We start from the raw sequence: 42,274 nt of genomic DNA, 5'->3' as shown, positions 1-42,274 counted from the left end.
CCGAGGACTTCGCCGAGGTCGCGGACGTCATCGCCGAGACGCTCAAGCCGACCTACGACGCGGACGCCCTCAAGGCCCGGGTCAAGGCCCTGGCCGACAAGCACCCGCTGTACCCCGGTCTGAACAAGTAGTCCCTTTTTGTGGGGTGTCCCGCACACTCGTAGGTGAGCGGGACACCCCACGCCGTGTTCCACCCCGTATTGAGGAGTCCCCCCGTGGCCATCTCGGTCTTCGACCTGTTCTCGATCGGCATCGGCCCGTCCAGCTCCCATACGGTCGGCCCGATGCGCGCGGCACGCATGTTCGCCCGCCGCCTGCGCAACGAGGGTCTGCTGGACTCCGTCGCCTCCGTACGAGCCGAGCTGTACGGCTCCCTGGGCGCCACCGGCCACGGCCACGGCACCCCGAAAGCGGTGCTGCTCGGCCTGGAGGGCGCCTCGCCGCGCACGGTGGACGTGGAGTCGGCGGACGAGCGGGTCGAGGCGATCAAGGAGGCGGGCCTGCTGCGGCTGCTCGGCGAGCGCGAGATCCCGTTCTCCTTCGACGACGACCTGGTCCTGCACCGGCGCAAGGCACTCCCCTACCACGCGAACGGCATGACGGTCTGGGCGTTCGACGCGTCCGGGGCGGAGCTGCTGTCGAAGACCTACTACTCGGTGGGCGGCGGCTTCGTCGTCGACGAGGACGCGGTCGGTGAGGACCGCATCAAGCTGGACGACACGGTCCTGAAGTACCCCTTCCGCACGGGCGACGAGCTGCTGCGCCTGACGAACGAGACCGGCCTGTCGATCTCGTCGCTGATGCTGGAGAACGAGCGGGCCTGGCGCACGGAGGAGGAGATCCGGGCGGGCCTGCTGGAGATATGGCGGGTCATGCGGGAGTGCGTGTCACGCGGAATGGGGCGCGAGGGCATCCTGCCGGGCGGCCTGAAGGTCCGCCGCCGGGCGGCGAACACGGCCCGCAAGCTGCGCTCCGAGGGCGACCCGAAGGCGCTCGCCATGGAGTGGATCACGCTCTACGCGATGGCCGTGAACGAGGAGAACGCGGCGGGTGGCCGGGTGGTCACCGCCCCGACGAACGGCGCCGCCGGCATCATCCCGGCCGTCCTGCACTACTACATCAACTTCGTGCCGGGCGCCGACGAGGACGGAGTGGTCCGCTTCCTGCTGGCCGCCGGCGCGATCGGCATGCTTTTCAAGGAGAACGCGTCCATCTCCGGCGCCGAGGTCGGCTGCCAGGGCGAGGTCGGCTCGGCCTGCTCCATGGCGGCGGGCGCCCTGGCGGAGGTGCTCGGCGGCTCCCCCGAGCAGGTCGAGAACGCGGCCGAGATCGGCATGGAGCACAACCTCGGCCTGACCTGCGACCCGGTCGGCGGCCTCGTCCAGATCCCGTGCATCGAGCGCAACGGCATGGCCGCGGTGAAGGCGGTCACGGCGGCGCGGATGGCCATGCGGGGGGACGGCTCGCACAAGGTGTCCCTGGACAAGGTCATCAAGACGATGAAGGACACCGGCGCCGACATGTCCGTGAAGTACAAGGAGACGGCGCGGGGCGGGCTGGCGGTCAACATCATCGAGTGCTGAGGGAACAGGCTCTGACCAGCGCGTTCGTTTCTTTCAGCGCTGTCAGGGCCTTCCCTGCTTACGCGGCGGAAAGTCCCTGGAAGATCCCTGGGACAGGCGTGAAAGTCCCCGAGAAGTCCCCGGGGTGCCCCACTGAGATGGGCTCCTGGGGCTTTTGGCGGCGACGAGTCCCTCAGGCGCACGGGTCCGCCCCCTCCGGTGAGCTTCACACCCCCCTCCAGCACTTCGACGATGTCCTGCGGCATGTGGTCCAGGAGCAGAGCCCCGCCGGTGCCGGTGCAGCAGCAGGGGGTGACGGGAGGTCTGCCGGCGTCGGTCAGGAGCTTGACCAGCCCTGACTGGCGGGCGGGCGTGATGTCCGCATACCTTCCGGGCCTGGTCGGGCTGCAGAAAAAGCACCCGGCCGCCCTCGTCCGTGACCACCATGGTCTTGACTGCGTTCTGCTTGCTCTTGCCCCCGATGGACTTGTCCCGGTCTTTGCGTCCGACGGCTGGCCGCCGGACCCGGATCTCCGTGCCGTCGACGATTCCGGTCGTCCCGGTCACACCGAGGTGGTCGACGACCTCGGCCAGGGTCTGGAGCGGCATGCCGGGACTGACGGTGCAGCCTCGTTCGGCGAGCAGAGGCCGCAACTCGCCGACGGCCCGGGTGATGGTGGAGCGGTCCACGGCGAACCAGCAGGCCGGCACATCATGAGTGGCTCCGTGGCGAAGATGCACGAGCATGGCCAGAAGCCGGTCGACGAACACCAGCCGGTGCTTCGCACCGGCGCCCACGGCCCGCTTCCGCGTCCGGGACGCAAGCCTGGCCGTTCGTGCCACAACGGGCCAACCTCAGTGACGAGTTCAGCGATCGCAACGGCCGACAGGCCCGTGATCCGCCGGTTGCTGATGATCACTGCACAGGTCGCGGTTCTCACCAACCATGCACAAGCTCGTTTATCCGAGCCCTGACGAAGTTTCTGGTCTCACTTTCACCCCAGACCCCTTAGCGCTCTAATTCATTACCGACCCGCACCGGCGACAGGAAGCCTCCGGACCAGGATTTAGGAATCGAGAAAACGCATTAAACCTCAGTTTACTGACGCGCGACTGACCGAGCACTGATATGGAAATAATTGATGATTTCACTAGCTGCCCGCCAATGCACCGTGTAGGCTTTCACCCCAGTTCCAGAGCACCGGATCAACCTTTCATTCTCCCGTATGTCGGCCGATCCATGCCCACCTGTCTCCCCTCGAAATCCACCCATTCTTTGGTGAGCTTCTGGAGTCTTCATGCAGTCGAGTCCGGCACAGCCCGCCTTTCGCGAGTGCGTCGATCCCGCGCTGCTCCGTGCCTGCTTCGGCCGGTTCGGCACAGGGGTCAGTGTCGTTTCCTACTTCTACGACGGGGCCGCCCACGGCGTGACGGTCAGTTCCTTCACCTCGGTGTCCCTCAACCCTTCCCTGCTCCTGGTCTCCCTCGACCGCCGTTCCCGCTCGTGCCAGAAGCTGCGGAACGCTCACTTCACGGTCAATGTCCTCAGCGCCGACCAGATGGATCTCGCCCTGCATTTCGCGGGCCGCCCAGGTCCCGGAGTCGACATTCCCTGGGCCGACCAAGAGGGGACGCCCCGGCTCGAAGGAGCAGTCGCCTGGCTCCGCTGCGCCCCCTTCCACGCGTACGACGGCGGGGACCACGTCCTGTTCCTGGGAGAGGTGATGGCCTGCGCCACCGGTCCCGGAGAACCACTGCTCTTCCAGGACGGTGAGTTCCGCCGGCCGGGGTCCCTACTCAGCCGAAACTGAAGAAGGTCACGATGAAGGTCACGTATTTCCAACAGGTTCCCTATCGGCATCTGCCTCCGGATTTCGCCGAGCGCTACGAATCCGTGGTGAGCACGCCTTATCACGCGCTCACCCGGCCCGAGCAGGTGGCGGACGCGTTCCAGGACGCCATGGGCGAGCTCATGCACGCCGCACGGGCCGGCTTCGACGCGCTGGTGGTGACCGAGCACGGCCAGTGTTCGTACGACATGGTGCCCAACCCGGACCTGCTCGCCGCGGCACTGGCCCACGCCACGGAGGCGGAAGGGCTCTCCACCGCCATCTACCCGCTCGGCCGGTCCCTGGGGAAGGCCCGGGAACCGCTACGGGTCGCCGAGGAGCACGCCGTGCTCGACTGCATGAGCAGGGGCCGTCTCGTGTGCGGTTTCCCGATCGGCCTCGGCTACGACGCCAACGTCAACAACGGTGTGCCGCCGATGGAGACGCGACCGCGCTACGACGAGAACCTGCGGCTCATACTCCGGTCGTGGACGGCCCGGGAACCCTTCGCATGGAACGGCCGGCACTCCCAGCACCGCATGGTCAACCTGTGGCCGAGGCCGATGCAGGATCCGCACCCTCCGGTGTGGATCACCGCCACCGGGAACCCGCGCACCATCGAGTTCATCCTCGAATCCGGCTTCGGCTTCAACTACTTCGGCTGGTTCGGCGCCCGGACCACCGCGCCGCGCATCTTCGAGCGCTTCTGGGGCACGGTGGATGCGCTGGGCAAGCCGGTCAATCCGTACCAGGTCGGGTTCATGCAGCTCATCGGCGTCGCGGAAACCGACGAGAAGGCTGAGAAGCTCTACGCGGAGCACGCCGAGTACTTCTTCCAGCGCGGTCTGGGAAGCGTCCCGATGGAGCGCATGATGCTTCCCGGGGGTATCGACATCCGCGGCGTCGAGGCACTGCTGCGCGACCCGGGTGACACGGGGCTCTACGCCCGTATGCGCACCGCCCCGTTCCGGGATCTGGCCGAGACCGGATGCGCGATCGTGGGCAGCCCGGACACGGTGGCGGAGCAGCTCATCGACATCATCAAGCGGCACCGGATCGGCAACCTCCACGCGATGCTGCAGTTCGGCTCGATGCCCGCGGAACTGACCAAGTTCAACATCGACCTGTTCGCGGCGGAGGTGCTGCCGCGGCTCAAGGGGATCTGGCGGGACGACGCGCCGCCCCATCACTGGTGGCCGGAGCGCCTGGGCGGCGATCTGAGCCCGCTGCGGGCCGCGGCCGGCGCCGTCACGGGAGGTTTGCGATGACCGGGCAGAAGGCCGCCGTGGAGCGGCGGGAGGCGCGGGTCTGTGCAGGGCGGCTGCGGATCGGTTTCCGGGTCGTGGGCAGCGGTCCCGGCCTGGTCTACTTCCAGGCGGGCGGGCCGGCTCCCTGCCCGCTCCTGGACCGACTCGCCGAGGACTTCACCGTCCATGTCCTGGAACTGCCGGGAACCAGCCCGGGGGATCCCTACGCGGTCCGTGAACTCGACGGACTGTGGGACCTGGTCCTCGCCTGCGAGGAGGCCCTGCGGGCGCTGGAGCTGACCGGGGCGCCGGCGATCGGCCACGGCTTCGGCGGTATGCTCGCCGCCGAGATCGCCGCCTGCTACCCGGAGGCGTTCGCCAAGCTCGTCCTCGTCGCCCCGCTCGGTCTGTGGCTGGACGAGACACCGGTGGCGGACTGGATGGCCGCCGCACCCACCGAATTGCCGCGGCTGCTGTTCGCCGACCCCGAAGGCCCCGTGGCCCGCGCCGCCGTCACGCCGCCGGACGACCCCGAGGCCGCCATCACCGCTGCGTCGGCGAGCCTGTGGGCGACGGGCTGCGTCGCCAAGTTCATCTGGCCGATCCCGGACCGCGGGCTGGCCGGAAGGCTGCATCGGATCGCGGCACCCACGCTGCTGCTGTGGGGCGAACAGGACCGCCTCAACCCCGTGGTCTATGCGGAGGAGTTCGCCCGCCGCATCGCCGGCAGCGTCGTCAAGACGATCCCCGAGTGCGGTCACATGCCGCAGTGGGAACAGCCCGCAGACACCCACCACGCCATCGCCGACTTTCTCTCCTGAGCAGCTGAGCACCTGAGCGCCTGGCCGCCGAGCACTGCCGTCAGTCGCGTATCAGTCACCGCTGGTTGGATCCGCCGGGGGCCACCGGCGGCTACCCGAGCCCCTGGAGTCAGCGCCCCGCCACCAACCCGAGACGAGGCAGGCACACCATGGTCACCTTCGACGAGTCACCGGTCCAGCTCGGCGTTCTGCTGCCCACGCGGGAGCAGGCGATCGTCGGGAACTTCGCGGCCTCCCCGCTGCTGGACTTCGCCCGCCAGGCCGAACAGCTCGGCTTCGACTCCCTGTGGACCGGTGACTCGCTCACCGCACGTCCCCGGCTCGACCCGCTCGTCGTGCTCTCCGCGGCCGGCTCGGTGACCCGGTCGATCACCCTGGGCACGGCCGCACTCACCCCGGCGCTGCGCCATCCGCTGATCGGGGCCAACATGATCGCCAGCCTCGATCACGTCTGCGGCGCACGGCTGGTCCTCGGTCTCGGTTCGGGTTTCCCCGTGCCGGAGACCGAGGAGGAGTTCGCCGCCGTGGGCGCGTCCTTCGCCGGGCGGGCCGGCCGGCTCGACGAGATCACCGCCGTATGGCGCACGGCCTGGGCCAGTGGCGAGCCGGGTGCGCCGAGCGAGTTCACCGGGCGTCACTGGCAGGTGCGGAACCTGGACCGGCTGCCCAGGCCGCTCCGCCCCGGCGGTCCGCCGCTGTGGCTCGCCGGCAGCGACACCCCCCGCGTGCTGGCCCGGGCCGCGCGCCACTACGACGGCTGGCTTCCCTTCCTGCCCTCGGCCGAAGCGTACGGGCGCGCGTGGCGGCGCCTGGGCGAGCTGCGCGCGGAAGCCGGCCGTCCGGCGGGCGCGGTGCAGGCCGCGTTCTACGCGACGATCACCGTGAACCAGAACGAGAAGGAGGCCAAGCGGGAGCTGGAGCACTACATCGAGCACTACTACGGCCGCTCGCTGGAGACGATGTCCGCGATCCAGGCCTACGGCTGGGGCAGCTCCGAGAGGTGCGCGCAGTGGCTGGCCGGATACGTCCGCGAAGGCGTCCGGCACATCGTCATCCGCGTCGGGTCGCTCGATCCGGAGCCGCAGTTGAAGGAGATCGCCGAGGTGCTGCTGCCCGCGGTCCGCGCGCTTCGCTGACGTCGTCGTCCGGAGAGTTTCCATGACCATGCTCACTCGTCCCGGGCCCGCCTCTTGGTTCACCGCGCCCGACCCCTCCCTCGACGCCGAGGCAGTACTCTTCGTCTTCCCGCACGCCGGGGGCACCGCTCCCCTGTACCGCACCTGGGCGCAGACCCTGCCGTCCACCGTCGACGTCCGTGTCCTACGGCTTCCCGGGCGCCAGGAGCGTTTGAGCGAGCCCCCCTTCACCCGGCTCGCGCCCCTCCTGGACGAACTCCAGGAGGCGCTGGAGGCCGAGCTCGACGGCCGGCCGTACCTCCTGTTCGGGCACAGCTTCGGCGGCCTGCTCGCCTACCGGCTGACGGTGGCGGTGCAGGAGAGCGGCGGCGAAGTACCTCAGCTGCTCGCCGTCTCCGGCTGGGCCCCCGAGCTGAGCTCCTCCCGGGAACTCGACCACGTGCACGGGATGACGGACGAGCAGCTGCTGTCGCGGGTGGCGGAACTCGGTCTGATGCCGGACGGCATACCGGCCAACCGGGAGCTGCTCGCCACCGTCATGCCGTCCCTGCGGGGGGACTTCCGTGTCGCGGCCGACTACCGGGACGACAAGACGGCCGTCTCGTGCCCCGTCGCCGCCTACTCCGGGACGTCCGACCCCCTCCTGGTCCCCGACGGCCCGGACGCCATGGCCGTCTGGGCGGACCGCTCGGAGGCCTTCCTGGGGTCGACGGAGTTCCCCGGGGGCCACTTCTACCTCTTCGAACACGCGACCGCGATCCACAGCAGCCTCGACCGGCATCTTCGTCGACGGCTGGCCGCGACGAGGTGACCCCGCCTGAGAGGAGAGCACACCGCCATGGACGAACTGCATACGGACGAACTGAATCACGAAGCGCTGTGCGACGGCATGGCCGCGGAGGCGCGGCTCCTTGCCAAGTCGCTCGTCGAGGCCGACCCCGAGACGCCGGTCGCCGCGTGCCCCGGCTGGAACACCTTCCAGCTGACCGCCCATCTGTACCAGGCCGTGACCTGGGGGGCGGCTCTGGTCAGGCGCGCTTCCACCGAGTTCGCGCTGCCTCACACCTTCCTTCCCGAGTTGGCCGCCAACTCCTACGATCCGGACGCGACCTGGCCGCACTACATCGACGCGCTGACGCGGGACTTCACCGAGGCGGGTGCCGTCCCGGCGGACCCCCAGGTTCGCGCGGCCTGGCTGGAGCACGCCGCGGACGGTTTCGTGACCGTTCTGCGCCAGGCCGGGCCGCACACCGCGGTGTGGACCCCCTTCGGTGAGCCACACAGCAGGTTCTGGGCCAGCTGGGGTGCTCTCGAAATCGCCGTACACCGCGCGGACGTGGACGCCGCGCTCGAGGTGACTCCCCAGCTCGACACGGGCCTGTGCCTGGACAGCATCAACTTCTGGATGAAGGCCACCACGACACCGGCCGCAGCCGGCTTCTTCAACCCCCGGTTCGCCAACCTGCGCGAGGGCACGCAGCTGCGCGACGGGGAGAAGACGCTCCTCTTCCGGGCCGTGGGCCCCGCCTCCACGGTGGTCAAGCAGTGGCACGTCGCGCGTACCGCCGCCGGGCCCGTCGCGCTCGGGCCGGAGCACGAGACGGCGGACGTCACCGTCACCGCCCCCGCCGACCTGCTCCTGCTGCTGCTCAAGCGCCGTAGGCCCGCCACCGCACCGGGGGTGGAGATCACCGGGGACGCGTCCCTTCTCGACCACTGGCTGGAGAACACCTTCGGATAGCCTCCGAACGAACGGCCCTCACACGGCAGGCGCTCGGCCCGGAAAATCCGGCCGAGCGCCTGTGCGGTTCTGGGCCCGGCCCAGAGGCCGTTCACGTCTCCTGCATGGCCAGCGCCTGCTGGAGTACCTCGTCTCCCTCCGGCGCGTCGATGTCGAGGTCGAGCACGGTGCTGACCCGGGCGACGAGGTAGTAGAAACCCACCAGTGCCAGGCTCTCGACGAGCTGTTCGTCGTCGTAGTGCTCCGCCGCCGCGGCGTAGACGGCGTCGTCGACCCGCGGACCGCGGGTGACGGCTGCGGCGAACCGCAGGAGGGCCCGCTGGGCCGCGGTGAAGTCGGCGGCGTCGAGGTCGCCCCGGCGCAGTGCCGCCCGCTGGTCGTCGGTGACGCCGAGGGACTTCGAGATCGGCACGTGCTGCGCCCACGAGTACTCGGTTTCATTGGCGCGTGCGCAGACAAGGATGAGGAGTTCCCGGTCGACGGCGTCGAGTACCGCCGCGCTGCCGAAGAGCGCGGCCCCGAACCGTGCCATGGGTTCGACGGTCTGCCGTGAGTGGCCGAGCACCCGCCAGAGGTTGATGATCTGTCCCCCGCCCAGGGAACGCAGTGACTCCGGCAGGTCGTCCGGCGCCAGATAGGGCACACGAGCCATGGTTGATTCCTCGCTTTCGGGCCGGCCGGAGCCGGCGTCGTCGGAACTGCTCAGGCGGTGTGTGACGCCCGCCACCGGGGCTGGGAGGAACCCCTCGGCACCATGACCTCTCCCGGCCAGGCGCTGGGGGTCTCGCTGAGCCGGACCGGCGGGGCGACGTGCCGGAACTCACCCAGCGGGGTGTCGTGCACAAGCCACTCGGGCGCGGCGGGGAGGGCGTCGGGAGCCACCTCCGCCAGGGCGACGGGGCTGATCCGGCCGAGTTCGTAGGCCCAGTTGGAGGTGCCGGCGAGCGCGACGCGCACCTGGTAGCTGCCGCCTTCCCTGGCCCGGCGCAGCAGCGCGCTCATCACACCCGCCGCCGCGAAGTTGGCGGCGAGGTAGTCGTTGAGCATCTTTCCGGGCGGCATCTGTGGCACCCCGTCCTTGCGTTCGCTCCAATTGACGCCGGTGAGGGCCTGGGCCTGCTGGTCGAAGCCACCGCGGTCGCTCCAGGGGCCGGTGTGGCCGTACGCCTTGACGGAGACGTGGATCAGTCCCGGTGACTGGGCGACGCACTCCTCGGGGGACAGGCCGAGCCGGGCCATCAGCGACGACCTGTGGTTGTGGGTGAAGACATCGGCGGTGGCGAGGAGTTCGTCGAAGATCCGCCGGCCCCGGTCCTTCTCCCGCAGGTCGAGACGGGCCGACCGCTGGCCGACGCCGGTCTCGTTCCAGCACAGGTCGTGTTCGAACGCGTTGGGCTCGCACACGTGGAGGACGTCGGCGCCGTGTTCCGCCAGGGCACGGCCCGCCGCGGTGCCCGCGAAGATGTGGGTGAACTGGAGGCAGCGCAGCCCGGAGAGCGGCTGAGGGCCGGCGGGAAGCGGTTTCGGCGGGCCGTCGCCGATCCGCTCGACCGTCACCAGCGGCTCGGCGAGCACCGCCTTTCCCTGCGGGTGGGCGAGGAATTCGTCGCGGGTACGGACGACCGCGAGCGGAATCCCCCGGGCCGCGGCCGCCTCCTCCAGCTCCCAGGAGTTCCAGCGGGATATCGCGGCGCGGAAGTGCTCCTGGGTGTGCCCCGTGTCCAGCAGCGCCGTCAGTTCGTCGCGCGACCTCGGGTAGCAGGCGATCGGGATGCACCAGCGGCCGTCGGATGTTCGGTAGTAGTCCCACACGGCGGGGGTCGGATTGCCCTCGCCGCTGAAGACGGAGCCCATGTTGGAGCCGTAGCCGTTGATCTCGTTCCCGCCGCCCAGATAGGGCGTGATCTGGTGGAGTGCCTGGCCCAGGTCGAGTTCCAGGCGCTGACTCCGGCCGGTGCGGTCCTGCCAGACCTGTGCGGCCCCGACGGCCGAGGACAACAGAGAAATACCTATCGCGGCCCCCATCCTGATCGTGGAGGGAACTATGGGATCGCTGCCGGTGACGGTCAGTTCGTCGACCGCCTTTTCGCGGGATAATCCCAGGACGTCAAGGACCTTGTCGAGTTCGCTGAGAAGCTCGAAGTCATCACCTGTCATGCCCCGAAGATAGCATCGAATGGCGGCTTGTAAACCGTGGGTTCTCGGCTCCGAAATGAGCTTCTCTTCGCCGTCAGTGCGACATCAGTCCTGCGTCAGCAGTTCCTGTTTTGATAAGACGGAATGCAGGCGGTTTCCGAGTGTGCGGAGGGTTTGTGGTGCGGGACCAGCGCGTGGATATGAGGGAACTTCTCCCGCAGGAGCGAAGGGAGCTGCTTGAGACCACCGTGGTCGGCTTGTTCAGGGCCGCGCTGCTCATGGCCGAGGACGATGATTTTCCCCTGGACCGGGGGTTCTTCGATCTCGGCCTCACTTCGCTCCGGCTGAGCGAGCTCAAAGGGGCCATCGAAGCGGAATTCGGATGCGAGATCGACACCGCGGTCCTCTTCAGCCGTCCCACCACAGAGCAGCTGATCAATTATCTGGCGGACGAGGTCTGGACCGTCTGAAGACTGGAGAGAACGGTGACAGAAACCTCCGATTCGGTACGGGCAGAGCTTCGCGCCGCCCTTGAGGATATCCGCCGCAAGGACGAGCAGATCAGGGAGCTGAGGCGCGAGCAGCAGGAACCGATCGCCATTGTGGGGATGGGTCTCCGCTTCCCCGGCGGAAACCGTGATCCCGACGGATTCGCGGAATTTCTCCGGGAGGGAAACTCGGGCATCCGCCCGCTTCCGGACGAGCGCAGGCACCTCGCCCCGCAGCCGGGCCCGGACTCCGGGCCGGGCGGGCTGCGCCCGGTGGGTGGCTTCCTCGACGCCATCGACCGGTTCGACGCGGCGTTCTTCAACATCTCGCCCAAGGAAGCCGTGTACATCGACCCGCACCAGCGCCTCACGCTGGAGACGGCGTGGGAGGCGCTGGAGCACGCCGGCATCGACCCGGCCGCGCTCCGCCACGGCGACACCGGCGTCTTCATGGGCGTGACCACGCTCGACTACATCTTCGAGTCCGTCGAGCTGGCCGCCGCCGATCTGGACGGCTATCTCGCCCCCGGACTGAGCCACAGCGGGGTATCGGGCCGGCTGTCGTACTTCCTCGGTCTGCGCGGCCCGTGTCTGACCGTCGACACGACCTGCTCCTCATCGCTGGCCTCCGCCCACCTCGCCGTGCAGGCGCTGCGCGCCAAGGAGTGCTCCCTGGCCCTGTCCGGCGGCGTCAACGTCATCCACAACGCCCTGAACCACACGATTCTCCAGACGGGGAACATGCTCGCCCCCGACGGGCAGTGCAAGACGTTCGACGACAGCGCGGACGGCTACGCCCGCGCCGAGGGCTGTGGCGTCCTGGTGCTCAAGCGCCTCAGTGACGCGGAACGGGACGGCGACACCGTGCATGCCGTGATCCTCGGCTCGGCCGTCGGGCAGGACGGCGAGAGCGCGGGGCTGGCCGCGCCCAACGGCGCGGCCCAGGAGGCGGTGCTCCGTACCGCCCTGGCCCGGGCCGGGCTGACACCCGGCGACATCCAGTACGTCGAGGCGCACGGCACCGGCACCGCGCTGGGTGACCCCACCGAGCTCGGTGCGATCAGCGATGTCTTCGGCGAGTCGCACAGCCCCGCCGATCCGCTGACGGTCGGCTCCCTCAAGACGAACCTCGGCCACATGGAGGGCGCCGCCGGGGTCGGCGGCATCATCAAGACGGCCCTGCAACTTAGGGAAGGGACGATCTTCCCGCATCTCAACTTCGTCAATCCGTCCCGGCGCATCGCCTGGGACCAGGCACCGGTCACGATCCCGGTGCGGAGCGCGCCGTGGCCCGGCACCGCGCCACGGCGCGCGTTGGTGAACGGCTTCGGCGTCACCGGCACCATCGCCGGCGTCGTCCTGGGCGAGGCCCCCGCGCGGGCGGCCGTGGAGTCCAGCCACGCACCAGCGGACCGGGAACCCTCCGGTGGGGTCTTCACGCTCTCCGCGAAGAGCCGCAAGTCGCTGCGGGCCCTGGCGGAGCGCTACCGGACCCTGCTGGCCGAGCAGCCCGGACTGCCGGTGGCCGACATCTGCCGGACCAGCAACACCGGGCGCGCGCACTTCAAGTTCCGCCTGGCCGGGCACGTACGCGACCACCGGGATCTGAGCCGCCTCCTGGACAAGCACCTCACCTCGCTGGAGCGGGGCGGGACGGCACCCGCCGGGGCCGCACCGAAGGTGGCTTTCCTCTTCACCGGCATGGGCTCGCAGTATCCGGGCATGGGAGCCGCCCTCTACCAGCGGTACCCGGTCTTCCGTGCCGCCCTCGACGCGTGTGACGACCTCTTCCGCCCGCTGCTGGGCCGGTCCCTGAGGGACCTCATGCTCGACGCAAGCGACGACTCCGGGCTGATCGACGCAGCCGACTACGCCCAGCCCGCCGTCTTCAGCTTCGAATACGCCCTGGCCCGGCTCTGGCTCTCGTGGGGCCTGCGGCCCTCGGTGCTGATCGGCCACAGCCTCGGCGAGCTGACCGCGGCGACGGTCGCCGGGCTCTTCCCGCTGGAGGACGCCGCGCGGCTGGTGGCGGAGCGGGGCCGGCTGAGCCAGTCGGCCTCGGACCGCGGCGGGATGGCCGCCGTGGGCGCCCCGGCGCACGAGGTGGCCCCGCTCCTCGACGCGTATCCGGACCTCGTGGTCGGCGCCGTCAACGGCCCCACGCAGTGCCTGGTCTCGGGCGACCGGGACGCGCTGGCCCGCCTCGGCGAGACGCTGAAAGCGAAGGGGGTGAGGTTCACGCTGCTGCGGGCGTCGGTGCCGTACCACTCGCCGCTGCTCGCGGGGGTCCTCGACGACTTCCGCGCGGTGCTCGCGTCCGTCCGGTTCGGTACGCCGGAGCTGCCTCTGGTCTCCAACGTCACCGGCAGGGTGGCGAAGCCCGCCGAGATCGCCACGCCCGAGTACTGGGCACGCCATCTGATGGAGCCGGTCCGGTTCGAGGACGGCGTCCGCGCCGTGGAGAGGCGCGGACGTCACGCCTTCGTCGAGATCGGGCCGACGACCGCGCTGACCCCGCTCGCCCGGAACTGCGCCGAGCGCACGGACCATCTGTGGGTGGGCAGCACCCACCGCGACGACCACGAGGCGGACCAGGTCCTCAGGGGGCTGGCCCAGTTGTACTCCGTCGGCGTCCCCGTCTCCTGGTCCGGTCACCACCAAGGCCGTCCCCGGCGTGGGGTGCCCCTGCCCACGTACGCCTTCGAGCGCAAGCCGTACTGGCTTCCCACACCGCAGCGGCAGGCCGCCGAGGCGGCGTGGAAGGCCGAGCGCACCCCGGAGGACAGGCGCGAGGCCGACCGGCACCTGTACCACGAGGCCCACTGGGTCAAGCAACCGGTGCCCAAGGGAGACCCGGGACAGCGCCGCGTCCTGGTGCTGAACCGCGATGCGGAGCACCACCCCCGGCTCTCCGCGCGCGCGGCGGACACCGGCCTCCACCTGGCCTTCTCCCGCCCCGGGGACGACCTGGCCGACGCCCTGCGTACGGAGTCCCCCACCGACCTGTGCTGGTTCTGGCGTACGACTCCCCCAAGCACCGGGGACGCGGCCACGGTCGTCGACCGGCTGCGCGCGGAGTGCGAGGAGAACTACCGGGCTCTGCTCAACGTGGTGACCACGCTCGGGCGCGAGAGCTTCGGCCGCAACCAGCGCCTCTGGCTCGTCACCGAGGGGGCCCAACTGCTCCCGGGCGACGTGCCGGACGACGGCGAGGCAGCGACCGCCGCAGCCACTCTGTGGGGTTTCGGGCGGGCGCTCGGCGTGGAGTGCCCCGGTTACCAGGTGACACTGCTCGACCTCCAGGGCGGTGACAGCGACGACCAGGTCCTGCTCGGGGAGTGGCTGGCGGCCCGGGAGCCGGAGTTCCAGCTGGCCCACCGGGACGGGGAACGCTGGGTGCGGCGGCTGCGCACCACCGCCCCGGAGGAGCCGGCGGCCCCGCGGCGGCCGGTCACGGTCCGGCCCGACCGTACGTATGTGATCGCCGGCGGCCTGGGGACGCTCGGCCTGACGACGGCCCGGCGCCTGGCCGCAATGGGCGCCCGTCACCTGGCGCTGCTCTGCCGTACCGGGGCCGGACAGGAGGAGTTGTCCCGGCTCGGCCTCGGTGACGGGGTCGAGGTGACGGCGTACCGGTGTGACATCGGCTCGGCCGAGGACGTCGAACGGACCATGGCGGCGCTCGCGGCGGACGGCCCCCCGGTCGGGGGCATCGTCCACGCGGCCGGGGTCGTGGCCGACGCGGCGATCGGCGACCAGACGTGGGACACGATCGACGCGGTATTCCGCACCAAGGTCTACGGTGCCTGGCTCCTGCACCGGGCCGCGGCGGACCTGCCCGAGCTGGACTTCTTCCTCGGCTACTCGTCGGCGTCCGCGCTGGTGGGGGCCACCATGCAGACCAACTCCTGTGCGGGCAACGCCTTCCTCGACCATCTGATGGCCCGGCGGGCCGGGCGGGGCATGCCGTCGCTGAGCGTCAACTGGGGCCCGTGGGGCTCGGACGACCCGCAGCGCAGGCTCAGCGCCTCGCTCGTCAAGAGCTGGGAGAACCAGGGCATCCTCTTCCTCGATCCCGCGGAGGCCATGAGCACGCTGCCCGTGCTGCTCGGCGGTGAGCGGGCCCAGATCATGGTCGGCCACTGCGACTGGGAGCGCTTCATCGCCCGCAGGCCCCGCAACGCCTTCTACACCGATCTGACGACGCGTGACGACGACACCTCCGGCCGTACGGTCCTGGATGTCGGCTCGCTGATCGCCGCCCCGGAACGCGAGCGGTTGAGCGGCATCAACACGCTCGTGCGCGTCCGGATCGCCGACGTCCTGCAGTTCGACGACGCCGACGACCTCGAACCCGACGCCGAACTGCCGGCTCTCGGCCTGGACTCCCTCAACGCGGTGGAGGTGCGCAACGCCCTGGAGTCAGCCTTCCGGGTCACCCTGCCCGCGTCGATCGCGTTCGACCAGCCCAGGGTCGACCTGTTGGCCGACTACCTCGACCGGCTGCTCACGTCACCCCCGTCCGCTGCCGCATGAGGCCGCCCCCGACCACGAAGAGACGGAGAAGGCAGGTACCCATGGACTCGACACCACCGCAGGACAAGCCCCGAACGCTCGACGCCGTCATCGCCCACCAGGCCCGACGGCGGCCCGCGCACCCCGCCGTCCTGTGCGAGGGCCGCGTCGTCACGTACGCCATGCTGCACCGGGAGAGCAGCCGGACCGCACACCTGTTCCGCTCCGCGGGGATCGGTGACGGCTCCCGCGTCGCCTACCTGGGCAAGGAGTCGGAACACCTGTGGGAGACCGCCTTCGCCTGTGCCAAGACCGGTGCCGTGCTGGTTCCCGTCAACTGGCGGCTGACCGCCGAGGAGGTCGACCACATTCTGCGCGACTCGGGCACCGAACTGCTCCTCGTCGACGAGGAGCACCTGCCCGTCGCCGAGAAGATACGCCGTGACCTGCCGAAGCTCAGGACGGTCCTCCGGGTCGACGCGGCGGACGGCGAGGCCGACTCGCTCGCGGCCCGCAAGGCCGGCAGCCCGGACAGCGAACTGCCGGTGTCGGGCGACAGCGACGCTCCCGTCGTACAGATCTACACCAGCGGCACCAGCGGTCTGCCGAAGGGTGTGGTGCTGCCCCACCGCAGTTTCTTCAATGTCGCCGAAGCGATGGACTCGCACGGTCTCGACTGGTTCGACTGGAAACCCGACGACAGGAGCCTCATCGGCATGCCGGGCTTCCACATCGGCGGGATGTCGTACGCCATGCAGGGCTTCAACGCGGGCGTGACCATGGTGTCCGTACCGATGTTCATCAGCTCGGAGGCGGTGCGCCTGATCGACGAACTCGGCATCACCACGGCCATCGTCGCGCCGGCCATGCTCCAGATGATGCTCGCCGAACCGCGAGCGGCCCGCGGGGCTCTCGACTCCCTGCGCAAGGTGGTCTACGGCGGTTCACCGATCTCGGACGCGCTGCTGCGGCAGTGCCTGGAGCGGGTCGACTGCGACTTCCTGCAGATCTACGGCAGCAGCGAGACGGGGAACTTCGCGGTGTGCCTGCCCCCCGCGGACCACGTCCTGGGCAGCCCCCGGCTGAAGGCGGCGGGCCGGCCGTATCCGGGGATCGAGGTCAGGATCGTGGACCGGCGGGGCGAGGTGCTCGCGCCGGGCGAGACCGGCGAGGTGTGCGTCCGTACGCCCGCGCGGATGCTGGACTACTGGGGCCTGTCCGAGGCCACGGCCAGGACCGTCGTGGACGGCTGGATCCGCATGGGCGACGCCGGCTACCTCGACGAGGACGGCTATCTCTACATCTGCGACCGTGTCAACGACATGATCATCGTCGCCGGGGAGAACGTCTACCCGACGGAGATCGAGAACGCCCTCACCCAGCACCCCGCCGTGGCCGACGCGGCGGTGGTGGGGGTCGCGCACGACCGCTGGGGCGAGTCGGTGCACGCACGTGTGGTGGCCGTCCCGGGCCGGCAGGTGACCGCGCGGGAGCTCATGGTCTTCCTCAAAGGGCGCATTGCGGACTTCAAGATCCCGACGGCGTACGACTTCGCCGACAGCCTGCCGCGCAACCCCAGCGGCAAGACCCTGCGCCGTGCCGTGCGGGACGATCTCGCGAGGGCGGGGTCCGCGAGCGGTTAGGGCCTGTCGTCGCATTCCCGTCGTCCGCCCGGCGCACGGGCCGACGCGGCTTCACCACTGGTATCGACCCTCAGGAGAAAACGGAATGAGCGTTGCCCTTGTCACCGGCACCAGCGCCGGCATCGGTCTTGAGACAGCCCTGACCCTCAGCCGCCGCGGCGTCACCACCTATGCCTCCATGCGGAACACGGCCAAGGCGGGCGAGCTCAGGGAGCGGGCCGCGGCGGAAGGGCTGACCGCCGAGGTGATCACGCTGGACGTCAACGACAACGCATCCGTGACCGCGGCGGTCCGCAGCATCGAGGATCGTCACGGAGCCGTCGACATCCTGGTCAACAACGCGGGCAACCACCACACGGGGCCGATCGAGGCGCTGCCGCTGGAGCAGGCCGAGAGCATCATCGACACGAACCTCATGGGACCGGTACGCACCACGAGGGCGGTCCTGCCCGCCATGCGCGCGCGTGGCAACGGCGTCATCGCCAACATCGGGTCCATCTGGGGCCGGTTACCGAGCGCGCCGCAGACCGCCTTCTACAACGCGAGCAAGGCCGGTCTCTCCGCCATCACGGAGTCCCTCGCGTGGGAGGTCGGGCACTTCGGCATCCGGGTGCTCCACCTCGCTCCGGAAGTCTTCAGCACGGACATCGCGCACCGGCAGTCACCCGAATACGCCGAGCCGTACACGGCGGACGCCCAGTGGGTCGACCACTTCCGGCAGGTGTCCTCGCAAGGGGCCCCCTCCCCCGCCGTCGCCGCCGAGAGCATCGTCGAGGCGGTCCTCGGCCCGGGTACGCCACTGCACCAGTACATCGGCCCCGGGGCGAGCAAGCCGTTGTTCGACATCGCCGCGGCGGCGGCGGGTTCCTACGAACGCTGGGCCGAGTCGGCGCTCCCGCTCTTCGAGTCCATCGCGGGCCCCCGTCCGGTGCCGTCCTCCGCCGAGGATGACCCACATCAGTGATCCACGCACGCCGGGAGGGGCGGCCCGCGGCGAGCGTCGCGGCCCGTCCCTCCCGGCCTGTCAGGGGTCAGGACTGGACGGGCAGCTTGGCGGCCAGCACGATCTGGGTCTGCGTGGTCTGGCCCACCGGCCGTCCGTCGTCGTCCTGCAACTCCGTCTGCACCACGATCAGGGTCCCGCCGACGTGGAGCGGCGTGGCGGTGGCGTGCAGGGCGCCGGAGCGCACCGCCCGGAAGAAGTTGGTCTTGGACTCCACCGTGGAAGTGCCGGAGCCCGCAGGCAGGTTGAGATAGCCACAGACGGCGCCGACCGCGTCGGCCAGCGCCATCAGGGCCCCGCCGTGCAGAACGCCCCCGGCCGTGCACAGTTCGGGCGACCAGGGCAGCGAACCCGTGGTCTGGGCGCACGTGGCCTCGTGGAGGGTGATTCCGAGCCGGACGGCGAACGGCATGGTCGCCAACAGGTCGGCGGGGCTGGGGGGTTGGGTGAGGTCAGTAGTCATGGAGATCACCCTTCCAGGCGCCGGAGATCCTGGGGAGACGGCGGCCTGGTCGTGCGGGGCGAACACCCGGGCGGAAAAGCCCGATCCGCCCTGCGGCCCGGGCCAGGCCACTCGGTCGCGACGTCCAGGAGCCGGTCGGTGAGGTGGCCGACGTAGGAGGAGCGGAACAGCACCCAGAATCCGGTGTCGGGCCGACCCCGGGCGACCAGCACCACCTGGGTGCGGCCGAGGGCAGAGGAATGATCCGGGAGTCCGCGGCCGACGTCTTCCGGCCATGAGCCCGCTGCCCGAGCGGGAGCCGCCACCAGGCCGGGCGCGCCCGATCGGATCAGGCCGGCCCGACCGGCGCGGACACGGCACTGACACAGGCGGGCCGGGGTGGCGGACCGCCGCTCCGGTTCCCTCCCCGGACGGGGGACGACGATTACCTGAGGGGTAATCGACGGGCTCCCTGGCACCCGGCACAGTGGTCGCGTGGCCGCGCCGACACCGCGGCTTCGTCACACCACCCGAGGAGAGACGTCCATGACGAATTACGCCATCGCCGCCGAGCGCTACTTCGCCGCGTGGAACGCCGACGGGGCCGAGGCGATCGCCAAGGCCGTGTCCGACGCCTTCACCGAAGACGCCACCTACACCGACCCGCTGGCCGACGTGGCGCGCCACGAGGGCATCGTCGCCGCAATCTCCGGCGCGCAGGCCCAGTTCCCGGGCTTCGAGTTCGTCATGAAGGGCTCGGTGGACGGCAACCACCACATCGCCCGCTTCTCCTGGGACCTGGTGTCGAAGGCAGATGGCTCCTCTCCGGCTGCCGGCTCCGACGTCATCACCATCGCCGAGGACGGCCGGATCAGCTCCGTCAGCGGCTTTCTGGACCGGCTCCCGGGGGCCTGATCTCGCCGAGCATGTCCCGCAGGGCGGCGGCCGTCTCCTGGTCCGAGGGAAGAAAGGTCTCGATGGCCAGCTCGGAGACGGTCACGTCCAGCGGGGTGTTGAAGGTCGTCAGCATCGAGACGAACGACAGCTGTCTGCCCTCCCGCTCGATCAGCAGCGGCAGGGCGTACGGGGCACGGGCGGTCGGCTCCGGGGTTCCGCTGTCGGCCACCGGATAGGCCGCCACCTCCTCGTACAGGTCGGCCAGCGGGGCCGAGCCGCTCACCGCGATCTGCCGTTCCATCTGGTCCAGCAGATGGGCGCGCCACTGGGCGAGATTGCGGATCGCGGGAGCCATGCCCTCCGGATGCAGTGCCAGGCGCATGGTGTTGATGGGTGGGGTCAACAGATGGTCGGCGACGCCCGAGACGAGGACGAGCAGACTGCGGTTGGCCCCGACGACGTTGTACAGATAGTCGTGCACGAGAGCCGGGTTCGGGTCGTGCACGGCCAGCAGCCGTTCGAGTTCGCCGTTGAGGGTCCTCATCGCCGGGTCGTTCAGTGGGGTTTCAGGGAATACCGGGGCGAATCCGGCGGCGATCAGCAAGGTGTTGCGTTCCCGTACGGGTACGTCCAGTTGCTCGGCCAGCCGCAGCAGCAGGGTGTGGCTGGGTTTGGCCCGGCCGGTCTCGATGAAGCTGATGTGCCGGGCGGAACTGTCGGCTCGCGAGGCCAGTTCGAGCTGGCTGACCCCGCGTCTGTCCCGCCACCTCCGGAGGAGTATTCCGACGTCGAGGGTGCCGAGCGGTCCAAGTAATTGAGTCGTCATATGTTCAACTTTATCTGCCGAGCGGCCGACCGGGGAGAAACGCGCAGTCAAAACGGAGCAACGGTGCATGACGCTCAGTCGACCTTCCGGTCCTGCGCCAAGACCCTGCGGCGCACGCGGGTTTCCGAAGCGAACAGGATGGTGTCGCGAAGGTCGCGCAGGGCCCGGCAAGCCGTGCGACAGAGAACCAGGGCACGCGTTTCGGGTCGAAGTGCGGTGGCGCGCCGGCCACGGAGAACGCGGCCGCCGGCCTGCCCGGTGGCGCCAACCACCGTACGGGACCGCAGGCCGGCCGCGACGACCTACTCGGCGGCCGCGAAGTCGAAGGCGAGCAGGGCCTTGCCGAGGGCGGTGCGGTGCGCGGAGAACCGGGCGCCGGCCGCCCCGGAAACCGAGGCCGATGTCACCGAGCCGGGTGCTCAACGGTGTTGCTGCCGGCTCGCTCGACCACGTCGTTACGCCGCGGGATCCCGAGCAGACAGAAGGCCGTGGACCTTGTCGACGGCGGTTTGGTGGTCACCGGACCGTTCCGGTTCAGGCGTGGTCGTCCTCTTCAGGCATGGCCGTCCGCTCCGGAGCGGGGCTCCGTCCGGACGGACTGCTTCAGGCGCGCTCGGCGAGGGCCGCGCCCACCCAGTCGCGCAGTCGGCCGGCGTCCATCGTGCCGAGTCCGGCGGCGGCCTTCGCGGTGTCCGCGTCGCCGCCGATGCCGACGAACTTCTCGCGGACCAGGTTCTCGTGGCAGGCCCGGGTGTGGTCACCCATCGCGCCCAGCGGGACGAGCCGCTCGCGGGTGAACGCGCGGCCGTCGTTCAGACGTACGGTGACCCGGGCGCCGGTCGCCTTGGTGGCGGCGGTGAAGTCGGGCTCAGGCGGCCGGGCCGCGTCGAGGGCGATCCGGGCGGTCTCGGGCCCGCCGAACTCCAGCAGCCAGGGCTCGGCGGCGGCGCCCGCCCGGCGGACGGCGGCGCCGAAAGGCGCGGCGGAGTCGAACAGCGCGCGGGTGAGCTCGGGGTCGTGGGCGAGCCGTACCCGCTCCGCGAGCCGCCAGCGGGCCGCCTCCGCCAGCGCAGGGCGCTCGAAGTCGGCGACCGTGAGACCGCCGGTGAGCAGGGCGGTGGCCACCGGGTAGGGGGTGTGCAGCACCAGCGCGCCCAGCGGAGCGTCGGGGCCGGTGACGTAGCGGTCGGCGCGGCGGCCCGCGTAGAGGGTGTAGAGGGAGGCTTCCACCAGCGCCTCGGCCACCGTCGCCGGGTCCAACGCGCCGACGGTGGCGCGCAGTTCGGAGTGGAGCTCGATGGCGCAGTCCACGGCCGCGTCGATGCCGGGGCCACCCGGGCGCATCTTGAATGACAGTGTCTCGGTGTGCCAGCGCCGGCCGAGACCGCCGGTGACCTCGTCGGGCAGCGGTACCGCGGCGAGCGCCGCGAGGAAACCGTCGGGGTGTTCGAGGAGGTCGGGAGCGCCGTGCAGCCCGGCGGCGGCCGCGTCGCAGGCGTCCATGGCGGCCCGTACCGGTGCGAGGGCGTTGAGGAGCCGGGCGTCGCTGGCCAGGAAGGCCCGCATCAGCGGCCGGTGCGGCAGGGCGAGGGCCAGCCCCAGGGCGTCGGTCCACCGCCGGGGGTCCGTGACACCCTCGGCGTGCAGCCGGCCGCAGACGGCGCCCACCAGGTGGGTGTGGATCGCGCTCTGTCCGCGCAGCGGGCCGAGGGTGGCGGCGGCGGTGATGCGGGCCGCGCACTCGTTGGCGACGACCACGGCCGCGATCAGCCGGGCGCCGGTCAGCCCGTGGGCGTGGGCGAAGGCGAGAGGGACGGCGACGGTCGAGTTGGAGAGGTGGCCGGCGTAGGCGGTGTCGTCGAGGTTCAGCCACGAGCCGAGTCCGGCCAGGACGCAGGCGCTCTGCCGGGCGTCGGGCTGCAGCGGTTCGCCGAACGCGGCGATCATGCGGGCGCCCAGTGGATGGGCGGCTCCGGCCCGGATCGACGCGGCCTGGGACAGGATCTGACTGGCGGCCAGCGCGCGGACCCGCTCCGGGAGGTCGTCGTGGGTCAGCCGGGCGGCCCAGTCGCACAGCTCCTGCAGGGGCGTCACCGGCGCTCCTCGACCGCGGTCGTGGCGAGTACGGCAGTTTCGGCGCCCCACACGGGGAGGGCGCCGGGCAGCACGTCGAAGGTGAGGCAACCGAGCTCGGGCGGCTGGAGGTTGCCGTCGTACTCGAAGCAGAGAGGTACGCCGTCGAGCCGCTCGACGACGATGCGGCGGCCGCGGCCGTAGTGGACGCCGGGCAGGCCGAGGTGGGCGGCGCGGCGGGTGAGTTCCGGGACCTCGTGGGGGTCGACGGGTGAGCCGATCACGCAGACGTCGAGCAGTCCGTCGTCCGGCTCCGAGTGCGGCAGCACCTGGTAGCGGCCGCCACGGAAGCGGCCGCCGCCGACGTTGGCGAGCACGGTGGGGCCCTCGTGGAGCACCGTCCCGTCGACGGTGACCCGGCCGGGGTACGGCGCGAAGGCGTCGGCCGCCTCGGCGAACGCCGTGGTGTAGCGGTCCCGTCCGGTCTGGGGGACGTGGCGGGCCACGCGCAGGGCGTCGGCGATGACGCCGGAGCAGGCGCCGAGGAACACCTTGGCACCGGTCTCGGCCAGGTGGGCCAGGTCCAGCCGGTGCAGCCGGGCGCCGTGCCCGGGGCCGTCGAACACCGCCCGCAGGGCGGTCTGCCAGGGGCGGTCCGCCCAGAGCATCTTGTACCCGGAGTTGCCCGTGCCGGCCGGCACGATGACCAGGGCCGGGCGGGCGCCGGAGTCGGTGCCGACGGCACCGATGAGGCCGTCGACGACCTCGTGGACGGTGCCGTCGCCGCCCACCGCCACGACCAGGTCGGGCCGAGGATGGCCGCCGGTGCCCGCGCGCGCGGCGCGGACCGCCGAGGTGGCATCGCCGCGGCCGGCGGTGGGGTGCAGGCGTACATGGGCCGCGTGGGCGGCGCACAGGGCGAGGACGTCCGCCGTCAGGCGCTCACTCGTGGTTCCCGCGGCGGGGTTGGCTACGACGAGAACGCTCCGCACGGGCGCCTCGGACTCCTCGGTCATGGACACGCTCCGAATTCCGAATACCGGCGGGGGCGGACACAGCACGACAGAACGGCGAGCGGAGAGGGCAGGATTCGAACCTGCGCAGGCGGACAAACCACCCGACCGAGGAAAACCCCGGCCCCCGATAAACCACTCCGGGCACCTCTCCAAGCGGAGAGGGCAGGATTCGAACCTGCGCAGGCGGGTCCAAGCGGAGAGGGCAGGATTCGAACCTGCGCAGGCGGGCAAACCACCCGACCGAGGAAAACCCCGATCCCCGATAAACCACTCCGGGCACCTCTCCATCGATCCCGGTTCCGGTTCGCTTTCGCTCTCCGGCGCCGTTCACGAGAACAACTCTGCCGGACCTTTCTGACATCCCGCTGATATGCTCCTGACCGCACTCGGGAATGAATTCGTCAGAGCACAGTCAGTTGCTTGTCAGGCGCCTCACCGAGGCTGGAGTTCCACCCGTCCCACCCGACGGACCATCTCGCGCGAGGGGACCCAAGCATGAATCCTCCTTATGACGAAGCCTTATCGCGACATCGGAGCGAACGGACCGCGGGAGCGTCGGCGACCTTCGCCGAACTGCTCCAGCGCGTCAAGGCGGAAGGCCTGCTGGATCTGGCCCCCGGCTACTACTTCTTCCGGCTGACGCTGAACGCTGCGCTGTTCGCCGCCGGACTCGTCGCGTTCTTCGCTCTCGGCGACTCCTGGCTCCAACTGCTCGTCGCCGTGTGGATGGGCCTCAGCGGCGGTCAGAGCGCGTTCATGTGGCACGACGCGGGCCACAAGGCCATGTTCCGCAGGCGCCGCCCCGCCGACGTGGTCGGCTACATCCACGGGAACCTCGTCAACGGGGTCAGCTACGGCTGGTGGGTCAACCACCACAACCGGCACCACTCGCACCCCAACCACCTGGACATGGACCCGGACATCGGCCGGCGCACCGTCATTTTCGACATCAAGCAGTACCCGAGCCGCACGGGCCGCCAGCGGCTGGTCGTCCGCTACCAGAGCGTCCTGTTCTTCGTGCTGCTGGTGCTGGAGTCGTACAAGATGCAGAAGACGGCCGTGCAGATGATCGCCCGCCGCGAGGTGCCCCGCCCCGTGCTGGAGGGCGTGCTGCTGCTGGTGCGCGCGGCGATCTACCTGACGCTCGTGTTCACGGTCCTGTCCCCGCTGCTCGCGATCGCCTTCGTCCTGGTGCAGCAGGCCACCCTCGGCGTGTACTTCGGCCTGATGTTCGCCCCGAACCACAAGGGCATGGAGCTGCGCGACGGCGAGGAGGAGAGCCTGGACTGGCTGGCCCGCCAGGTGCTGACCTCCCGCAACATCCGGCCGTCCCTGCTCATCGACTTCCTCTACGGCGGGCTCAACTACCAGGTCGAGCACCACCTGTTCCCGTCGATGCCGCAGAAGAACCTCGCCCGGGCCCGTGAGCTCACGCGCGACTACTGCGCGGAGCGCGGGATGCCGTACCACGAGGTCGGTTTCTGGGCCTCGTACAAGGAGGTCGCGAGCTTCCTGCACGAGGTCAGCGCGCCCGTGCGCGACGGCCGCACCGGCCCCACGGCCCAGGCAGCCTGACCGCTCCCCCGGCCCGGCTCCGGCAACTCTCCCCGCCGGAGCCGGGCCGCGTCACGTCCCGGACATTCCCCCGAGCGTCCCGGGCTTCCCCAGCTCCCCAGCTCCCCAGCTCCCCAGCGTCCGAGAGGAGTCCCCTTCCGCCATGTCCGAAGAATCCGCCAAGGTGGTGCCCGCCCCGGCGCCCGGCGGCCACCGCATGTCCATCGGCGACCGGCTGGACCGGCTGCCCGTCCTTCCGGCCCATCATCGCCTCACCGGCGTCATCGGCGTCGGCCTGCTGTTCGACATGTACGAGAACAACCTGTCCGGTGTCCTGTCCAAGGTGCTCCAGGCGGACTTCGCCCTCACCGGCACCACGCTCAAGCTGGTCCTGGCGTCCGCGTTCCTCGGCCAGTTCCTCGGGGCGGTGGTGCTGGGCCGCTTCGCCGACCGGTTCGGCCGGCGGCGGGCCTTCCTGGTCAACCTGGCACTGTACTCGGGCGCCTCGCTGGCCGGCGCGTTCGCGCCCTCGGTGGCCTGGCTGGTGGCGTTGCGCTTCGTGGCGGGCATCGGCATCGGCGCGGAGCAGTCGCTGACCGACACTTACCTCACCGACGTCCTGCCCGCCCGGCACCGCGGCCGGCTCATCGCCTGGACGTACACCATCGGATTCTGCGGGGTCCCGGCCGTCGGCCTGCTCGCGGTGTGGCTGGTGCCGCTCAGCCCGCTGGGCATCGCGGGCTGGCGCTGGCTGTTCCTGTTCGGCGCGCTGGGCTCGGCGGTGGTGTGGGTGCTGCGCAGGGGCCTGTTCGAGTCCCCGCGCTGGCTCGCGACGGTCGGCCGCACGGCGGAGGCGGAGGCGATTACCGCCAAGCTGGAGGCTCAGGCGGGACCGTCCTACGCCACCACTGCGCTCCCCGCGCCCGTCGTCGAACAGGCGCCCGCGCCCGAGCGGGGCATGCTCCGCTCGCTGTTCTCGGCGCCGTACCGCCGCCGGACGGTGATGATGTGGGTCTTCTGTCTGCTGTCCACGGTCGGCTACTACGGCTTCGGCACCCTGGCCCCGCAGGTACTGGCCGCCAAGGGGTACGACGTGGTGGCGGGGCTCGGCTATACCGCGGTGTCCTTCTTCGGGTACCCGGTGGGCTCGCTGCTGGCAGCGCCCCTGATGGACCGGATCGAGCGGAAGGTGCTGGTGGCGGGGTCGGCGTGCGCCATGGCGGCGGCCGGGCTCGGTTTCGCCTTCGCGGGTTCGGTCGGCTGGGTGGTCGCCTTCGGGTTCGGCTACACGCTGCTCAGCAACGTCTTTTCCGCCGCCTCTCACGTCCTGCTCGCGGAGCAGTATCCGACGGCGATCCGGGCCGGCGCCTCCGGGATCGCCTACTCCCTGTCCAAGCTGACCGCCGCGGCCCTGCCGTTCCTGCTGCTGCCGCTGCTGGACTCGGGTGGGGCGGGGCTGCTGTTCACGGTGATCGCGGGCGCGATGGCGGTGCTCGCGCTGGACGTGGTGGTGCTCGGGGACCGTACGACAGGCCGGCCGGTGGACCGGCTCCCCGCGCGCTGAGCCGAACGGCCGTGGCGGCGGGACCCCGGTGTCATGGGGTCCCGCCGCCACGGCCGTGCACGACGTCGCGCAGATGTCGTCGCGCAGTTGTCAGCCCTGCGGCTCCTCGGTCAGCCGGGCGTCCAGGAGCCGGACCACCTCGTCGGCGTTGCGGGCGATCTCCTCGTCGTCCGGGGCGCCGATGACGGCCATGAGGAACTCCACCATGGAGTGCCGCAGTTCGTCCGTGCTCTTCGTCGTCTCCGCAGTGGTCGTCTCGATGGACATGCGTCTCTCCTGGGATCGGTTCAGAACGAGTTGCAGGCGCGGAAGATGTGCGCGAAGGACGGCAGCGAGGCCTGCCCCTCGAAGGCCACGTACTCGGGGATCAACAACTCGGGTCCCCACTTCTCCTTGTAGGCGAGCTGGGTCTGAGCCGGGTACAGCGCCGCGCCCTCGGCCCACAGGAACTGCATCAGCCAGCTGAACGCCGGGCTGTGGCCGGGAAGTTCGGCGTCCGGGGAGAGCCCGGTGAACGGGGTGAAGCCGAAGTGCAGCCACTCGGCCCCCTCACCGCGGAAGATCTCGATCGCCGCCGCGTTGACGGCCTCCATCAGCCCGGGTGAGCCGTCCGGCAGCCGGCGACTGAGGTCGTGCATCCAGCCCGAACGGCTGCCGTAGACCGGGGAGTAGGAGATGTAGGCGACCGGTTCCTCGTCGATGGTGCCGAGGAAGAGCCTGCGGTGCTGTTGCGCCGGACCGCCGATCCGGCCGACGAGGAACTCCAGGGGTCGTACGTTCTCGCCCTTCGACTTCAGCCAGGCCCGGTCGATGCGCTCGATGGCGTCGTGCCGGCCCTCGGCGGCCACCTCCTCGACCTTCAGTCCGTTGCGCAGGGCCCGGGAGATCTTGTTGCGCAGCTGCATGAACCTGGTGCCGCGCAGGCTGAATTCGGGCAGGCCTACGGCCCAGGAGGCGCCGATCTGGTTGACGGTGAACCCGTGCCGGACGTACCGCTCGGCGTCGTAGGCCTGCAGCTGCACGCCCACCACCCGCAGCCCCTGGTCCCGGGCGTGCGCGCGGAAGGCGGCCACGAGGGCGCCGTAGGAATCCTCGGGGGCGAACGGGCCGCCGAACTGCACCAGATACCCCCCGGCCCGCCGGTACAGCACGACGCCTTCCGTGCCGGGCAGGGTGAAGACCTCCTTGTCGTCGTTCATGGCAAGAAAAGCGCTGGGGTTTTCTGCCTCTGTCCAGTTCTTGATGGCGTGCAGAAGTGTGTCTGACATGAGGAGAGTAGAGCAGACTTCAATTAGCCACCGAAAGGGGTTCCGGTCCGAGAGTCAGCGCATGTCAGATCAGAGTCAGTCGCGCATCAGGACCGTATCAGAGAACCCTGGAACAGTCTTTTTAAAACAGGCTGCACAAAGGAATTTGACGGCAATACGGAGGCGTAAATCCATGGAGCGGCCGATGCACACGCCGGAAATCCGCAGCTATCAGCTCTACATTGACGGAGAGGACGTGGAGAGCGACCACTGGGTGTACACGGTCAGCGCCCGTTCCCTGCTGGAGGACGTTTTCACGAGCGTCAGTCTGAAGCGCGAACTAGAACGGAATCCGGAGTCGGAGACAGCGAGTCATCCGTACGTGGCCGGCCGGTGCGCGGTCGCGGGCGACGAGGAGATCGACCGGGCCACCGCGGCCGCCGCGGCCGCGGCCCCCCGCTGGGCGGCCGTCCCGCTCGGCGACCGGATGCGGCTCGGCACCCTGTTCCGTGAGGAACTCCTGCGCCGGCAGGACGAGTTCACCGAGATGCTGATGGTGGAGGGCCACCCGGTGAAGCTCGCCCGCTGGGAGCTGAGCTGTCTGCTGCAGGTGTACAGCGAGGAGAGCCTCGGCTGGTACCGGCAGCAGATGCACACGGAGTTCGAGCACGGGCCGCGCCGGCTGATCGTGCGACGGCAGCCGGACGGCGTGGTCGCCTTCAACCCGCCGCAGAACGCGCCCGCGCCCAGCGCCGCCCTGGCCGTGCTCGCGGTGATGGCCGGCAACGCGGTGGTGGTGCGGGCGCCGCGCAGCATCGCGCTGAGCACGATGTGGCTGATGCGGGACGTGGTCGCGCCGCTCCTCGACGAGGTGGGCGCGCCGCCCGGGACGCTCAACGCGATCTGCGGCAACCCCCGCCAGACGCTGGACCGCTGGCTGGAGGACCCGCTGATCGACGACGTGTTCTACATCGGCGGCAGCCAGGAGGGACTGCGCTTCCAGGAGCAGTGTGTGGCGCGCGGCAAGAAGCCGATCCTGGAACTGGCCGGCAACGACGGCATCGTGGTCTGGCGGGACGCCGACCCGGTGCGGGCCGCCCAGGCGATCGCGGAGGCGTTCTACGGTTCCGGCCAGATCTGTATGGTGCCCAACTACGTGCTCGCGCACCCGGCGATCGCCGACCAGCTGGTCGCCGAGGTCGGTCGGCGGGCGGCGGCGATCCGGCCCGGCTATCCGGAGGACCCGGAGGTGCTGCTGTCGCCGGTGCGCCGCAGCGAGCGGTTCTTCGCGCTGCTCCAGCAGGCCCTGGACCGGGGCGCGGAGCTGGTGGCCGGCGGCAGCCGCGCCGAGGTGGACGGCACCCCGTCCGAAACGGGGGTCTTCCTCCAGCCGACGGTGCTGCGGGTCGAGGGTCTGACCGAGGCCCGCAAGTACGACGTCGTGCGCGACGAGACGTTCTTCCCGCTGCTGCCGATCGTGGTGCCGGAGCCCGGCACCGACGCGGAACTCCTGGAGCGGGTGATCGGCTTCGTGAACTCCAACGAGTACGGCCTGCGCAACTCACTGTGGACAGAGTCGCCGGAAGTGATCGACGCCTTCGTGCGCCGGATCGGCAACGGCGGCCTGCTGAAGATCAACGACTCGCACATCGGCTTCCTGCCCTATCTGCCCAGCCACGGCGGCACGGGGCTCACCGGCGGCGCCTTCGGCGAGGCCAACTACCCGATGCTCAAGACCTCGCATCTGCAGGGGGTGAGCATCGCGCGGGACGTCAGCCCGCACGAGGCGGTCTTCGGCTCCTGACCCTCCCGGTACGAACACCCCCGTAGGAGATCCCCCATGCGCTCCCTCACCACCGCCCGAGAGGTGTGCGAACGCCACCAGCCGGGCCTTCTCGCCGCCCTGGAGTCCCTGTCCTTCGCCGAGCGCGAGGCGACCGGCTCCCCGGCGGTCGCGCGCCTGCGCGAGCACGGCGGAGCCGGTCTGCTGGTCCCCGTCGAGTACGGCGGACAGGGCGCCGACGTCCTGGACGCGGTCCGGGTGCAGCGGGCCGTGGGCGCGGTGTCGCCCTCGCTCGCCGCAGCCTCCACGATGCACCACTTCACCGTGGCCATGCTGTTCGAGCTCGCCACGGACGCCAGCCGGCTGACGCCCGCTCAGACCAAGGTGCTGCACGGCATCGCCCCGGAGCGGCTGCTGCTCGCCTCCGGCTGGGCCGAGGGCCGTACCCAGCAGAACATCCTGATCCCCTCGGTGACGGCCACCGAGACCGAGGGCGGCTTCCTGCTCAACGGCGCCAAGAAGCCGTGCAGCCTGGCCCGTTCCATGGATGTGCTCACCGCCAGCATCGCGGTCCCCGGTGCCGACGGCACCCCGGAGCTGGCGCTGGCCCTGCTGCCCGCCGACTCCCCCGGCCTCTCGGTGCACCCGTTCTGGGGCAACGAGGTGCTGGCCGCCTCGGAGAGCGAGGAGGTGCGCCTCACCGACGTGTTCGTACCGCAGGAGCTGGTCGTGCGGACCGTACCGGAGGCGCCGCATCTGCTGGACGACCTGCAGACGACCGGGTTCGTCTGGTTCGAGCTGCTCATCTGCGCGGGCTACGCGGGCGCCGCGACCGCTCTTGCCGCCACCGTGCTGGAGCGGGGGCGCGGCAGCTCGGGCGATCGGGCCGCCCTCGCCGTCCGCGTCGAGTCCGCGTTCGCCCTGCTGGAGGGCGCCGCCCGGGCCGTACGGGACGGACTCGACGGCGAGGCCGCCGTGGCCGAGGTTCTCGTCGCCCGGTACGCGGCCCAGGAGACCCTCGTCCAGGCGGCCGACCAGGCCCTGGACCTGCTGGGCGGCATCGACTTCGTCCGGGGCGGCGAACACACCCGGCTCGCCGACTCCGTACGGCCGCTGGTCTTCCACCCTCCGGGCCGGGCGTCCGCCGCCGAGCCGCTGCTCCAGTGGTTCGCCGGCGGCGCCCTGGAGCTGTCATGACCGCACGCGTCCCCCGTCCCGGCGTCACTGGAGTCCCCGCATGACCACCACCGCACAGCCCCTGGACACCGTGTCCGAGGAGGACGTCCTCGGCCTGTACCGGGCGCATCTGAGCAAGGGCCGGGCCACCGTGGCCGAGCTCTTCGGCAGCCACATGGAGGTCGAGTCCTCCGGCGCCTGGCTCACCACCAGCGACGGCGAGCGCTTCCTCAACGCCGGCGGCTACGGCGTCTTCATCATGGGCGCCCGCCACCCCCTCGTCGTCGAGGCCGTCGAACGCCAGCTGCACCGGCACCCGGTGGCCACCCGCATCCTGCTGGAGCCCACCGTCGCCCAGGCCGCCGAGGCGCTGGTCTCGGTGATGCCGACCGGCCTGGACCGCGTCCACTTCGCGCTCTCCGGCACCGAGGCGGTCGAGGCCGGGCTCAAACTGGCGCGCGCGAGCGGCCGGCGGCGCACGGTCGCGATGCTCGGCGGCTACCACGGCAAGACCATGGGCGCCCTGTCGGCGACCGCGAAGAAGGTCTACCAGGACCCCTTCCGCCCGCTGCTCCCCGACTTCACCCACATCCCCTACGGCGACACCGAGGCCCTGCGCGAGCAACTGGCCGCGCACCCGGGCGAGGTGTGCGTGATCCTGGAGCCGGTGCAGGGCGAGGGCGGGGTGATCATCCCGCCGGCGGGCTTCCTCAGGCAGGTCGAGGCGCTCGTCCGGGAGTACGACGGCTTCCTCGTCCTGGATGAGGTGCAGTCCGGGTTCGGGCGGCTCGGCGAGTGGTGGGGAGCCGACATCGAGGGCGTCGTCCCGGACGTCCTGCTGGCAGGGAAGGCGCTCGGCGGCGGCATCGCCCCGGTCTCCGCGGTCGTCGCCACCCGCAAGGCGTTCCGCCCGTTCGACAAGGACCCCTACATCCACACCGGGACCTTCTCCGGGCAGCCGCTGCTGATGGCCGCCGTGCAGGGCGCGATCCGGGCGGTCAAGGAGGAACGGCTGGTCACCCGCTCGATGGAGCTGGGCGCCCGGCTGCTGCCGCGGATCACCGAGATCGCCCGCCGCAACCTGCCCGGCCTCCTGGTGGAGGTACGCGGACGCGGGCTGCTGATCGGGATCGAGCTGGTCGAGGCGGGGCTGGCCGGCGAGCTGCTGATCGAGCTGTTCAACCACGGGGTGGTGGCCAACCACTCGATGAACGGCAGCTCGGTGGTGCGCTTCACCCCGCCCGCGATCATGACCGACGGTGACGTGGACCATCTGCTCAACTCCTTCGACAGGGCGACCCGCGACCTGGTCAGCGGTTCCGCCACGATGCCGGAAAGGCGGTAGCGAACCGTGCGACAGGTTTCTCTTGAGGTGCTGGTGCGCGCGGAGCGGGCCACGGACGTCCTCCACGCCGTGGGCCGCTGGGAGCGCTATCCCGAGCTGGCCCCGCACGTGGAGTCCACCACCGTGCACGCCACCCACCCCGCCCCGGACTGCTCCTCCAGCTGGGAGCTGCACTTCCGCAGCGGACTGCTGCGCTGGACGGAGCGCGACGAGTTCCACGTCGACGCCCTGGAGATCCGCTTCGAGCAGACCGACGGGGACTTCGACTCCTTCCACGGCACCTGGCGGCTCGCGCAGCGGGGCGCGGACGTAGCCGTGTGCTTCACCGCCGAGTTCGACTTCGGCATCCCGAGTCTCGAAGGCATCCTCGACCCGATCGCCGAGCGGGTGATCAGGGAGACGGTCGCGTGGGCCGTGACCGGGATGTTCCCCGACAGCGAGGTGCTCGGCGAGGAGCCCGGCCTGCCCGGCAAGTCCGCCGAAGTGCCCACCACGGCCTGACAGGAGACAGAGCGCCATGGACCAAGCGAACCCGTTCGAGACCCCCCGTACCTACTCCCTGCACCGCGCCGAGTACCTGGTCGGCCTCGCGGTGTCCACGGGGCTGATCATCGCCCATCTCGGGGACATCCGGTGGCTGCCCTTCGTCGGGCTGTTCCTCTACATCGACCTCATCGGCTACATCCCGGGCGCGATCGCCTTCAAGCGCGCCAAGGGGCGGCCGATCCACAAGGCGTACTACGTCGTCTACAACGTGATGCACAGTCTGATCACCCAGGGCGCGGTGGTGGGCCTGTGGTGCTGGCTGATCGGGCCGGAGTGGGCGCTGCTGGCGATCCCGTTCCATCTGTGCGGCGACCGGGGCCTGTTCGGCAACTTCATGAAGTCGTTCGCGTTGCCCTTCGAGCCGGTGCGGCAGCCGGGCTACCTGCGGCTGCTGGACGACCTGGGCCTGGCCCATCCGAAGCCGGCCGGGCACACCGCGCACGAGGGCGAGCCCGTCCCCGTCGGACACCTCCCGACGGCCCTCCGCCCGGTGCCGCAAGAAGCGGTCCGATGAAAGCCGCCGCCGCGTCGGCGGTGGGACTGCTGGCCGCCCCGGTCACCGTGCTGACGGTGTGTCACGACGGGCGGGTGCACGGAACGACGGTCTCCGCCCTCACGACCGTGTCACGGACCCCGCTGCTGCTGACCGCGAGCCTGCGGGAGGGCTCCGACCTCGCCCAACTGGCGCTCGCCGAGGGGAGGTTCGCGGTCAACGTGCTCAGCGGCGGACAGCGTGCGGTGGCCCGGCGGTTCGCCGACCGGGACCGCCCGGCGGGCGCCGCCCAGTTCGAAGGGTTCGCCTGGCGAACCGACCGCTACTCGGGCGCGCCCCTGCTCGACGGCGCGCTGGCGCACTACGCCTGCCGGGTGCGCGGCAGCTTCCTCGTCGGCGACCACGAGGTGCTGCTCGGCCTGGTCGTGCGGGCGGACGCCGGCCTCTCCGGGCTCCCGCTGCTCAGCTACGACGGCGAACTGTTGGCGGGCGGAGCAGACGCGGATCTGTCCTGCGTACCCGATTTCCCCATCATCCATCCGAAGGAGACGGCAACGCTGTGAACATCGACGACACCGCCGCAACGGTCGCCCGCGAGGCCGACTGGGACACCGCTCCCGGGCTCCTGGACGGCGCCATGCAACTCACCCTCGGGCCCGAGGAGTGCGATCTCGCCTACTGGATCACGTCCGTCGCCCAAGGCACGCTGAGGGACCGGGGCGTGACGGGGCATCACGTCGACGCGAAGGTACCGGACTTCCTCAAGGAGCCCGGACCGCTGCGTGAGGCGCTGATCCTGGAGTTCGGCTACCGGGGCGTCTCCGAGGAGATCGCCACCCGGCTGCTCGCGCCGTACGTCGAACTCGCCCCGGGTATCCCGGAGATGGAGTTCTACGCGACACAGCTGCTCGACGAGGCCCGGCACGCACGGGTGTTCCGCAACCACCTGGTGGAGCTGGGCATGCCGGCCGACACCCTGCTGCGGGACGTCGAGGAGCTGTCCGCCGACTACCGGCGCCGGGTCCTCCAGCCGGTCGAGGACTTCACGCTCGACATCGTCCGGGACCGCAAGGACTTCGCGGGCGGCGTGGCGGTGTTCGCCATCGTCATCGAGGGCGTGCTCGCGCCCGCCGCCGAACTGAGCGAGCGCAAGTGGAGCCCGCTCTCCCCCGCGACCAGCGAGATCTCCCGGGGCACCTCGATCGACGAGATCCGGCACCTGACCGTGGCGAGCACGATCCTGAAGGACCATCTGGCCGCGCACCCCGAGTCCCGGGACCGGATCGTGGAGGTCATCCAGGCCGGGGTGAGGTTGTGGGACGAGGTCCCCGACCGGGAGTTCGTGATCCACCGCGAGAAGCTGTTCCAGGAAGGCATGGCGGCCCACGCGGACAGAATCGGCGACTACGAGATCTGGCCCGGCGTGCGCATGCTCGACACCACCCCCGACCAGCGCTACGACATGGCGGAACGGTGGACCGAGCAGATGGCCGAGGTCCGCATGGCGTACATGGGGCTGCCGCCGGAGCTGCTGGGCGGCGCAGCGAGCGCCACGTGAGGGGTGCACCGGCCGGCCGGGCCGCGGTGATCGCCGGCCTCGGCTGTCATCTGCCACCGGACGTGGTGACCAACGAGGACCTGACCCGCCGCCTCGACACCTCCGACGAGTGGATACGGTCCCGCACCGGGATCGCCACCCGGCACATGGTCAGCCCCGGCACCGCCACCTCCGACCTCGCGGTGGAGGCGGGCCGACGGGCGCTGGACTCGGCCGGCTGCGGCGCTGACGCCGTGGTCCTGGCCACCACCACGCCCGACCGGCCCTGTCCGGCCACCGCCCCGGACGTGGCCGGCCGGCTCGGGCTCGGCCCGGTCGCCGCGTTCGACGTGTCGGCGGTGTGCAGCGGCTTCCTGTACGGGCTCGCCACCGCCTCCGGGCTGATCGCCTCCGGGACCGCCGAACGGGTGCTGCTGATCGCTGCCGACGCGTTCACCACGATCATCGACCCGGCCGACCGCGGCACCGCGGTGATCTTCGCCGACGGCGCGGGGGCGGTCGTCCTGCGCGCCGGGGATCCGGCCGAGCCCGGTGCGGTCGGCCGGGTGGTCCTGGGCAGCGACGGCGGGCTGAGCCGGCTGATCGAGGTGCCGGCGGGCGGGTCCCGGCAGCGCTCCTCGGGGGTGACTCCGGCGCCCGGCGAGGAGTTCTTCCGGATGGCGGGGCGCGAGGTGTACCGGCACGCGGTGGACCGGATGACCGCCTCGTCCCGGCAGGCGGCGGAGGCGGCCGGCTGGGCCGGACCGCAGGACGTGGACCGGTTCGCGGCGCACCAGGCGAACGCGCGGATCCTGGCCACCGTCGCCGACGACCTGGGCATTCCACACGAGCGTCGGCTGTCCAACATCGAGCGGGTGGGTAACACCGGGGCCGCCTCACTGGCGGTGTTGCTCTCCCAGGCCGCCGCCGAGGGCACCCTGACGGCCGGTCACCGGCTGCTGCTGACCGCGTTCGGCGGCGGGCTCGCCTGGGGGGCGACCGCGCTGGTCTGGCCCGACGTCAAACCCGCCTGACCCTCTGTACCCACTCTAAGGAGACACCGTGTTCGAGACCCTCAAGGAAATGCTGGTCAGCAAACTCAAGGTCACCCCGGAGAGCGTCGTCCCCGACGCCACGCGGGAGGACATCGACCTGGACTCGCTCGCCGTCGTGGAGCTCTCCCTGGTCCTGGAGAAGGAGCTGGGGCTGGCGATCAGCGACGACGAGTTGCTGGAGGCGGCGACCGTCGGCGACATGGCGAGGCTGATGGAGGAGCGGAGCACCGCGGCATGACCGTCGGCGCCGACATCGCGGTCACCGGTGTCGGTCTCGTGACGCCCGCCGGGACGTGCACCGCCGACAACTGGGCGGCGGTGTGCGCCGGACGGCCGACGGCCGCGCTCGATCCGGTGCTGGAGGGCAACCCGGTACGGCTGTCCTGCCGGGTGCCGGGCTTCGACGCCGACGCCCTGCTCGGCGCCCGGCGGGCCCTGCGGCTGGACCGGTTCGTGCAGTTCGCGCTGGTGGCGGCCCAGGAAGCGGTGGCGGACGCCGGCCTGGACCCGGCCTCCTGGGACGGCGCCCGGGTGGGTGTGGTCATGGGGTCGGCCGACGGCGGTCCCGGCACCGTGGAGGAGCAGCACCTGGTGCTGATCACCGAGGAGGCGCGGCGGGTCTCGCCGCTGCTGCTTCCCATGCAGCTGCCGAACATGCTGGCCGGGCAGCTCGCGATCGCGCTCGGGGCCACCGGACCCAACCTGGTGGTGGCGACCGCGTGCGCGTCGGGGGCGACGGCCATCGGCACCGCCCGGGACCTGCTGGCCCTGAACCGCTGCGACATCGTCCTGGCGGGGGGCAGCGAGGCGATGATCACGCCGCTGGTGATGGCGGGGTTCGCGCAGATGGGCGCGCTGTCCGCGCGTGAGGACGACCCGGACAGCGCCTCACGCCCCTTCGACGCCGGCCGGGACGGGTTCGTCGCCGCCGAGGGGGCCGGGGTGCTGGTCCTGGAGCGCACCGCCGACGCCCGGGCCCGGGCCGCCCGGGTCCGGGGGCGGGTGGTCGGGTACGGCGCGAGCGCGGACGCCCATCACATGACCAGCCCGCACCCCGAAGGTGTCGGCGCCGAGTCGGCGGTGCGCGCGGCGCTCGCGGACGCCGGCGCCGCCCCGGCGGACGTGGGGCATGTGAACGCGCACGGCACGTCGACACCGCTCAACGACCTGGCCGAGGGCCGCATGCTGAGCCGGGTGCTGACGGGGAGCCCGTTGGTCACCTCGACCAAGGGGGTGACCGGTCATCTGCTCGGCGCGGCGGGCGCGGTGGAGGCGGCGCTGACGGTGCTGGCCCTGGAGCAGGGGGTGGTGCCACCGACCGCCGGTCTGTCCGCGCTGGACCCGCGGCTCGACATCGAGGTCGCGACGGCGGCCACCGCCACCCGGGCCGACCTGGCACTCAGCAATTCCTTCGGTTTCGGCGGACAGAACGCCGTGCTGGCCATCGCGGCGGCCTGAGCCGGCCGGCGCCGCACTTTCCACGTCCGAGAGGTAGGGGTGAACGATGCACGATGCCCGTGAGCTGCTGACGCTGGGCGACAAGGGGGTGGCCCGGCTGGCCCGGCGCGGATACGCGCTGCGGCTGGAGGAGCTGGAGTCACTGCACCGGGAACGGACCGAGACTGCGGCCGAACTGGACCTGGCCCGGGCCGAGTTGAAGCGCTCCGCGAAGAGCCGGGAGGCCGCGACGGCGGAACGGCGGGCCGCGGCGCGGCTGCTACGGGAGCGAGTGCAGCGGGCCGAGGCCCGGTTCCGCGAGGCCCGGGAGCGGCTGACCGGGCTGCTGACGGCGGTCCCGAACATCCCGCTGGACGAGGTCCCGGAGGGGCGGACCGAGGCCGAGGCGGTGGAGGTCCGCCGGTGCGGCCCGCCGCCGGCCCCGGCCGACGAGTCCCGTCACCACGCGGCGGTCGGGGCGGAGCTCGGCATCCTGGACGCCGAGCGCGCGGCGAAGCTGTCCGGCGCCCGGTTCTCGGTGGCACGGGGTGCGGGTGCCCGGCTGGAGAGGGCGCTGGCCGCCTTCTTCCTGGACCTGCACACGGGCACGCACGGCTACACCGAGTACTCGGTGCCTTATCTGGTCACCCGGGAGACGATGACGGGCACCGGGCAGCTGCCCAAGTTCGAGGAGGATCTGTTCGCCACCCGGGTCGGGGACCGGGAGCTGATGCTGATTCCGACCGCCGAGGTGCCGCTGACGAACCTGTTCGCCGGCGAGGTGATCGACGCGGCGCGGCTGCCGCTCGCCGTCACCGCCCATACCCCTTGCTTCCGGGCCGAGGCCGGTTCCTACGGCCGGGACAGCCGGGGTGTCCTCAGGCTGCACCAGTTCGAAAAGGTGGAGCTGGTCCGCCTCTGCGCGCCGGACGACGCACGGCGCGAGCTGGAGTTGATGGTGACCCACGTCGAGGCGTGCCTGCGGGCGCTCGAACTGTCGTACCGAGTGGTGCTGCTACCGGCCGGCGACCTCGGGTTCTCCGCCCGGATGACGTACGACCTGGAGGTGTGGCTGCCGGGCGGCGGGGCCTTCCGGGAGATCTCCTCGGTGTCCGACTGCGGTGGCTTCCAGGCGCGGCGAGCCGGGATCCGGCATGGTGGCCCGGGCTCCCGGAAGGCACCCGTCGTGACGCTCAACGGCTCGGCGCTGCCGATCGGCCGGACCGTGGCTGCGATCCTCGAACAGCATGTGCGGCCGGACGGTTCGGTGCAGCTGCCCGAGGCGCTGGTGCCCTACGCCGGCTTCGCCCGCATCCTGCCGGGCGGAGCCACCACCGCCTGATCGGACTCCGTGCCCGGGATCCGGGATCCGTGCGCGGTCGTGTGGCCGCGTACATAGGGCACCTGGTTGAGGATCTCCCGCAGGCGCTGGCGCAGCTGGACCGAGGGTTCGATGCCCAGCTCGTCGACCAGCCTGCGCCGGGCGCTGTTGTAGGTCTCAAGGGCCTCGGCCTGCCGGCCGGCCCGGTACAGGGCGAGCATGAGGAGCTCGGTGATCCGCTCGCGCCAGGGGTGGGCCACGCTCATCCGCTTGAGCTCGCCAATGGTGCGGACCGGGTCGGCGATGTCGATGCCGAGGGAGAGCCGGTCCTCCGCTGCGGTGAGGAACTCCTCTTTCAGCTGGAGGGCGACGCTGCGGCACATCGGACCCTGGACGACGTCCTGCAGCGGGTCGCCCTGCCACAGGGCCAGCGCGTCCTCGAACAGGGCATAGGCGAGGACCGGGTCGCTGTGCAGGTGGGCCCTGGCACGCGCGATCGACTGCTGAAACGCGCCGGTGTCGACCGTGGCTCCGTTCAGCTCCAGCACGTATCCCGAGGGGCGGGTGACCAGCTGGGGGCCGGTGCCCGGATCCGACAGCCGCTGGAGCGTACGGCGTAGCCGGTACACGTGCGCCTGTAAGGAGTTGCCCACGGTGGGCGGCGGTGTCTCCCCCCACAGCTCACCGTACAGCTGCTCGACGGGGAGCAGGCGTCCGCCGGCGACGAGCAGGACCGCGAGCAGGGTCCGCTGCCGGGCACCCGCGAGCGTGGTGACCCGATCACCGGCCCGGATTTCCAGTGGGCCGAGGAGTCGGAAATTCATGACCCCTTTGCATTCTTTGCTTTTCGTTGGGTTCACGTTTCCGTCAGGTGAGCGGTGCCCTGAGGCCGCAGACCGCTCGTCGGAATCCACTATCTGAAACACCACTGTTCTCCGATCACGCACGAGAAGCGCACCACCGTCAACGCATTAATTAATGCGAAGCACCAAGCCGAAGGCAAGAGGAGGTGGGGGCGGGGGTCGATTATTGGCCAACGCTTGAGATGAGCCATTACTCACACTCGTACGAGGTCGCACACCCCTACAAACCAGGACGCGGACGGTCAGTGGAACGGCCTTTGGCGCAAAGTACAGCGATATCGCGTTCATAACGTTGTCTGATTCAAACCGAAACTGACGTCCAAGTGGGCAGACCAGCCGTGATAATCGGGCAATCTTCGGGTTCATTACCTTGGAGGTAATTGACATGCATTCCCGATTGAAACCCGCCCGATCGACCGATGGTCAGCGCCCAATCAGGCAGACATCAGAAGGCGCGGGCACAGTCGCCACTGCAATTCGGCGGCAGGAACGGAAGTCGGGTCACGAAACCCGGCTTCGGTAATATATTCCATTACCTTGGGCTCCGGGGAGAAGAATGCTTGATCATGCTCAGTTGAATACGGTGTCAACAGCCCGTCCGCCTGCCCTGTCCACCCGGCACATCGTCTGTCTCGTCGTCTCGGCGGCCGCCCCGCTGTCGGCGATGGCCGGCACGGTGCCGCTCGCCTTCGCCTTCGGCAACGGCGCCGGGGTCCCGGCCGCGTTCGTGCTGACCGGGCTCGTCCTGCTGTGCTTCTCCGCGAGTTACGCAGTGGTCGCCCGCCGCACCGGCGGCCGGGGCGGCTTCTACTCGGCCGCCGTCGAGGGGCTCGGCCGCCCGGCGGGGGTGGTCAGCGGATACGTGGCAGTCTGCGCCTACAACCTCGCGACCATCGGACTGCTCGGGGCCTTCGGCTACTTCACCTCACTGGTGCTGGCCGACCACGGCCTGCAGGTGTCGTGGTGGGCCTGTGCGGCGGTCGGCCTGGCCCTGGTCGGTCTGCTCGGCTACCGGGACATCGGGGCCGGCGCGCGCACGGTGGCCGTGATGATGACGGGTGAGCTGGCGATCCTGCTCGCCCTGGACATCGCGGTCGTGGTCCGGGACGGCGTCCCCGCCGCGCTCCCGGCGGCGTCGTTCGCGCCGCACGAGGTGTTCGGCGCGGGCTTCGGGGTGTCGGTGATGTTCGCCGCCATCTCGTTCATCGGCTTCGAGTCCGCCGCGCTGTACGGCGGGGAGGCACGGGATCCGCGCCGCAGCGTGGTGCGCGCCACGTATGTCGCGGTGGTCCTCGTCGCGGCGTTCTACGCGTTCACGAGCTGGGTGGCGGTCGGCGCGGTGGGCGCCGGCCGGGTGCGGCAGGAGGCGGGCCGACAGCTCGGTAATCTCTTCTTCACGCTCGCCGACTCCTATCTCGGCTCGTTCGCTGCAACGGTCATGCAATTCATGCTCTGCACCAGCCTGTTCGCCGCGACCCTGGCGCTGCACAGCGCCGCCAACCGGTACACACAGACCCTGGCCGCCGACCGACTGCTGCCTTCCGCGCTGGCCGCGACGCACCCCCGGCACGCCTCCCCGCACCGGGCGGGGCTCGCGCAGACGGTGCTCAGCGCGGTCGCGGTCGCCGGGTTCGCGCTCGCCGGACGCGATCCGTACACGGGGATGACGACCACCATGCTGGGGCTCGGCACGCTCGGCATCGTGGCCCTCCAAGCCGTCGCCGCGCTGTCCGTGCTGGGTGTCGCCCGCCGGTCGGAAGGGGTCTCCCCGTGGCGGATCGCCGCGTCGGTCCTCGGCTTCGCCGGGCTGGCCGCAGCGTTCTGGCTCGGGGCCGACAACTTCGCGCTCATGACGGGCTCCTGATGGAGACTCAGATGAGACCCTCACGGATGGCGTACGCCGCGACATGCGTCCGGTTCCGCAGTCGGAGCCGCTTCATCAGGCCGGAGAAGACAGTCTTGACCGTCCGCTCCGAACACTGCAATTTCTTCGATATCTCAGCATTGCTGTACCCGTCGGCCGCCATCCGCAGGACGTCGGCTTCCCGCTTCGACAGGCCCGAGGCGGAAAGTCCCCGGGGCGCGAGGACATCCCGCTGCACCCGGCTCACATAGTCGAGCAGTCCGCTCTGCAGAGCTGCCGGAAAGCACGCCTGCCCCTCCGCCACGAGCTCCACGGCCTCGAGCAGTCGCTCCTGAGTGAATTCGACCCGTCGCAACACGGCGCGGACTCCGAGTTCGGCCGTCTCCGAGTAGTCGGCATTCCAGGTGTCGCCAGAAATGAGCAGGAATCCGCAGGCCGGTTTCGCCAGGTTCCGCAGGAGCTCCATGGTGGCCGCACCCACCTGCGGTACGGAGACGACGGTCACGTCGGCCTCCGTGCCCAGAGCGACGTCGACGAGTTTCGTTCCGGGTTTTTGCAGCGCGCCGGTCAGCCCCAGGAAACTCAGGGGGTCCTCCGCGTGAACCGCTACCCGCACAAGACGCACGAAGGCCTCCTCCGTGACGGAACGACCGCTTCCGAACGCTGTTGATGGTGGCACAGGAACACGGACTGTCACACGCCGTGCACCCAGGTCGGAAGAGGTTGTAGGGAAAAGTCACAGCACGGGAATCACGGCGCGCAGTGCCCTTGCGCGGTCGCGGTGCGCGGAAGTCCTCCGTCCAGCCAGGCCGTCGCCAGTGCCACCCGCGAACGGCGGCCGGTGCATCTGAAGATCTTCGCAAGGTGCGCCTCGATGCTCTTCTCGCTGCGCGCGAGGGCGGTCGCGATCTGCCGGTTGGTCGACCCGCCGGCGACCATCTCGACGATCCTCAGATCGAGCCGGCTCGGGAGCAGGCGGTCCCCGCTGGGCCGGGGCACCACGAGGCGGAACTCGGCGGCGAGGCGTACGAGGGTCTTCCGGGCCGGCCGCGACGCCATGCCCTCGTGCTGCCGCCATGCCTCCCGCAGCCACCGCTGCTCACCGGTCCGCCGC

39 protein-coding genes, 2 tRNA genes and 1 pseudogene (1 of these 42 running past the window's edge) are annotated in these 42,274 nt (G+C 70.7%); 27 read left to right on the top strand and 15 right to left on the bottom strand.

The window, feature by feature from the left end:
• Together ADK36_RS48225 and ADK36_RS27760 are read left to right on the top strand one after the other, a co-directional pair.
• Window positions 1-131, top strand: a pseudogene (locus ADK36_RS48225) (serine hydroxymethyltransferase); the annotation flags it as partial.
• Between the two features lie 84 nt (window positions 132-215).
• Window positions 216-1,583, top strand: coding sequence for an L-serine ammonia-lyase (locus ADK36_RS27760; protein WP_048583385.1), 1,368 nt, complete (start codon window positions 216-218; stop codon window positions 1,581-1,583).
• 42 nt (window positions 1,584-1,625) lie between these two features.
• Here the strand turns inward: ADK36_RS27760 and ADK36_RS50500 are convergent, their stop codons facing one another.
• Window positions 1,626-2,309 carry a transposase gene (locus tag ADK36_RS50500; RefSeq protein ID WP_234329897.1) on the bottom strand — a complete coding sequence of 228 codons (684 nt, stop codon included), beginning with the start codon at window positions 2,307-2,309 and terminating at the stop codon, window positions 1,626-1,628.
• Between the two features lie 551 nt (window positions 2,310-2,860).
• Between ADK36_RS50500 and ADK36_RS27755 the strand changes: the two genes are divergently transcribed.
• The 6 genes from ADK36_RS27755 (at window position 2,861) to ADK36_RS27730 (ending at window position 8,336) form a co-directional block, all read left to right on the top strand.
• The gene (locus ADK36_RS27755) at window positions 2,861-3,373 is read left to right on the top strand and encodes a flavin reductase family protein (RefSeq protein ID WP_048583384.1); all 513 of its coding nucleotides are present in this window, start codon (window positions 2,861-2,863) and stop codon (window positions 3,371-3,373) included.
• Window positions 3,374-3,384: 11 nt separating this feature from the next.
• Complete coding sequence (locus ADK36_RS27750; RefSeq protein ID WP_048583383.1) at window positions 3,385-4,659, top strand: LLM class flavin-dependent oxidoreductase; 1,275 nt, start codon at window positions 3,385-3,387, stop codon at window positions 4,657-4,659.
• The gene (locus ADK36_RS27745; protein ID WP_048583382.1) at window positions 4,656-5,459 is read left to right on the top strand and encodes an alpha/beta fold hydrolase; all 804 of its coding nucleotides are present in this window, start codon (window positions 4,656-4,658) and stop codon (window positions 5,457-5,459) included. The genes ADK36_RS27750 and ADK36_RS27745 overlap by 4 nt, the downstream gene beginning before the upstream one ends.
• 149 nt (window positions 5,460-5,608) lie before the next feature.
• Entirely contained in the window at window positions 5,609-6,595 is a 987-nt protein-coding gene (locus ADK36_RS27740) for an LLM class flavin-dependent oxidoreductase (protein ID WP_053199468.1), read from the top strand.
• A gap of 22 nt (window positions 6,596-6,617) precedes the next feature.
• Window positions 6,618-7,406, top strand: coding sequence for a thioesterase II family protein (locus ADK36_RS27735; RefSeq protein ID WP_048583380.1), 789 nt, complete (start codon window positions 6,618-6,620; stop codon window positions 7,404-7,406).
• A 27-nt stretch (window positions 7,407-7,433) separates the two neighbouring features.
• Complete coding sequence (locus ADK36_RS27730; RefSeq protein ID WP_053199467.1) at window positions 7,434-8,336, top strand: maleylpyruvate isomerase N-terminal domain-containing protein; 903 nt, start codon at window positions 7,434-7,436, stop codon at window positions 8,334-8,336.
• Window positions 8,337-8,427: 91 nt separating this feature from the next.
• On the opposite strand, the gene ADK36_RS27725 is transcribed toward ADK36_RS27730, so the two are convergent.
• Window positions 8,428-8,988 carry a carboxymuconolactone decarboxylase family protein gene (locus tag ADK36_RS27725; protein ID WP_159029215.1) on the bottom strand — a complete coding sequence of 187 codons (561 nt, stop codon included), beginning with the start codon at window positions 8,986-8,988 and terminating at the stop codon, window positions 8,428-8,430.
• Window positions 8,989-9,038: 50 nt separating this feature from the next.
• Window positions 9,039-10,493, bottom strand: a complete 1,455-nt coding sequence (locus ADK36_RS27720; RefSeq protein WP_048583377.1) for a CoA transferase — start codon at window positions 10,491-10,493, stop codon at window positions 9,039-9,041.
• A gap of 158 nt (window positions 10,494-10,651) precedes the next feature.
• Here ADK36_RS27720 and ADK36_RS27715 point away from each other — a divergent pair, with 158 nt between their 5' ends.
• The 4 genes from ADK36_RS27715 to ADK36_RS27700 all read left to right on the top strand — a co-directional run bounded on the left by ADK36_RS27715 (window position 10,652) and on the right by ADK36_RS27700 (window position 18,082).
• Window positions 10,652-10,942 (top strand): acyl carrier protein, encoded by a 291-nt coding sequence (locus tag ADK36_RS27715; RefSeq protein WP_199830260.1) that lies wholly within the window; start codon window positions 10,652-10,654, stop codon window positions 10,940-10,942.
• 15 nt (window positions 10,943-10,957) lie between these two features.
• A complete protein-coding gene (locus tag ADK36_RS51020) occupies window positions 10,958-15,496 on the top strand; it encodes a type I polyketide synthase (protein ID WP_053199463.1) in 4,539 nt (1,512 codons plus the stop codon).
• Between the two features lie 41 nt (window positions 15,497-15,537).
• Entirely contained in the window at window positions 15,538-17,118 is a 1,581-nt protein-coding gene (locus tag ADK36_RS27705) for a long-chain-fatty-acid--CoA ligase (RefSeq protein WP_048583375.1), read from the top strand.
• 85 nt (window positions 17,119-17,203) lie between these two features.
• Window positions 17,204-18,082 carry an SDR family oxidoreductase gene (locus ADK36_RS27700; protein ID WP_048583374.1) on the top strand — a complete coding sequence of 293 codons (879 nt, stop codon included), beginning with the start codon at window positions 17,204-17,206 and terminating at the stop codon, window positions 18,080-18,082.
• Between the two features lie 67 nt (window positions 18,083-18,149).
• Here ADK36_RS27700 and ADK36_RS27695 read toward each other — a convergent pair whose 3' ends face one another.
• Window positions 18,150-18,584 carry a PaaI family thioesterase gene (locus ADK36_RS27695; RefSeq protein WP_053199462.1) on the bottom strand — a complete coding sequence of 145 codons (435 nt, stop codon included), beginning with the start codon at window positions 18,582-18,584 and terminating at the stop codon, window positions 18,150-18,152.
• A gap of 525 nt (window positions 18,585-19,109) precedes the next feature.
• Here ADK36_RS27695 and ADK36_RS27690 point away from each other — a divergent pair.
• The gene (locus ADK36_RS27690; protein WP_048583372.1) at window positions 19,110-19,478 is read left to right on the top strand and encodes a nuclear transport factor 2 family protein; all 369 of its coding nucleotides are present in this window, start codon (window positions 19,110-19,112) and stop codon (window positions 19,476-19,478) included.
• Here ADK36_RS27690 and ADK36_RS27685 read toward each other — a convergent pair.
• The 6 genes from ADK36_RS27685 to ADK36_RS49035 form a co-directional block, all read right to left on the bottom strand.
• Window positions 19,444-20,286 carry a helix-turn-helix domain-containing protein gene (locus ADK36_RS27685; protein ID WP_053199460.1) on the bottom strand — a complete coding sequence of 281 codons (843 nt, stop codon included), beginning with the start codon at window positions 20,284-20,286 and terminating at the stop codon, window positions 19,444-19,446. The genes ADK36_RS27690 and ADK36_RS27685 overlap by 35 nt on opposite strands.
• Window positions 20,287-20,588: 302 nt before the next feature.
• Window positions 20,589-20,693: an IclR family transcriptional regulator C-terminal domain-containing protein gene (locus ADK36_RS51145; protein WP_107086918.1), complete on the bottom strand. Its 105-nt coding sequence runs from the start codon at window positions 20,691-20,693 to the stop codon at window positions 20,589-20,591.
• A gap of 196 nt (window positions 20,694-20,889) precedes the next feature.
• On the bottom strand, window positions 20,890-22,380 hold the full coding sequence (locus ADK36_RS27680; protein ID WP_053199458.1) for an MmgE/PrpD family protein: 1,491 nt from the start codon (window positions 22,378-22,380) through the stop codon (window positions 20,890-20,892).
• On the bottom strand, window positions 22,377-23,375 hold the full coding sequence (locus ADK36_RS27675) for a diacylglycerol/lipid kinase family protein (RefSeq protein ID WP_053199456.1): 999 nt from the start codon (window positions 23,373-23,375) through the stop codon (window positions 22,377-22,379). Before ADK36_RS27675 ends, ADK36_RS27680 begins: the two co-directional genes overlap by 4 nt.
• 59 nt (window positions 23,376-23,434) lie before the next feature.
• Window positions 23,435-23,526: transfer RNA gene (locus tag ADK36_RS49040), tRNA-OTHER, on the bottom strand.
• A gap of 43 nt (window positions 23,527-23,569) precedes the next feature.
• Window positions 23,570-23,661: transfer RNA gene (locus tag ADK36_RS49035), tRNA-OTHER, on the bottom strand.
• A 209-nt stretch (window positions 23,662-23,870) separates the two neighbouring features.
• Here ADK36_RS49035 and ADK36_RS27670 point away from each other — a divergent pair.
• Together ADK36_RS27670 and ADK36_RS27665 are read left to right on the top strand one after the other, a co-directional pair.
• A complete protein-coding gene (locus tag ADK36_RS27670) occupies window positions 23,871-24,950 on the top strand; it encodes a fatty acid desaturase family protein (RefSeq protein ID WP_048583368.1) in 1,080 nt (359 codons plus the stop codon).
• Between the two features lie 142 nt (window positions 24,951-25,092).
• Window positions 25,093-26,493: an MFS transporter gene (locus tag ADK36_RS27665; RefSeq protein WP_048583367.1), complete on the top strand. Its 1,401-nt coding sequence runs from the start codon at window positions 25,093-25,095 to the stop codon at window positions 26,491-26,493.
• Window positions 26,494-26,583: 90 nt separating this feature from the next.
• Here the strand turns inward: ADK36_RS27665 and ADK36_RS49640 are convergent, their stop codons facing one another.
• Entirely contained in the window at window positions 26,584-26,760 is a 177-nt protein-coding gene (locus tag ADK36_RS49640) for a hypothetical protein (RefSeq protein WP_199830259.1), read from the bottom strand.
• A 20-nt stretch (window positions 26,761-26,780) separates the two neighbouring features.
• Window positions 26,781-27,761: a bifunctional lysylphosphatidylglycerol flippase/synthetase MprF gene (locus tag ADK36_RS27660; RefSeq protein ID WP_053199454.1), complete on the bottom strand. Its 981-nt coding sequence runs from the start codon at window positions 27,759-27,761 to the stop codon at window positions 26,781-26,783.
• 184 nt (window positions 27,762-27,945) lie between these two features.
• Here ADK36_RS27660 and ADK36_RS27655 point away from each other — a divergent pair, with 184 nt between their 5' ends.
• From ADK36_RS27655 to serS, 11 genes are all read left to right on the top strand, one after another.
• Window positions 27,946-29,544, top strand: coding sequence for an aldehyde dehydrogenase family protein (locus tag ADK36_RS27655; RefSeq protein WP_078916393.1), 1,599 nt, complete (start codon window positions 27,946-27,948; stop codon window positions 29,542-29,544).
• Window positions 29,545-29,580: 36 nt separating this feature from the next.
• Window positions 29,581-30,720: an acyl-CoA dehydrogenase family protein gene (locus tag ADK36_RS27650; RefSeq protein ID WP_053199453.1), complete on the top strand. Its 1,140-nt coding sequence runs from the start codon at window positions 29,581-29,583 to the stop codon at window positions 30,718-30,720.
• A 40-nt stretch (window positions 30,721-30,760) separates the two neighbouring features.
• Window positions 30,761-32,044, top strand: coding sequence for an aspartate aminotransferase family protein (locus tag ADK36_RS27645; protein ID WP_048583363.1), 1,284 nt, complete (start codon window positions 30,761-30,763; stop codon window positions 32,042-32,044).
• Between the two features lie 6 nt (window positions 32,045-32,050).
• Window positions 32,051-32,545: a type II toxin-antitoxin system RatA family toxin gene (locus tag ADK36_RS27640; protein ID WP_048583362.1), complete on the top strand. Its 495-nt coding sequence runs from the start codon at window positions 32,051-32,053 to the stop codon at window positions 32,543-32,545.
• 16 nt (window positions 32,546-32,561) lie between these two features.
• Entirely contained in the window at window positions 32,562-33,104 is a 543-nt protein-coding gene (locus tag ADK36_RS27635; protein WP_048583361.1) for a hypothetical protein, read from the top strand.
• Window positions 33,101-33,646 carry a flavin reductase family protein gene (locus tag ADK36_RS27630; protein WP_053084702.1) on the top strand — a complete coding sequence of 182 codons (546 nt, stop codon included), beginning with the start codon at window positions 33,101-33,103 and terminating at the stop codon, window positions 33,644-33,646. Before ADK36_RS27635 ends, ADK36_RS27630 begins: the two co-directional genes overlap by 4 nt.
• 74 nt (window positions 33,647-33,720) lie before the next feature.
• Window positions 33,721-34,641: a VlmB-like protein gene (locus ADK36_RS27625; protein WP_234329895.1), complete on the top strand. Its 921-nt coding sequence runs from the start codon at window positions 33,721-33,723 to the stop codon at window positions 34,639-34,641.
• Entirely contained in the window at window positions 34,638-35,654 is a 1,017-nt protein-coding gene (locus tag ADK36_RS27620) for a beta-ketoacyl-ACP synthase III (RefSeq protein ID WP_053199451.1), read from the top strand. The genes ADK36_RS27625 and ADK36_RS27620 overlap by 4 nt, the downstream gene beginning before the upstream one ends.
• A 28-nt stretch (window positions 35,655-35,682) precedes the next feature.
• Complete coding sequence (locus ADK36_RS27615; protein ID WP_048583359.1) at window positions 35,683-35,913, top strand: acyl carrier protein; 231 nt, start codon at window positions 35,683-35,685, stop codon at window positions 35,911-35,913.
• A complete protein-coding gene (locus ADK36_RS27610) occupies window positions 35,910-37,133 on the top strand; it encodes a beta-ketoacyl-[acyl-carrier-protein] synthase family protein (RefSeq protein WP_048583358.1) in 1,224 nt (407 codons plus the stop codon). Before ADK36_RS27615 ends, ADK36_RS27610 begins: the two co-directional genes overlap by 4 nt.
• 46 nt (window positions 37,134-37,179) lie before the next feature.
• Window positions 37,180-38,454: a serine--tRNA ligase gene (gene serS, locus ADK36_RS27605; RefSeq protein ID WP_053199449.1), complete on the top strand. Its 1,275-nt coding sequence runs from the start codon at window positions 37,180-37,182 to the stop codon at window positions 38,452-38,454.
• Here serS and ADK36_RS27600 read toward each other — a convergent pair.
• Window positions 38,406-39,257 carry an AfsR/SARP family transcriptional regulator gene (locus ADK36_RS27600; protein ID WP_063776892.1) on the bottom strand — a complete coding sequence of 284 codons (852 nt, stop codon included), beginning with the start codon at window positions 39,255-39,257 and terminating at the stop codon, window positions 38,406-38,408. The genes serS and ADK36_RS27600 overlap by 49 nt on opposite strands.
• 622 nt (window positions 39,258-39,879) lie before the next feature.
• Between ADK36_RS27600 and ADK36_RS27595 the strand changes: the two genes are divergently transcribed.
• On the top strand, window positions 39,880-41,160 hold the full coding sequence (locus tag ADK36_RS27595) for an APC family permease (RefSeq protein ID WP_053199448.1): 1,281 nt from the start codon (window positions 39,880-39,882) through the stop codon (window positions 41,158-41,160).
• Window positions 41,161-41,167: 7 nt separating this feature from the next.
• On the opposite strand, the gene ADK36_RS27590 is transcribed toward ADK36_RS27595, so the two are convergent.
• Together ADK36_RS27590 and ADK36_RS27585 are read right to left on the bottom strand one after the other, a co-directional pair.
• Window positions 41,168-41,785 (bottom strand): response regulator transcription factor, encoded by a 618-nt coding sequence (locus tag ADK36_RS27590; protein ID WP_063776891.1) that lies wholly within the window; start codon window positions 41,783-41,785, stop codon window positions 41,168-41,170.
• 125 nt (window positions 41,786-41,910) lie between these two features.
• Window positions 41,911-42,274: the final stretch of an AAA family ATPase gene (locus ADK36_RS27585; protein ID WP_159391207.1), read on the bottom strand. It continues 2,405 nt past the right edge of the window; only the last 364 of its 2,769 coding nucleotides appear in the window; its start codon lies off the right edge, out of view; its stop codon occupies window positions 41,911-41,913.

Origin of the sequence: Streptomyces viridochromogenes, assembly GCF_001270495.1 — a bacterium.
GTDB lineage: Bacteria > Actinomycetota > Actinomycetes > Streptomycetales > Streptomycetaceae > Streptomyces > Streptomyces viridochromogenes_A.
Note: the sequence above shows the minus strand (reverse complement) of the source record. Positions and strands in the feature narration are given on the sequence as shown.

What these genes read in the sequence shown, in the direction of transcription:
- ADK36_RS50500 (WP_234329897.1), bottom strand. Translation starts at nt 2,309, where the DNA reads ATGCTCGTGCATCTTCGCCACGGAGCCACTCATGATGTGCCGGCCTGC.
- ADK36_RS27755 (WP_048583384.1), top strand. Translation starts at nt 2,861, where the DNA reads ATGCAGTCGAGTCCGGCACAGCCCGCCTTTCGCGAGTGCGTCGATCCC.
- ADK36_RS27750 (WP_048583383.1), top strand. Translation starts at nt 3,385, where the DNA reads ATGAAGGTCACGTATTTCCAACAGGTTCCCTATCGGCATCTGCCTCCG.
- ADK36_RS27745 (WP_048583382.1), top strand. Translation starts at nt 4,656, where the DNA reads ATGACCGGGCAGAAGGCCGCCGTGGAGCGGCGGGAGGCGCGGGTCTGT.
- ADK36_RS27740 (WP_053199468.1), top strand. Translation starts at nt 5,609, where the DNA reads ATGGTCACCTTCGACGAGTCACCGGTCCAGCTCGGCGTTCTGCTGCCC.
- ADK36_RS27735 (WP_048583380.1), top strand. Translation starts at nt 6,618, where the DNA reads ATGACCATGCTCACTCGTCCCGGGCCCGCCTCTTGGTTCACCGCGCCC.
- ADK36_RS27730 (WP_053199467.1), top strand. Translation starts at nt 7,434, where the DNA reads ATGGACGAACTGCATACGGACGAACTGAATCACGAAGCGCTGTGCGAC.
- ADK36_RS27725 (WP_159029215.1), bottom strand. Translation starts at nt 8,988, where the DNA reads ATGGCTCGTGTGCCCTATCTGGCGCCGGACGACCTGCCGGAGTCACTG.
- ADK36_RS27720 (WP_048583377.1), bottom strand. Translation starts at nt 10,493, where the DNA reads ATGACAGGTGATGACTTCGAGCTTCTCAGCGAACTCGACAAGGTCCTT.
- ADK36_RS27705 (WP_048583375.1), top strand. Translation starts at nt 15,538, where the DNA reads ATGGACTCGACACCACCGCAGGACAAGCCCCGAACGCTCGACGCCGTC.
- ADK36_RS27700 (WP_048583374.1), top strand. Translation starts at nt 17,204, where the DNA reads ATGAGCGTTGCCCTTGTCACCGGCACCAGCGCCGGCATCGGTCTTGAG.
- ADK36_RS27695 (WP_053199462.1), bottom strand. Translation starts at nt 18,584, where the DNA reads ATGACTACTGACCTCACCCAACCCCCCAGCCCCGCCGACCTGTTGGCG.
- ADK36_RS27690 (WP_048583372.1), top strand. Translation starts at nt 19,110, where the DNA reads ATGACGAATTACGCCATCGCCGCCGAGCGCTACTTCGCCGCGTGGAAC.
- ADK36_RS27685 (WP_053199460.1), bottom strand. Translation starts at nt 20,286, where the DNA reads ATGACGACTCAATTACTTGGACCGCTCGGCACCCTCGACGTCGGAATA.
- ADK36_RS27675 (WP_053199456.1), bottom strand. Translation starts at nt 23,375, where the DNA reads ATGACCGAGGAGTCCGAGGCGCCCGTGCGGAGCGTTCTCGTCGTAGCC.
- ADK36_RS27670 (WP_048583368.1), top strand. Translation starts at nt 23,871, where the DNA reads ATGAATCCTCCTTATGACGAAGCCTTATCGCGACATCGGAGCGAACGG.
- ADK36_RS27665 (WP_048583367.1), top strand. Translation starts at nt 25,093, where the DNA reads ATGTCCGAAGAATCCGCCAAGGTGGTGCCCGCCCCGGCGCCCGGCGGC.
- ADK36_RS49640 (WP_199830259.1), bottom strand. Translation starts at nt 26,760, where the DNA reads ATGTCCATCGAGACGACCACTGCGGAGACGACGAAGAGCACGGACGAA.
- ADK36_RS27660 (WP_053199454.1), bottom strand. Translation starts at nt 27,761, where the DNA reads ATGTCAGACACACTTCTGCACGCCATCAAGAACTGGACAGAGGCAGAA.
- ADK36_RS27655 (WP_078916393.1), top strand. Translation starts at nt 27,946, where the DNA reads ATGCACACGCCGGAAATCCGCAGCTATCAGCTCTACATTGACGGAGAG.
- ADK36_RS27650 (WP_053199453.1), top strand. Translation starts at nt 29,581, where the DNA reads ATGCGCTCCCTCACCACCGCCCGAGAGGTGTGCGAACGCCACCAGCCG.
- ADK36_RS27645 (WP_048583363.1), top strand. Translation starts at nt 30,761, where the DNA reads ATGACCACCACCGCACAGCCCCTGGACACCGTGTCCGAGGAGGACGTC.
- ADK36_RS27635 (WP_048583361.1), top strand. Translation starts at nt 32,562, where the DNA reads ATGGACCAAGCGAACCCGTTCGAGACCCCCCGTACCTACTCCCTGCAC.
- ADK36_RS27630 (WP_053084702.1), top strand. Translation starts at nt 33,101, where the DNA reads ATGAAAGCCGCCGCCGCGTCGGCGGTGGGACTGCTGGCCGCCCCGGTC.
- ADK36_RS27625 (WP_234329895.1), top strand. Translation starts at nt 33,721, where the DNA reads ATGCAACTCACCCTCGGGCCCGAGGAGTGCGATCTCGCCTACTGGATC.
- ADK36_RS27610 (WP_048583358.1), top strand. Translation starts at nt 35,910, where the DNA reads ATGACCGTCGGCGCCGACATCGCGGTCACCGGTGTCGGTCTCGTGACG.
- serS (WP_053199449.1), top strand. Translation starts at nt 37,180, where the DNA reads ATGCACGATGCCCGTGAGCTGCTGACGCTGGGCGACAAGGGGGTGGCC.
- ADK36_RS27600 (WP_063776892.1), bottom strand. Translation starts at nt 39,257, where the DNA reads ATGAATTTCCGACTCCTCGGCCCACTGGAAATCCGGGCCGGTGATCGG.